This window comes from Thermoanaerobacter siderophilus SR4 (genome assembly GCF_000262445.1).
Taxonomy (GTDB): Bacteria; Bacillota; Thermoanaerobacteria; order Thermoanaerobacterales; family Thermoanaerobacteraceae; genus Thermoanaerobacter; species Thermoanaerobacter ethanolicus.
This window is the reverse complement of record NZ_CM001486.1, coordinates 2,017,153-2,074,823: the sequence shown is the minus strand read 5'-3', so window position 1 is coordinate 2,074,823 and position 57,671 is coordinate 2,017,153. Positions and strand designations below refer to the sequence as shown.

Below are 57,671 nucleotides of genomic sequence, written 5' to 3'. Positions count from 1 at the left end.
CAGTCGCTATCGTTCAAATTTTAAAAAAGGAGTTGGTTCTTTCATGGATTTAGTTTATTCTCATGTTTGCGGATTAGATGTCCATAAAAAGAATGTCGTAGCTTGTATAATAACACCAGAAGGTAAAGAAATCCGCACTTTTTCAACTATGACCGATGACCTTATTGCATTAAAAGAATTTATTAAAGCTAAAGGTTGTTCTGTTGTTGCTATGGAAAGTACCGGCTCTTATTGGAAACCTATTTACAATCTACTTGAGCTTGAGAGCATTAAAATCCTACTCGTCAATGCTAAGCATATTAAAAATGTCCCTGGTAGAAAAACCGATGTAAAAGATGCTGAGTGGATAGCAAGTCTCTTACAACATGGCCTTTTGCAAGGCAGCTTTGTGCCAGATCGTGAACAAAGAGAACTTCGCGAGCTTGTACGCTATAGAAAAAGCCTCATTGAAGAAAAATCAAGAGAACTTAATCGCATACAAAAGGTTTTAGAAGGAGCTAATATCAAACTGTCTTCGGTAGTCTCTGATATCAACGGGGCATCCAGTCGTTCTATACTTGAGGCTATTATAAATGGTGAAGAAAATCCCGAAATCCTGGCTGAGCTTTCTCAAGGCAAGCTAAAAAATAAAATGGATGAACTAAAACGCGCTTTAAAAGGCTTGATCAATCATCACCAAAGGATGCTTCTGGAAATACAGCTTAGACATATTGATTACCTTGATGAAGAAATAGCAAAATTAGACGAAGAAATTAAAAATCGAATGCTCCCTTTTGAAAAAGACCTGGCACTGCTGGATACAATCCCTGGAGTCGGAAGAAGAACTGCAGAACAAATAATAGCCGAAATCGGCACGAATATGGAACAGTTCCCCTCTGCTGCCCATTTGTGTTCTTGGGCAGGGTTGTGTCCAGGTCATAATGAAAGTGCTGGTAAACAAAAGTCTGCAAGAACTCGAAAAGGTAACCAAAAATTGCGAAGCTCTCTTATTGAAGCTGCCAGAGCTGCCTCAAGGGCAAAAGGTACTTATCTTTCAAGTCAGTACCACCGCATCGCTGCTCGAAGAGGAGCAAACCGTGCAGCAGTTGCAGTGGCACATAGCATTTTAATTATAGTTTATCATATTCTCAAGCAAAAGCAACCATATATTGAATTAGGTCCTACTTATTATGAAGAGAAAAAGCGTAATATGATTATTCGTCAATCTTTAAAAAAGCTAGAGTCTTTAGGCCTTAAGGTCACGGTCGAATCTGCAGTGTCTTAACTTTTAATTTAACTTTATTAACCATTTATTTATCCCATATTTTTACATCGGTATGGGTTTAGTTTTTTGTTGCCTTTTTGAGAGACACTATTTTCAGGATAGGTAGGCTAAAAACACGGAGATGTCTTATTCTACAAAGACATCCGTATCCCAAGTTTCAATTCCTTATAGGTAGGCTAAAAACCCTTTTTCGCCGAATTTTCTTTTGAGCATTGAAGAATGTTTCAATTCCTTATAGGTAGGCTAAAAACTCTTTATTGTGTTTCGGGATTAGTAGAAGTGCTGGAGTTTCAATTCCTTATAGGTAGGCTAAAAACATAGCAACACTCTCATAAATGTGTTTTTCTGGGAAGAGTTTCAATTCCTTATAGGTAGGCTAAAAACGGTGCCCGCTTATAACAGTATACAGTGACAGCGAAACTGGTTTCAATTCCTTATAGGTAGGCTAAAAACCTTGAAAATCATGTGTGCTTGGTATGATGAGAAAAACCCGTTTCAATTCCTTATAGGTAGGCTAAAAACTTGAAAGCACCCAATACACTTCGCCAGCCAGCTCCAAAGTTTCAATTCCTTATAGGTAGGCTAAAAACTGAACAGTTACCTAAACAGTTACCTGAACAATTACTGTTTCAATTCCTTATAGGTAGGCTAAAAACTCTCCATACTTTACACCGTATTCCTCATTTTGAGGGAGTTTCAATTCCTTATAGGTAGGCTAAAACTTATTTATTTTTAAAAATTTTCGTAAATAAATGTTTCAATTCCTTATAGGTAGGCTAAAAACATAAAAATGTAACGATAAGAAATCAAGTTATTTTTGCGTTTCAATTCCTTATAGGTAGGCTAAAAACCGGTACCGGAAACTATGAAATTGGCGGAAAAAGGATGTTTCAATTCCTTATAGGTAGTCTAAAAACTTGCTCCATTTTATCGGCGAAAGTGCCCATCAATGCATGTTTCAATTCCTTATAGGTAGGCTAAAAACGGGTGTGGATATGATAGAAGGGCTTGTGAGAGGTATGTTTCAATTCCTTATAGGTAGGCTAAAAACACTGCACTGCGTTATGTTACCTGCTTCCATGTTGGCAAGTTTCAATTCCTTATAGGTAGGCTAAAAACGAAATTGAAAGGGATATTCAATATCCTTTTCAATAGTTTCAATTCCTTATAGGTAGGCTAAAAACTTATGGGAAAAATGTCAGAAAATTAGGGAGAGTAGAAGTTTCAATTCCTTATAGGTAGGCTAAAAACGATGGCGAAGAAAATTTTGTCCCATGTAAAAGTCAATATATTTTTGTACAAAAAGTGGAATATAATTTTGTACAAAAATATATTGACTTTTACAGCTAAAAACCAGTTCAAAAAGATATGGCTTATGTGTTCGAACTTGAGTTTCAATTCCTTATAGGTAGGCTAAAAACAAAGGTTTAAGAGCATGGGCAAGTCAAGAAGCTGTGTTTCAATTCCTTATAGGTAGGCTAAAAACTCGTTGAAATGCAGATTAAGAAGTTTTATTCAGAAGAGTTTCAATTCCTTATAGGTAGGCTAAAAACTATGTAACATATCTTCAATTGCTACAAAAAGTAGAGGTTTCAATTCCTTATAGGTAGGCTAAAAACCTTTTTGCGCTATTTTGCCGTTATACACAAGTGCATGTTTCAATTCCTTATAGGTAGGCTAAAAACCTTCTGATGTATCTGGTTGAACATCACTGATTGGCGTTTCAATTCCTTATAGGTAGGCTAAAAACTGGGTACAACAATTGTGAAAGCGAAAAGCAAAAGAGGTTTCAATTCCTTATAGGTAGGCTAAAAACCCAAAAGCATTAGCCATCTATCTCACCTTCTTTTATGTTTCAATTCCTTATAGGTAGGCTAAAAACTCGTTTCTGTAGTGCAAGGTAATAGTTTTATACTCAGTTTCAATTCCTTATAGGTAGGCTAAAAACCAAAATAAGAATTTCGTACAATTAGGAGGGTGGACTTTGGTTTCAATTCCTTATAGGTAGGCTAAAAACCTTTTTTGGCTTGCAATATTTTTTCTTCTAATATTTGGTTTCAATTCCTTATAGGTAGGCTAAAAACCATCTTTTAAAACTCCAGCTTTATATTTTATAGAAGTGTTTCAATTCCTTATAGGTAGGCTAAAAACGGGAAAATCACTTTTATCATTAGCTTATGCTATCAGGTTTCAATTCCTTATAGGTAGGCTAAAAACCTTGCCAATCAGTCCATGTTCCATTATTATTAAAACGTTTCAATTCCTTATAGGTAGGCTAAAAACCCAGTTTTTAGTTTGTAAAATAAGACTCCTTCTCTGTCGTTTCAATTCCTTATAGGTAGGCTAAAAACATAACCAATTTCTGGACTGTCTTCGACAGCCCATTTTTGGTTTCAATTCCTTATAGGTAGGCTAAAAACAATTGTTCAGGCAACAGCTAAGACTAAAACTGGATAGTTTCAATTCCTTATAGGTAGGCTAAAAACATTGGCGAAAATAAAACACTGGTAAAGGGGAGGAGATGTTTCAATTCCTTATAGGTAGGCTAAAAACTGTTTTAGACGGTATAGCAACAGTGAGCAAGTTTTGTTTCAATTCCTTATAGGTAGGCTAAAAACACAGAAACAGTGTTGCCGCTAATGGACTGGATAAGAGAGTTTCAATTCCTTATAGGTAGGCTAAAAACGAAGACAGGCCAGTGAGGAACGATGTTCATCCTACAAGTTTCAATTCCTTATAGGTAGGCTAAAAACTCGCTGTTCATTTCTTTAGAAGCATCTACGCCTATCAGTTTCAATTCCTTATAGGTAGGCTAAAAACTCATTCTAACATGCATAAATAGCACATTATACGCCTTACGACTTTTTAATTCCTGTCAAGTATTTCTACTTTATTATACCATATTGTTTGACAAAATCAACTATTTTCTAAAATTGAAAAAAATAATTTGTCGTCGATCCTCAACATTTTTTGCATTATCTTAGGTCGACGACAAATTTATATTAATCAATATTACCTTACTTTTCCTTTAATACCTCTAATATTTCTCTTAAAAGTTTTACTTCCTCTGATGGTTCAGGTGGTGTTTGTTCTTTTTCTTTTGGTTTACGTCGCTTAATGGCATTCATAGGAGCTACTATGAAAAAATAAATGGCTGCAGCAACAATAACAAATTTAACAACAGCGTTAAGAAAATTGCCTATGGCTATTGGACCTAATTTAATAGCAGAAAAATCTGGAGCACCGAATATGGCTCCAATCAATGGAGTTAAAACATCTACTACTAAAGAATTTACTACTTTGTTAAAGGTTGAACCTATTATTACAGCTACTGCTAAATCCAAAACATTTCCACGCATAATGAATTCTTTAAACCCTTTTAACATATTTTCCTCCTTTCAACAAGTAATTAATTGTCCACCCTATATATCCCTATCACAAAACTTTTATTAGAAAGAAGTAGCAAATCAAAATGTTTTTTGCAAGAAGAAATTACCTTGCTCCTCCATAATCCTATACTCCTCTAATCCAAAACACTATTGCCAATATAATTCCCCATAAAATTACAAAGCTTTTTACTTTTTTGCTATCAAACTTTTGCGATATCTTAGCTCCCAAATATCCTCCTAAAGCAAATCCTATCATGAGAATAATAGCAAAAGGCCATTCTACTTTTCCACTAAAAAGTAAAACTAAACCGGAGGTGATATTTATAAAAAGTGAAAGAACATTTTTTTATACCATTTGCCGTGTATATGTCAGTAATACCTGCTATTCCCAACGTTGCCAGCATTAAAATGCCAATTCCTGCTGCAAAATATCCTCCATAAAGAGAAGTAAGAAATTGAAGTATAAAAACAAATACTAGTGATTTTTTCTTTATATCTTCTCCTTCCTTTAGATTAAATTTATTTATTCTGTCATTTAATGCTAAAATTATAGTTGCAAATAAAACTAAAAAAGGTACAACAAAATTAAAAACTTTCTGAGGAGTTATCATAAGAAGATAAGCTCCTAAGATACCTCCAAATAACGAGGGAAATATTAAAATCTTCAAAAGATGCTTTGTCCTAACGAGTCTTTCTTTAAAGCCCCATGCACCTGTGACAGAACCAGTCCACAGAGCAACTGTATTTGTTATATTGGCAGATAGAGGATTTACACCAACCCATACAAGGGCAGGAAAGGTTATTAAAGTGCCACCTCCTGCTATAGCATTAGTGGCTCCTGCTAAAATAGAAGCCACTAAAATTATTACGTAATTACTCATTAGATTATCTCTCCAAATTCGTCAAATTTAAATCTATAAGCTCTTGGAAGCAAATTTTTCTCCGGGGCTTTGTAACCTATAGCTACTATCATCGGCACCATTTTTTCTACATCTATACCTAAAAACTCTTTCATCTTTTCTTCACTAAAACCATCCATAGGCGTTGTAGCAGCTACCTCAAGGACTTCTTTTATAAGGTCATCGGATATTTCTTTTGTCGTGTCAAAAAATGTGATAGACCTTCTCTCTGTTATAAGTTTCTGGCATTCTTTCATACTTATACACTCTCCTTTTTTTAATCCAGAATTACAAAGCTAACCTAAAATTGGTATGCCAGTTTTTAAAAAATGCCGATAATAGATTTATATTCTCTATAAAAGTATGAAATCCTTCCTGCCTTTTTAAAAAAAAGCTTTAGAACAAACTCTTTTGAGTTATAATCGAAATAACAATGAGCTTTTGCATATTTTTAATTTGTTTACTTTTTCATCCCCAAAACGTCTTTATTAATGAAAAGCTATAAGGAGGAGGGGTTAATGTGGCAGGATTTGTACAAAGCTGCATTCTATTATTTACTTAAATTGGGTGTACCACAGGCTGATGCTGAAGACATAGCCCAAGAAGCTCTGCTTTCCACATACTTGAATTTAGACGGCATTCAAGAGGGAAAATTAAAAGCTTATGTTTTGACTGCGGCGCGAAACAAATACACTGATTATCTGCGCAAAACCAAAAAAGATATGACAGTTTCTATTATAGATGTCTTTCCTCAAAGTACCTTTTCAGAGTTTCAACAGATTGAAAATAAAGAAGTAATAAAAAAAGCAGTTAATAGGCTTACTCTCAATGAGCAAAAGCTCTTTTACCTTAAATTCATATTAGAAATGTCAAATGAAGAAATTTCCTCTTACTTAAAAACCAATACCAATACAGTAAAGACAATGGTATGGAGACTAAGAAAAAAATTAAAAGAATATTTAAAAGAGGAGGAGAAAAGTTAAATGGGATCAGATTTAAATAAGCCAATAAGCGATATATCTTTTGACGAAAAAGCTTTTTTGCGCAAAGCTCGTTTTAAAAGCATACTTCGCATAATAATAATTTCTTTAATTATCGCCATAGGTGTTTTTGTATTAACCTTCATAATTCCTGAAATGATGCTGCAGAATCAAGAAAACCGCATAGATAGCTTTTATCCGGGTATTGTTAAATTTACAGAACCTAATACCTTCGCAATTTCAGGAGAAAGTTATAATGTCAGGCTATTCGGGCGGCAAAAAGAATATTATCTTTTAAGGTTAATAGGAAATAAGCCTTATCCTGCCGGAATAGTCACAGTCGATTTTGATATCTGGGGAGGAGAGCAATTTCAAGGAAACAAATCTTTTTGTGTTGTCGAAACTGACCACATAATCCCCTATTCCGAAATCTCCACAGTCATACCAGAAGGTACAAAAGAATACCTTGCTCCTTATGCCGTGCCAAAATTAAAATTTTACAATCCCGCAGTAAAATACGATAAAGTTATAAGAGAGTTTGATGTACTAAAAAATATACCTAACGATAATCTCGTTGAAATGGCTTTATCTTTTGACAGGCCTTTAACCCTCAGCGAAATTAAAACTATTATACCTGAGGATTTAAAGCTAATGTGGGGTGCCGTTTTAGTTTATGAAGAAAAAGATTATAAGCAAAGAAGCTATCTTGCAGAAAGATTGGTTGGAAACCCATATGTTAATAGCCCTAATGGCGAAAAAGAATTTTTAAAAGAACTGGAACGACTTAGTAATGTACAAAGTTATTCTTCAACTAATCTAAAAAGGACAGTGAATTTCTTAAAGGAAAACGGGATAAAATACTACGGCGTCGTCGTAGTGGGACACCCCGAATCTTTGCAAGAACTATCTTCTAATTCAATTATCACAGGAGCAGTTTTAGGAATAGTAACAGAACCATATTAAATTTCTTACTAACATTTTTTCACCTACATAAAGAGGTAATATACTACTTATAATCAAAATATTTTTCCAAAAATTTTTCTTTATCCCAGCTATGGTCTTTTGCTAACTGCTCCTCTGTTACATTGAAATAATCATATCTTACATTATCCCCTTGATCTGGAACAGGGTCATCCCATGTAACATCTACGTAACTGATTTTGCCGTCAATTCTTATCATATTCCAAGCATGAGGCATAGACCCACTATAATTAAAACCTGTACCAGCTACTCCAAGGCTATCAATTCCAGCTAATTGAGCAAGTAAATTAAAAGCTGCAGCATATCCTTGGCACACCCCTACTCCTTTTATGAAAACTCCATAAGCAGTATAAGATTCTGGTGGTATAGTGTTATTTATCAAATTTTCATAATCATATTTAGTATTCTTTACAATGTAGTCGTGAATTGCTTTGACTTTATCTATATCAGACATATCCGGTTTTATTATTTGGCTAATAATTTCTTTAGCTTTAATATATACTTCATCTTTCATTTTTTCCAATTTATCTTTAGGATATATATATTCAAATTTTATACTTACTTTACTTATGACATTGTTAAAACTATTTGCAGAAATAGTCCACTTATTAGCATAGCCAATTTCAGGATGATGTGCCAATACCAGATCTACAATATCCGATATACTGTTTAATATATCATTAACTGTACCACTACTTCTTACAGAATTGTAGAAAGAATTGCTAAGGGTAAAAGTTATCTCATCTTCATTGTTTTCAAGAGCATTTTTAATTAAAAGATATAAATCTTTTTCACTGGTTATATTAGAAGATGAAAAAGTATTAGTTTCGCTAACTGTGTTTTTTGGTGCAGTTATTGAACTTACTCTTGTTCTTTGGTTGGAAGAATTGATTATTATGTGCCCATTATCGTATATTACTTCATCTCCAAGGGTTTCACCAACAAATCTTAAAGGCACATAGGTATAACCGTTTATAATTTGTGGTGCTACAATAAGCTCATAACTTTTTCCATTAACTTTTGCAATTTTGTGGCCAATTATAAGTTGTACAGTCGTTTCGCCGCGAAAGGCTGTAACCGTTTTAGTTTTCTCTTCCCAGTTTACCTTAGCACCTAATGCTTCAAAAAATGCCCGCATAGGGACTAAAGTTGTGTCGTTTTTTATAACAGGCTTTTGTTCAAAAACTACATTTTGGCCATTAATTGTAATTGTTATATTTGCCGCTTGTGCTGAAATAGGAATTAATATAGAAAAGGCTACAAAAACTAATAGTATTAAAGATATCTTTTTAAGCATTATATATCACCTCTGAACTTTCTAGAGACTAATATTAAACTATACAACAATATTTCTCTATCTCTTTAATAATTATACTAAATCTCAGAAAACTTTTTTATGAATAATTCAACAAAAAAGGATATAAATTATTGACGAGGGTTTGTTTCGTATGTTATAATAAAAAGCGCGCAGGGGAGTAGCTCAATTGGTAGAGCAACGGTCTCCAAAACCGTGGGCTGCGGGTTCGATTCCTGTCTCCCCTGCCATTATTGAAAAGTTAATGTTTCCAGCAAACGAACCCTCTCAAAAAATCCGAAGTTGTTGGGAGGGGTTTTATTATTCCTAAATCGCTACCATTCAGAAATTTAAAACTAATAAACTTATCTTAACGTTAATTTTACGGTTCTTCTGGTATAATTATCCATGCAATTAAATAAGCTAAAAGTCCAGTTCCCCAAAATATTATTAGAAATGCCCAAATGAGTCTTATAATTGTTGGGTCTACATTAAAATACTCTGCTATTCCTCCACATACGCCTCCTATCATTCTTTGTGTTCTTGAGCGATAAAGTTTTTTTGACATTATACACACTCCTTAATTTTTTATTTTCTTCTCTAATATGACCTTCAAATACCAATTTTTTGTGGTCTTTTTACAACACCTCTTCCTCTTAAAATTAATATACCAGAGTATTATTACTCTTGCAAACAATTTATTTGTGATAAAATATAATTAAAAATAACCAATGTGGGAGGTATCATCGTGAAAAGTTATAGAAAAGAGTTGTGGTTTGAAACAAAAAAGAGAAGAGAATTTATAAACATTACACCTCTTATAGAGGAATGCGTTAGGGAAAGCGGAATCAAGGAAAGGCTTCTTTTATGTAATGCAATGCACATTACCTCAAGTGTTTTTATAAATGACGATGAACCAGGCTTACATAAGGACTTTGAAAATTTCTTGGAAAAATTAGCCCCCGAAAAACCCTATGACCAATATTATCATAATACTTATGAAGATAATGCAGACGCTCATTTAAAGCGTACAATAATGGGTCGAGAAGTTGTAGTAGCTATAACAGATGGAAAATTAGATTTTGGTCCATGGGAACAAATCTTTTACGGTGAATTTGACGGAAAAAGGAAAAAGAGAGTATTGGTCAAAATTATAGGTGAATAAAAAATCTCCAGTTTCCCGGAGATTTACAAAGTCCTTTTATAATCTTCATTACTTATCTTGTCAGTTTCCTCTACATAACCAGCATTTTCATCATCATAGTCATCATCATAATTGTCCAAACCGCTTTTTGTCTTATTAAATCGTGCAACCTCTTGGTAAGAATCCTCTGCATCAAATTGAATTTCTCCTTTTAAATCCTTATACCCCCATCCAAAGGGGTATTTTATCATTCTCTCTTCATTAGGCCTTGAATTCCTTAAATCTTTTAATTTCAAATCATTATTTTTAGCGCATTCTGCACAAAGAGCAGTATAAGGAAGGGCTTCTAATCGTTCTTCTTCAATGGGCTTATGGCAGTGAGTACATATGCCGTAAGTACCCATTTCCATCCTCTTAAAAGCATCTTCTATTTGCCTTAAAATATGTTTTTCGTTGTCTTTGAGAGCATAATTTTTCTCTACTTCATAAACTTCAGAAGCAAAATCTGCCGGATGATTATCCAAAAGAGAAAGTTCTTGATAATACTCTCTCTGTGCAATTCCGCCAATGCCATCATTGTAATTCATTTGATTTATTGTGCTTAAGACCTTTCCCTTTTCTTTTAATAGTAATTGTCTAAAGTGTTCCAGCTTTTCACTATCCATCATACCAACTCCTATTTAATATAACTTTTGATTTACAATCTTAACTATATCCGCTATAATACTGCCAATTAGAGGTAAATTTAACATCACCAATTTTTGAAGTATATAAAGAACTATCGCACCAAGTATTGTAAAACCTACTGCTATTCCAAAACCTCTTGCTACCCCGCCTATAAAGTTTAACCACAAAAGCCTATAAGGGCTTTGCATAAGCTCGACGTAATCAGCAATTTTCATCTTCTCCATCATCTCTGACATTTGGTCTAACTGCTTTTTTATTGCAGTTAACATAATATTATTATTGTTTTTATATTCGTCTTTATTCAAGACTTTTTCCTCCTTACATTTAATTTTTCCAGTATAGTTTTCTTTATTACTGTAAAATAAAGCCTTTATAAACGTTTATTTATTCATTAAAAAAAATATGCAATCAATCTTGTATTTAATAATAGTTTATCTCAAAATATAATTCAAGTGAAGTGTTATTGACTTTTAATTTTGCACATATTATCATTAATTTAAAGTACAAATTGTAGGAGTTGATAAAATGGATTTAAGTTTTAAAACAAAAGTAGTACATACTGGAAACTACATAGATAAAGAAATTCCTCCAATGCCAAAAACTCTTCCTATCTATCAAACTTCTGTTTTCACTTTTGATACGTTGGAAGAAGTTTACGATTATCTTGGTGGTAATCCTTCAAGGTATATGTACACAAGACTTGGAAATCCTAATCAAACAGCAGTGGAAAAATTAATTGCCAGTTTAGAAGGTGCGGAAGCAGGACAGTCTTGTTCATCAGGAATGGCGGCAATTTCTTCAGCTTTGTTGGCAGAAGTAAATTCAGGAGACCATATAATCGCCGCAAAAGATATATACGGTGGTACAAACAGTCTTTTTAATGCAGAATTTAAAAGACTTAATATTGATGTAACTTTGGTGGATTTCTCCGATTTAGAAGCTGTTGAAAAAGCTATAAAACCAAACACTAAAGTGATATACATGGAAATCATGACAAATCCTCTAATAAGAGTTTTTGACGTTGTGGAAGTTGCAAATATCGCAAAAAAAGCACAATATAAAATTGATTGTTGACAATACTTTTACAACCCCTTATTTGATAAAACCAATTGAATTAGGAGCCTATGCTGTAATACACAGTGCAACAAAATACATCAACGGCCACAGCGATGTCATCGCCGGACTTATAGCAGGTAATAAAGAATTTATATCCCGCACAAAAAGAATCACACAAAACTTCGGCGGTTCAATGAGCCCCTTTGATGCATGGCTGGTTTTAAGAGGAGCAAAAACTCTATTCTTAAGAATGAGAGAACACTGTAAAAACGCAATGGAACTGGCTAAATTCTTAGAAAGCCATCCAAAAGTCAAAAAAGTGTATTATCCCGGACTTCCCTCTCACCCTGACTACAGCGTTTCAAAGAAGTTGTTTAAAGATGAGTTTGGAGGTATGTTAAGTTTTGAAATAGAAGGTGGAGAACCTGAAGTAGATAAGTTTATGCAAGGGCTTAAACTTGTTAAATTTGCTCCTTCACTGGCAGGAGTACAAACCATGATAACTCATCCAAAATCCACTTCCCATAGGTCTCTCAGCAAGGAAGAATTAAACGCGTTAGGAATTTCAGAAGGGCTTATAAGAGTTTCTGTTGGAATAGAGGAAATAGAAGATATTATAAATGACTTCAAACAAGCTCTTGACAAGATATAAGAAAAAAAAGTTTAGGGCTTTCCCTAAACTTTTTTTATATTTCATCTAGCGCTTTTAATACCTCTTCAACGTGTCCATCTACTTTTACCCTTCTAAATATTTTTCTCACAATTCCTTCAGAGTCAATGATAAAAGTTGACCTTTCTATTCCCACTTTCTTTTTGCCATACATGTTTTTCTCTTTGTATACCCCATATTTTGTAGACACTTTCGCATCTTTGTCACTTAGAAGAATAAAAGGAAGATTGAATTTTTCAATAAACTTCTTATGAGAAGTTTCATCATCTAAACTTATACCTATTACGACAGCATTTTTCTCTTCTATTGACTTTATGTTATCTCTAAAAGAAACAGCTTCTTTTGTACAACCTGGAGTGTTATCTTTTGGATAAAAGTATAAAACAACCTTTTTACCTAAAAAATCTGAAAGGGAAACTTGTTTTCCATCATGGGTATTTAAAGTAAAGTCAGGAGCCTTTTTACTTAGCTCTACCATGCTATCCCTACTTTCTAAAATTATTTTCTTTAGATAATTATTATTCTTTATCTAAATTATATCTATTCTCTTTAAAAAATTCAATAGCTTTTTATCTCTCTCATCAATTCTTCAAATTGGGAAAAATCAAGGGACTGTTCTCCATCAGATAAAGCTTTATCGGGCTCAGGGTGGATTTCTACCATTATTCCGTCTGCACCAGCAGCTATTGCAGCTTTTGCCATCGGTATGATTAAGCTTCTTTTCCCTGTACCATGGCTTACATCTGCGATAATAGGCAAGTTTGAAAGTTCATGAATTACTGGAATAGCAGCTATATCTAAAGTATTTCGCGTATAAGTTTCAAAAGTCCTTATACCTCTTTCACACATGATGATGTTGGCGTTTCCTTCAATAGCAATATATTCCGCTGCATAAAGCCACTCCTCATATGTGGCTGAAAATCCCCGCTTTAACAAAACAGGCTTTTTGGTTTTTCCTACCTCTTTGAGAAGTGAAAAATTCTGCATATTTCTTGAACCTATTTGAAAAACATCAGCATATCTTTCAACAATTTCAACATCCCTCACATCCAAAACTTCAGTTACAACAGGCAAATTAAACATATCGCCTACATTTCTTAGCATTTTAAGTCCATCAATCCCTAAACCTTGAAAAGAATAAGGAGAGGTGCGGGGCTTATAAGCTCCTCCTCTTAAAGCATTTGCGCCCCAGCTTTTAACTATTTCTGCTGTTTTTACAAGCATTTCTTCATTCTCAACAGCGCAGGGTCCTGCTATTATAAGTTTGTCTTTACCCATAGTTATATTCCCAATTTTTATTGATATTTTGTTATTTTTGTCGCCAATTATTTTAAGGTTCATTTTCATCACCTTCATAAAACTTCTTTTAAGCTGGATACAAAACTTTTAACTTCCTGTAACATTTCAGATTTATTATACCCTTTAGCAATTCTTTCTACAAGTGCACTCCCTACAATAATTCCATCACTGAAATCTTTTAATTTTTTCGCCATCTCCGGAGTAGATATGCCAAACCCTATTGCCTTTGGCATATTGGTGTATTGAGAGACTGTCTTCATATATTCTTCAATGTCAGTTTCAATATCCTCCCTCGCACCTGTCACACCTGTAATTGAAACGCAATATACAAATCCTTTGCCATTTTCAGTAATTAATTTTATCCTCTCTTTTGATGTTGGGGCAACTAAAGGTATTAAATAAATATCGTATTTATCTGCTTCCTCAGAAATATCTTTTCTCTCTTCAATAGGCAAGTCTGGAATGATAAGCCCATCTATCCCTACATCTTTTGACTCTTTTAAAAATTTTTGTATGCCATATTTGAATATAGAGTTATAGTAGACAAGGTAAACCAGAGGGATATCACTTTTTAACCTTATTTTTTCTACTATTTTCATTATATCAGGAATTTTTACACCTTTATTTAAAGCTCTTTGTGAAGAAGCCTGTATTGTAGGTCCATCAGCTAATGGATCAGAATAAGGTATTCCCAGTTCTATTATATCCGCTCCTGCTTCTTCCAAAGCCAAGACTATATCATAAGTCGTCTCTATATCCGGGTCTCCTGCTGTTATAAAGGTTATTAAGGCTTTGCGCCCTTCTCCTTTTAAGGCTTCAAACTTTTTGTCAATCCTATTCATAACTCCACCCCCAATACTTTCGCAACTGTATTTACGTCTTTATCTCCTCTGCCTGACAAATTTACAATGATAATATTGTCTTTCCTTAAATTTGGAGCCAGTTTCATAGCATATGCCAAAGCGTGAGCGCTTTCCAAAGCTGGTATTATCCCTTCTGTTTGAGATAAGTCCATAAAAGCCGCCAATGCTTCTTCGTCTGTCGCATATACATATTGAGCTCTATTACTTTCTTTTAAAAAGGCATGTTCTGGACCTACCCCCGGGTAATCCAGTCCTGCAGATATAGAGTATACTGGCATTATTCTCCCCTCTTCATCCTGTAAAAGATAAGTCATCATGCCGTGCAATACTCCTACAGAACCTTTTGCCATTGTAGCTGCATGTTTCCCTGTCTCAATTCCTTCACCTGCAGCTTCCACGCCTATCAATTTTACCTCTTTATCTTCAATGAAGGGATAGAAAATTCCCATGGCATTACTGCCTCCGCCGACACAAGCAATCACATAATCAGGAAGTCTTCCTTCTTTTTGAAGTATTTGCTCTTTTGCCTCATCCCCTATTACTCTTTGAAAATCTCTCACCATAGTAGGATAAGGATGAGGCCCAACAACAGAACCCATCACATAAAAAGTATTATCTACATTTGTCACCCAATCTCTTATTGCTTCATTTACTGCATCTTTTAAGGTTCCCGTCCCTGATTTTACTGGTGTTACTTTTGCACCTAAAAGTTTCATTCTAAAGACATTTAAAGATTGCCTTTTTATATCTTCTTCTCCCATGAATATTTCGCATTCCATTCCAAACATTGCAGCAGCTGTAGCAGTTGCCACTCCATGCTGTCCTGCTCCTGTCTCAGCTATAACTCTCTTTTTATTCATCCGTTTTGCCAATAAAATCTGTCCCAATACGTTGTTTATTTTATGGGCTCCTGTGTGGTTTAGGTCTTCCCTCTTTAGATAAATTTTCGCCCCGCCAAGCCTTTTAGTAAGATTCTCAGCATAATACAAAGGTGTAGGTCTTCCTGAATATTCCCTCAAGTAATACCTATATTCTTCCATGAAATCTTTATCCTGTTTAGCTTTTTCAAATTCCCTCTCTAATTCTATAAGCGCATTCATCACAGTCTCTGGCACATACTGACCTCCAAAACGTCCAAATCTTCCACTCATCGAATACCCCTCACTTTTTCAATAAATGATTTCATTTTTTTAAAATCTTTATAACCTTCTGTCTCAACGCCACTGGAGACGTCAACAGCATAGGGATTTACTATTCTTATAGCTTCCTCTACATTGTTTTCGTTTAGCCCTCCTGCCAAAATTATTGGAACATTCAATTCAAATCCTTTTAAAACTTCCCAATTAAATGTTTTTCCTGTACCACCGTATTCGTTTTTTGTCAAAGTGTCAAATACAAAACTATTTACTCTAAATTCTTTTGTTTTTTCCAAATCTTCTTTGTCTTTTATGCGTATTGCCTTCCACACTGTGAAATTTTTAAAATTATCTATATAATCCTGTGTTTCATCACCGTGAAACTGTAAAACATCGAGATTTAGTGTTTGAGCTATCTTTAATGCATTTTCCACTGGTTCATTTACAAAAACTCCCACTGTTTTAATCTCTTTATCAAGAAGGCTTATGAGGTATAAAGCCTGTTCTACCTCTACTTGTCTTTTGCTTTTTGCAAAGACAAATCCTACATAATCAGGTTTTAGCTCATTGGCATATTCAATATCCTCTTTTCTTCTCAGTCCGCAAATTTTTACTTTTACCAATTTATCCTCCTCCTTTTGCCTCCCTTACAAAATCAGTGATTTTGTCAATATCATCTATAATTTTCATAAAAGTCTCGCCAATTAATACGGCATCTACTCCCAAAGAAGCTAAATACCTTACATCTTCAGGTATTTTTATTCCACTTTCGGAAACAATTATTGTACTTTGAGGTATATATTTAATCAAATTTTCTGTTGTGTTTATATCTACATTAAAAGTCTTAAGGTCTCTGTTATTTATACCTATTATGTCACATTCAGCTTCTAATGCTATTGCAAGCTGCTGTCTATCGTGAACTTCCACAAGCGCATCTAAACCTACACTTTTAGATAAATTATAGAAAGTATTTAAGTTATCCCCTAATACGGAAACAATGAGAAGTACTGCGTCGGCTCCTAAAATTTTTGATTCATATATTTGGTATTCATCCACAATAAAATCTTTTCTCAAAATAGGTTTTGAAGTGACTTTTTTTACTTCACTAATGTAATTGTCATCCCCTTTAAAAAATTCCTTCTCTGTCAAAACGGAAATAGCGTCAATATCAACTTTCTCATACACTTTTGCAATTTTTACTGCATCAAAGTCTTCTTTTATAATTCCTTTAGATGGAGAGGCTTTTTTTATCTCTCCAATAATTGATATACCCTCTTTTTGAAGTGCTTTCTTGAAATTGCCAGAATAGCCTCCTTTAATTTCGTTAATTAGTTCCTCTACTGGCTTTATTCTTTTTTTCTCTTCCACCTCCTTTTTTTTGTGTCTCACAATCTCATCTAATACCATCAACTAAGCCTCCTTTGGTACTCCAAAATCTCTGTAAGCTTATCAAGAGCTAAACCCGTATCTATTAGATAATTTGCGACTTTTATTCCTTCTTTTAAATCTTCCACAACTTTTCCTATATATAAGGCCGCTGCTGCGTTTAAAACGACTATATCTCTTTTAGGCCCTTTTTCACCTCTTAAGATGTTTAAGATTATTTGAGCATTTTCTTTAGCGTCTTTGCCTTCTAAATCTTCAAGTTTTGCATAAGGGATACCGTAATCTCCTGGGTCTATCACATAATCAATGACTTTGCCTTCTTTTACTTCACTGACAAAAGTAGGAGAAGTAGTAGTTATTTCATCAAGGCCATCAAAGCCGTGGACCACCATAGCCTTTTCAATTCCCAATCTTAAAAGTACTTCAGCAAGAGGATGAGTCAATTCTTTATCATAAACTCCTAATACCTGTCCTTTTACAAATGCGGGATTTGTTAATGGTCCTAAGACGTTAAACACCGTCCTTGTGCCTAATTCTTTTCTTATCCCTGCTACATGCTTCATTGCAACGTGGTATTTAGGTGCGAATAAAAATCCCATTCCTTTTTCTTCAATTAATTTTTTGTTTTTTGTGGTTCTGCCTCAATGTCAAATCCCAATTCCATCAAAACATCTGCACTTCCACTTCTACTGGAAACAGCTCTATTGCCGTGTTTTGCAACTTTTACTCCTGCAGCTGAAGCAATTATAGCAACCGCCGTTGAAATATTGAATGTCTTCCCACCATCGCCACCTGTACCACAAGTATCTATCACATAGTCAGAGGCAAGTTCTACTTTTATTGCGTTGTCTCTCATTGCCTTCGCGAAACCTGTTATTTCTTCCACACTTTCACCTTTTAATCGGAGTCCTATTAATATGCCCCCTATTAAAGAAGGAGTTGCATTGCCACTCATAATTTCATTCATAACAGCATAAGCTTCTTTTTCTTCAAGACTTTCCTTTAAAACAATTTTTTTAATAGCTTCTTGTAACATGGTATCCCACCTCCAAAAAATTTCTTAAAATTTCTTTACCCTGCTCTGTCAAGATAGACTCTGGATGAAACTGTAAACCATATACAGGGTACATTTTATGCCTTACTCCCATAATCACTCCTTCCTCTGTATAGGCTGTAATTTCTAAATCTCTTGGAAGAGTTTGTCTGTCAATAACAAGAGAGTGATATCTCATTGCCTCTATAGGATTCTTAATATCTTTAAATATTTTTTCACCTTCGTGAAATACGAGAGAAGTTTTGCCATGCATTATCTTATCTGCTTTCACAATTTTTGCACCATATGCATATCCAATCGCTTGATGGCCAAGACATATTCCTAATATTGGAATTTTATCCCCTAAACTTTTAATGACATCAACGCATATGCCTGCATTTTCAGGCCTTCCCGGTCCAGGTGATAATATAATTTTTTCGGGATTCAGTTTTTCAATGTCTTTAACAGACACTTCATCATTTCTTATTACAAATATTTCTTTGTGCATTTCTCCCACATATTGATAAAGATTATAGGTAAAGGAATCGTAATTATCTATAATCAGAATCATCAAAGAACCTCCTTAAGAGCCATTGCCTTATTTAAAGTTTCGTAATATTCCATCTCAGGAATTGAATCATATACAATACCTGCTCCCGCTTGAAGGTAAGCATAACCTTCCTTGAAGAGAATAGTCCTTATTGCTATGCACATGTCCATATTGCCATTGTAGGAAAAATAGCCAACAGCTCCTGCGTAAAAAGACCTTCTCACATTTTCAAGTTCGTCTATTATTTCCATCGCCCTTATTTTTGGTGCCCCAGAAACTGTACCTGCAGGAAGACAAGCTATAAGAGCATCAAAAGCCGTAAGTCCTCTTTTTAGCTTTCCTGAAACAGTCGATACAATGTGCATTACATGAGAGTAAAAATCTACTTCCATAAAACGCTCTATTTTTACACTTCCAAATTCACTAACTTTTCCTATGTCGTTTCTTCCAAGGTCAACTAACATCACATGCTCTGCCCTTTCCTTTTCATCTTTTAAAAGTTCCTCTTTAAGTCTTAAATCTTCTTCTTCATCTTTTCCTCTTCGCCTTGTGCCTGCAATGGGATTTGTAGTCACTTTGTCTCCAAAAACACTTACAAGGCTTTCAGGTGAAGAACCAAGAAGCTGAAAATCACCAAAGTCGATATAGAATAGATAGGGAGATGGATTTTTTGACCTCAATCTTCTGTAAACCTCAAAAGGCTGCGAATTAACTCGTGCTTTTAATCTTTGTGACAGTACCACCTGAAATATATCACCTTTTGTGATGTATTCTTTTGCTTTTTCAACAATTTGGCAAAACTCTTCTTTGGTGAAGTTGTAATTGACTTCTTTTCCCTCTTGAGGTGAAAGGTCATGAAATTCTATGTTAGTTGATTTTATCTCTTGCAAAAGACCGTTAATCTCTTGTAAAACTTCCTCATACTCTACATCTTCATCAGGATATACGTTATAAACAGTATAAATTCTGTGTTTAAAATGGTCATAGCAAATAAAACTTTTATAAAACATAAAGTATACGTCCGGTATATTTATTTCATCAGGGTTTTTATCCGGCAGTCTTTCATAAAGCCTTATCGTATCGTAAGATACATAACCCACAGCACCTCCAACAAAAGGAATATCAAGTCCTAAAGGATTATAATTAACCTGTAAAACATTTTTTATCTCTTCAAGCGCCATACCTTTTTTATGCTCTTCTCTGTCTGTGATAATTTTTATATCTCTGTTGTAACTTAGAATTAATAAATATGGGTCTTTTCCTATAAAGGAATATCTCCCCCAGTTAGTGCTTCCATTTGCACTTTCCAGTAAAAATTTGTTTTTGCCTTCAAGACTATAAAAAATGTTTATTGGCGTCAATTCATCTCCGTTTATTTCTGCATAGACTGGGAAGACATATCCTCTTTTTTTGTGTTCGCAAAAATCTTCTTTAGAAATGTTTACCACTTTATCACCTCCTGAAAATTAAAAAAGTCACTCCGCCCATTGGGGCGAAGTGACTCGCGGTGCCACCCAATTTGTCCTGTATTACTAAAAAAAGCATTTCACCAAAAGGGCGAAATGCTCGCTTGTGCCACCTTTTTAACACAGGACCACTCTTTCGGGTACGGAGATTCCTCGATACCCTGTCTTTTTAACGGTAGACCACCGGATACTGCTACTTAAAAGTTCGCATCTCACCTCGCGGGCCCATTCAATATCAGCTACAGTACTCGGCTTTCACCCTCCCGAGCTCGCTTTGACTAAACGCTGATATCTACTCTTCCCGGTCATTGGTTTTGATACATATTTATATTGTGTTATTTTAATTCTATAACGCATTAAATTATTTGTCAATATATTTTTATGCAAGTCAAAGTTAATTATACATAATATTTTTTTATCTTCTCGTCAATTGTAACTCCTTCAGGTTTATAATCAATCTTTACAACAGATATGACCCTACTTGCTCCTTCTTTTATACAAATTTCCTGCGCTTTTTTAACTATCTCTAAAAGAGTATCAAGTTCTCCTTCCATTGTAGTCTCCATTGGTCCCACAACATACTTTACACCTGTGCTCTTTATATATTCTATGACTTTATCTACAATGGAATACACCTTTTCTTCAGAAACTACAGGCAATACCTGTAGGCTTAAATTGACTACTGGCACTTTATCACCTCAAAACCTCTTTAAATTTGTTTAAGAGCTTGATCCAAATCCTCTATTATATCATTGTAGTCCTCAAGGCCTACTGATATTCTCACCATACTTTCTGTGAAGCCGAACTCCTCAAGCTTTTCTTTTGGATACCCTCTGTGAGTCATAAGGGAAGGTACTTCCACTAATGTTTCTGTATCTCCTAAGCTTACCGCTAACTGACACAATCTTAAATTACTTATAAACTTCTCTAAATTTTTGGTTCCTCCCTCTATTTCAAAACTTATGATAGCTCCGAATCCTCTCATTTGTTTTTTCGCTATTTCATGGCCTTTAAAACTTTTAAGACCAGGATACATAACGTTTTTTACTTTAGGATGCGAATTTAAAAAATTTGCTACCTCTATTGCATTTTTTTCATGTTGCCTCATTCTTAAGCCTAAAGTCTTTATGCCTCTCAACATCAACCAAGCATTGAAAGGACTCATTACCCCACCAAATTCACACATATAATCAAATTTTAAATAATGTATATACTTTTCATCTTGTGAAACTGCAACTCCTCCAAGTGCGTCACCGTGACCTCCTATATATTTAGTAGCACTATGAACAACTACATCGGCTCCCAATAGAAGAGGATTTTGAAAATAGGGGGTAGCAAAAGTATTATCAACAACAATTTTAATATCTTTTTTATGGCATACCCTTGCAACCTCTTCAATATCTATAATAGATAAATTTGGATTAGAAGGAGTCTCAAAATACACAACTTTTGTGGAGTCATCTACACTTTTTTCTAATTCGCTTATATCTGTAAGGTCCACTATTTTATAATTTACTCCATATTTAGGCAGTATATTTGTCACTACGTTATAAGTTGAACCATAAAGAGTCTTATGAACTATTACAGTATCTTTGGGTTTTAAAAGAGAAAATAAAACTGAACTAATAGCAGCCATCCCGGAAGAAAAAGCTACTGCCCCTTTGCCATATTCCAACTCCGCTAATCTGTTTTCAAATAATCTTAAGGTCGGATTATTACCTCTTGTATAAACATAGTCTTGAGATTGAAAAGACATCACCTTTTCAACATGTTCGAGGTCATCAAAGACAAAAGTAGTCGTCTGGAAAATTGGAGGATTCAAAGCATTTTCAGGGTTTTTCTTAAACGCATTTCCATGAATTGCTTTTGTGTCAAACCGATAGTTTTTATTTACTCCCATGATATTTTCCTCCTATAATTTAATCACATCTAATCATAATTCAATTACTGCTTTACTGCAATTACAATGCTCTTGGTCTAATTTTTCTTCTAAAAAAACTCTTATAAATGTTTTTATCACTTTTTCTTTGCTCAATTCTAAGATATTTTTTATTTCATGTAATGTTATATTGCCCTTCATTCCTGTAGCCCAATTTGAAACTATCCCCACCGCAGCATAGCACATTCCTAATTCTTTCGCTAAAACTACTTCTGGAACATTAGTCATCCCCACTACATCGGCACCTAAATTTTTATACATTCTTATCTCTTGTGCAGTTTCAAATCGTGGACCTTCAGTGCACACATAAACTGCATCTCCCTTTATCAATAAGTCTTCTTTTTTAGCAGCATTATAAAATTTTGCCCTTAAATTACTACAATAAGGGTCACTCATATCTACATGTCTTACCACTCCATCTTCCCCTTCAAAAAAGGTCAATGGTCTCGATTTAGTAAAATCTAAAAAATCTTTAAGTACTACAACATCCCCTGGCTCATAATTTTCATTAAAAGAACCAACTGCAGCTGTTGCATACACATATTTTACTCCCATTTGTTTCAATGCCATAATATTTGCCCTATAATTTACGAGATGAGGTGGAACTGCATGACCTTTCCCATGTCGGGGCAAAAAACCAATTTCCTCCCCCTCAATAGTCACAATATCAATTTCCACTTCTCCATATTTTGTCTCTACCAATTTTTTTGACACCTTTTGTCCTATTTCGTAAAATCCAGTACCACCAATGATCGCCTTTTCCATTAAAAATGTACCTCCTCTGTCTTTTGTATTTATATGCAAATAATCAAAATTAATCCGGGTATCCTTCACTTTAGCTTTAATATGTTTTCCCTGAAAGGAGGTCTAATTATTCCTTTTTCTGTAATTATTCCCGTTATATTTTCATGAGGAGTCACATCAAAAGCTGGATTGTACACTTCTATTCCTTCAGGTGCAATTCTTACGCCATTTATATGAGTTACCTCTTCAGGACTCCTTTCCTCTATAACTATCTCTTTTCCTGTCTCAATGTTAAAATCAATTGTGCTGGTAGGAGCTACCACATAAAAAGGAACATGGTACATTTTTGCCACAGCAGAGAGCATAAAAGTTCCAATTTTATTGGCAGTATCCCCATTTAAAGCAATTCTATCGGCTCCTACTAATATTACATCTATTTTCCCATCTCTTATCAAAGTAGCAGCAACACTATCAGCAATTAACTTTGCAGGAATTCCTTCTTGTACTAATTCCCATGCTGTCAATTTTGCGCCTTGAAGCCTAGGCCTTGTCTCATCAGCATATACAAAAATATTTTTCCCACTGTAATGGGCTTCTCTAATAACTCCTAAAGCAGTTCCATACCCTACGGTTGCAAGGGCTCCCGTATTGCAATGGGTCAAAATAACTGCATTTTCTTTAATTATCTCATTCCCAAATTTAGCCATCTTTTTGTTGGTTTCTATATCTTCGTAGTAAATATTATCTGCTTCTTTTTTTAATAGCTCATATAGGTCTTGTAGTTCTAGCTCTTTATTATTCTCAATAACTTTTTTCATTCTATTTATTGCCCACATAAGGTTTACAGCAGTAGGTCTTGATTTTGAGATAATTTCTAAAGCTTCCTCCATTTTTTTAAAGAAACTTTCTTTTTCCTCATTAATAAATTCTTTTGCAGCCAATACCACCCCATAAGCTGCTGCAGCTCCAATTGCCGGTGCCCCCCTTACCACCATGTCTTTTATAGCAAAATTTACGTCTTTATAAGTTCTGCACTCAAAAATCTCATAACTATTGGGCAATTTTCTTTGGTCAATTAAATATAAAACTCCATCTTTAAACTCTATAGTTTTAATCTCTCCCACTTTTTTTCACCTCTTTATTATTTTTTTACCTGCCCATAAGTTTTAAACTTTTCTAACATTAACCTCATTTCATCTTCTGGAAGAATAACTGGTTCTCCTATAGATTTTGACCTGTAATATAATTCTGCCACGTACTCAATTTGAATACTTATATTAAAAGCATTAGGCAAATCTTCAGCTCCTACCAAAAGTCCGTGATTGGCTAATAGCACAGCTTTTCTATCCTTCATAGCCTCAAAAGCGTTTTCTGCCAATTCTTTTGTACCAAAAGTTGCATATTTAGCACATCTGACATTTGGTCCTGCTAAAGCCACAAGGTAATGAACTGGTGGAAGGTCCCAATGTAGACAGGAAAGAGTTGTAGAATATACTGGATGAGTGTGTATAATAGCGTTTATGTCTTGTCTGTTAGCGTAAAAAATTCTGTGCATCTCATACTCTGAAGAAGGAGTCCTATTACCTTCTATTACATTGCCATTTAAGTCCATTACTACTACATCCTCAGGCTTAATTTCAAAATAATCAATTCCTGAAGGAGTTATAGCCATCAATCCTTTTTCCTTATTGTAAATGCTTAAATTCCCTCCTGTACCTCTTGTAAGATTAGAATTTATAAGTTTTTTACCATATTCTACTATTTGTTCTCTTTCTGATTTTAATAGCACTTTTATCACCCCATTTTTAATATGTGCTCTAGTGTAAATGATTTTACAATTTCTACTAAAGCCATCATATAATAATGCAAATAAAGTGTCAACTTACAAAAATTTGGGTATCCTGCCTTAGCAGAATACCTTTTCCATGTTATTCTTTCCCTATTAACTCCTTCGCCCTTTTCTCTACGTTATACATTACTTTTTCCACATCTACAGTTTTTATTTCTCTATTTTCCATTATTATTTTGCCATTTATTATCACTGTATCCACATCTGATGCTTGAGCAGTATAAGCTAAAGCAGAAATTAAATTGTGATGTGGATAAAAATGCGGCTTGTCAATATCAATAATCACTATATCCGCTTTTTTCCCTACTTCGATGGAACCTATCTCTTTATCCCACAATAAAGCTTTAGCGCCATTGATTGTCGCCATTTTTAGAGCTTCCAATGCCGGTACAGCAAGAGCATCGTAATTTAACGCCTTATTAATAGTGGCAGCAAAATGAATCTCTTCAAACATGTTTAAGTTATTGTTACTGGCTGGGCCATCTGTTCCCAAAGCTACGTTTATTCCTTTTTTTAGCATTTGATCCACAGGAGCAAAACCACTGGCTAATTTGGCATTACTGGTAGGATTGTAAACTGGTGATACCTTCATTTCCTTTAATATTTCAATGTCTTCATCGCTTACATGAACACAATGAGCTGCTATAGTTGGAACATCAAATACTCCTATGTCCTTTAAATGTTTCACAGGAGATTTTCCATGCTTTTGGAAACTTTCTTCTACTTCTTTTTTTGTTTCTGATACATGAATATGAATTCCTGTATTTAACTCTTTAGCTAACTCTACTACTTCCTTTAAATAAGAGGGGCTACAGGTATAAGGTGCATGAGGACCCACCATTACTTTGATTCTTCCATCCGCTTTATTATGCCAGGTATTATAAAGTTTTCGCGTATCTCTTAACTTTTCCTTATTTATTTCAGCGTCACTTTCTTCTATAATACCCCTTGTCAACACTCCTCTTATCCCTACTTCTTCTGTTGCTTTAGCTACTTCATCCATAAAAAAATACATATCGCAAAAAGTAGTAGTACCAGAATAAATCATCTCTATCATACTCAATAAAGAACCCCAGTAAACGTCTTCTGCTGAAAGTTTAGATTCAACGGGCCAGATATGTTTACTCAACCAATCAAATAACGGCACATCATCTGCATAATTCCTAAATAAAGACATTCCCAAATGAGTATGAGCATTTATAAGACCCGGCATTGCAATTTTTTTTGTTCCATCTATGACTCTGTCAACTTTTATATCCGGATTAATTTCTCCTATGTAAGTTATCGTGTCGCCTTCAATATAGATATTGGTGTTTTCCATAAGTGGCTGTTCTTCTTTCATAGATAGCAAAGCTACATTTTTTATAAGCAGATTCATAATATCCCTCCTAAAATAATGTTTAAAAAGGGGAAAAATCCCCTTTTTAAACTTGTGTTTGCTGCTCAATGTGAGAAGCACATCTTGCACAAATAGTTGGATGCTCTTTTATAGTTCCTACTGTTTCACTGTACATCCAGCAGCGTTCGCATTTTTCCCCCGGTGCATGGGTTACCACAATCTTTAAATTATAATCTTCACTTTCATAAGCATTTTGAGGAACAGGTTCTTCTGGTTGGTGAAGTACCACCTTTGAAACTATGAACATATATTCGAGGTCATTAAAGCCTTTAAAGAAATCATAAAGCTCTTGAGATGGATATATATCCACTTGTGCCTCTAAAGAGTGACCTATCTTTTTGTCGGTTCTCGCTATTTCAAGAGCTTTAGAAATATATTTTCTTATGTCAAAAAGTTTTTCCCATTTTTCTATTATATAAGGATTATTGTATTTTTCTTGGACTTGAGGCCAATCAGCTAACTGAACACTTTCAAAATTATTTTGACTGTCGTGCTTCATATATGACCATATTTCTTCTGAAGTAAATGTAAGCACTGGTGCTATCAACCTTACAAGAGTGTCTAAAATAATGTAAAGTGTCGTTTGAGCCGCTCTTCTCTCTTTAGAAGTAGCAGGATAAGTGTACAATCTGTCTTTTAAAATGTCCAGGTAAAGGCTACTCATATCTACTACACAGAAGGTATGAACCAGATGGAGAAAATCGTAATACTCATATTTATCAAAAGCCTCTGTAAGCTCTTCAACTACTCTGTTAAGCCTATATAAAGCCCATTTATCTATCTCTAAAAGCTCTTCGTAAGGGAGCATATCCTTATCAGGGTCAAAGTCATAAAGATTGCTTAACAAGAACTTACTAGTGTTACGTATTTTTCTGTACGCTTCTGTCATCTGTTTTAAAATCTCTTGTGAAATTCTCATATCTGAAGTAAAATCAGCAGAAACAGTCCAAAGCCTCAAAATATCTGCTCCATATTCTTTAATTACATCAGCTGGGTCAATACCATTCCCTAAAGATTTTGACATTTTCCTTCCTTCACCGTCTACAACAAACCCGTGGGTCAATACGTTTCTATAAGGTGCTTTTCCACGTGTTGCCACAGATGTCAAAAGGGAAGACTGGAACCATCCTCTGTGTTGGTCTGAACCTTCTAAATAAAGCTCTGCAGGCCACTTTAGGTCAGGATGAGTTTGCAACACAGCTGCATGGCTGGAGCCTGAATCAAACCACACATCCATTATATCTGTCTCTTTCCTAAACTTTGTAGAACCGCATTCGCAAGTAATCCCTTTTGGCAATATCTCTTCAGCTGACATTTCAAACCATGCATCTGAACCCTTTTGCCTGAAGATCTCTTTAACTGCATTTATTGTATCATCATTTATAAGCGGTTTCCCACACTTTTCACAGTAGAATATAGGAATTGGCACACCCCATACCCTTTGCCTTGAAATACACCAGTCTCGTCTATCTCTTACCATGTTAGTTATGCGCTCTTCGCCCCATGAAGGATACCAATTAACTTCTTTAATAGCTTTTAGTGCCTCTTCTCTAAATCCTTCCACAGAAGCAAACCACTGTTCTGTCGCCCTAAATATTATTGGACTTTTACATCTCCAACAGTGAGGATATGAGTGGGTAATACGGGTTTCTGCCACTAATGCATTAGCTTTTTTCAAGTCTTCCTTTATGACCTTGTTAGCCTCTTCATAATACAGACCAGCATATCCTGGCGCTTTATCTGTAAAATATCCCTTATCATCTATTGGATTTAAAACCTCAAGACCATACTCTTGCCCAACTAAAAAGTCTTCTTCACCATGGCCGGGAGCAGTATGAACACATCCAGTACCAGCTTCTAAAGTTACATGCTCACCCAAGATTATTAAAGAATCTCTGTCATATAAAGGATGGGTAGCCTTCATGCCCTCCAAATCTTTTCCTTTAAATACAGCAACTATTTCATAATCTGAAAGGTTAGCTTCTTTCTTTACAGTATCTAACATATCTTTTGCCATTATATATACTTCGTCTCCAAACTTTACAAGCGCATAATCAAACTCTGGATTTAAAGCAATTGCAAGGTTAGCCGGAATAGTCCATGTAGTAGTTGTCCATATTACAAAATACACATTATTAAGATTCTCAACAATTCCCTTGAATTTCCCTAAATCATCTTTAACTCTAAATTTTACATAAATAGAATCAGAGGTTTCATCAAAGTATTCAATTTCTGCTTCTGCCAAAGCAGTCTCACAGCTGGGGCACCAATATACAGGCTTTAGACCTTTATAGATATAGCCTTTCTTAGCCATTTCACCAAATACTTCTATCTGTTTAGCTTCATACTCCGGATTCAAGGTAAGATAAGGATTATCCCAATCTCCCCTTACTCCCAATCTTTTGAATTGAGCTTTTTGCTTTTCAATCTGAGAAAAAGCAAAATCCCTACACACTTTTCTAAATTCTGTAGGACTTACTTCATGCCTTTTTATACCTAAAGTTTTTATAGCTTGCTGTTCAATAGGAAGACCGTGTGTATCCCATCCTGGCACATAAGGAGCATCATAACCCCTCATTGTTTTGTATTTCACTATAATGTCTTTTAATACCTTATTCATAGCAGTTCCAATGTGTATATCTCCATTAGCATAAGGCGGCCCATCGTGTAAAATATATTTTTCCTTGCCTTTATTTTTTTCCAATGTTTTATGATAAATATCCATTTCTTCCCATCTTTTTAATATCTCTGGCTCTCGTGTTGGCAAATTAGCCTTCATAGGAAAATCTGTCCTCGGCAAATTAAGTGTCTTGTTGTAATCCACTGAACATTACCTCCTCTTCAAATATTATCTTTCAAACTAAAAATAAAACTTCTCGTCAGGGACGAGAAGTTCGCGGTACCACCCTACTTATTAAGACAAAGAAAAACTTTGTCTTAATCTCTCATTTAAGATAACGGGAAACCCGGCACAGCTTACTCCTATTTCAGCCTGCAGCTCCGAGGTGATTTTCAGTAGAAACGAACTTATTGGCTCGCACCTACCGCCAACTCTCTGGAAGTCGCTTCTACTTACTCGTCCTCATCATAGCTTTTAACAATATTTTTTTACACAATTATATAATACCACAAGTTTTTCGTCAATAGTATGCATATCTCATGCAGTCAGAGCAGATTTCACTTTTACCCCAGGAAGACTTCCAAGTTTACCAGTAAGAGCCCCTATTTCATCCGTTGTACCATCAACTATTAAAGCGATAACCGATACTCCCCTATCTTTATAGGGTATACCCATTCTCCCTACAATAATGTGGCCGTACTCACTCAATATGTGATTTACCCTATCTGCCACATTTTCTCTATTTTTAATTAATATTCCAACAACCCCTAATCTATTCTGCATCCTTCTCCTCATCCTCATCTGGAATCAATTCTTTCTCATCTATTGAAAGTATTGATTCCAACTGGGCTTCTAAAAGAGATTTAAATTTCGCTTTAAAAACATTTAATTGCTTGCGATATCTTTCTAACTCCATTCTTATTCTTACAACTTCTTGATTTGCCTTCTCTAATATTTTTTCTGCATTTTGTTGTGCATTTTGTATGATAAGTTGTGCTTCTTTTTCTGCATTTCTTTTCAATTCCTCTGCAGTATTTTGAGCAACAATCAAAGTATTGTTTAAAGTGTTCTCCATATTTATGTAGCTTTGAAGTTTTTCATTCATTATATTAATTCTATCTTTTAACTCCGCATTTTCTTTGTATAACATCTCATAGTCTTCCATAATTTTATCCAAAAACTCGTCCACTTCCTCTTCATTATAACCCCTAAAAGACCGCCTAAATTCTTTATTATGTATATCCATAGGCGTCAGCATAATATTTACCTCCTTTTCTTTTGTAACATTATATAAACCTTAGAATATGTACAGAAACGCGACCTTTTTTTGTATTACCTCTCACTTCTTCTAATCTAATTCTTCCAAAACCACGTAAAGAAATTACATCTCCCTCTTTTACTTCTGAAGAAGGGTCCTCTGTATACTCCCAATTTATTTGAAGAAGACCGGACTTTATAAGTTCTGAAGCCTTCGTCCTTGATATACCAAAACCTGCAGCTGCCACACTGTCAACCCGTAGTGAGGCTACGGTAGAAAAAATGTCCTTATATTTTATTTCAGGTTCTATCACATCTTTCAAGTCAATTGAATTAACTCTTACCTTCTCTTTCCCGACTTTAAAAAGGTTCATAAGTACATAACTTTCCACATCTTTATGTAACAATATGTCACATTTATCCTCTTTTACAATTATATCGCCTATTTTTTGTCTTTTTATCCCTAACCCTAAAAGTGAACCCAACACATCTCTATGAGATAGCTTAGAAAAATTGCCTTCAATTCTTACAGCGCAAATAGGGGTATCTTCCGGCTGTAAAAAATCGGGGTAAATAATTGCTATCTTTCTTTCTGCTAAAGGATATCCTCCATCTAGATTATAGTTTATATCTTGCTGTCGATACTTTAATATAGTTTTTTCAAAAATTTTTTGTTCAGAGAGGCTTAAAAAGTCTGTATATTTTACTCTTTTAGATTTTAAAACGCCTTTAATTATGTCTTCAAATCGGGATACAGTAAATTCTTTGTCCATCATATATACCTCATCAGTAATAATACTAATTTAAAAGCTAAAGGACGAACTAAATACTGAATCACCAAAATCGCCAAAACCGGCGAAAAATCTATCATTAAATTTCTTCCAATAGAAGACCTAAATTGTAATGTCCTAAAAGGCTCAAGTATTGGTTCTGTCGTTATGATCACAAAACGAGAAAGTGGATTTGACATATTCTCCATTCTTAGCAAAGATAAAATAACCCTTATCAATATAAGCCAATTTATAACTTCAAAAAAATAATCTAATGCTGTTAAAATTGCAAAATTTACAGGCAAAATCATTTCCTCCTTATCAATTTAGATTGTATAAAGAATTTACTTCATCTTTTATATCCCCTGTAATGTCAAAATTCTCAGGCGCAACTAAAAATATATAGCCAGATATCTTCTTTATCTCTCCATTAAGAGCATAGGCTGCACCGCTTAAAAAATCCACTACTCTTTGAGCTTCATTTTTGTCCATCTTTTGTAAATCTACAATCACCGGTTTTTTATTTTTAATTCATTGCATATATTCATCACTTGTTCAAACTTTTCTGGCTTTAAAATCAAAACTTTTACTTGGGTCTGTGTATGAATATTGACAATTTTAGGCTTTCTATCGTAAGGTATGACAGGTTGTAAAGAGTCTACTTCTTCTTTCTCTTCTTCTGGCTCATCGATACCAAAGAAACTCATTAATTTATCAATCACTTTTGAAGACATTAATTATCCCTCCACATTATATTGTCTTTGCCCAAAAATAGAAGTGCCAATTCTAACAATATTCGCCCCTTCTTCAACTGCTACCCAATAGTCATTGGACATGCCCATTGACAAAAATTCTACTTGTACATTATGTTGCTTAATTTCTTTTAGCTCTTCAAATAATTCTTTCATCTTTCTAAAATAGGGCCTTACCTCTTCCGGTGGAAGGTAAGGAGCTATTGTCATAAGCCCTCTAATTCTTATATTATCATATTTTTCCATTTCTTTAACAAAATTATGCATTTCTTCAGGAGGAATTCCGTATTTACTTTCCTCTCCACCAATATTGATTTCCACCAAACAATCTATTATGAGACTCTTTTGTTTAGCCCTTTTGTCTATTTCTTCTGCCAATTTAATACTATCTAAAGAATGTATCAACTTAACTTTGTCAATAATGTATTTCACTTTGTTTGTCTGTAAATGTCCTATAAAGTGAAATTCTACCTCATTTTTTAAATAAGGATACTTTTCATTTAACTCTTGAACCTTATTCTCACCTATGTCAGTTATTCCACAAGCAATAGCCTCTTTTATAGTTTCAACACCGAAAGTTTTAGTAGCTGCCACAATTAATATTTCCTCCGGATTTCTATTTACCTTTAATGCATGCTCTTTTATGTTTTCTTTTATCTTTCTTATATTTTCACATATAGTCGTATTTATCCCCCCTTATTTGCTCAAGTAATCCTCTCCATTTACCGCTATTTCGTCATACACTTTTAATCCAGATGTTTTATCAACGCTTTCTACAATCGCATATTTGCCATCTGTAGCCTTTATTACTACTTCTTTAAAAGTAGGAACTTTGCCATTTTTTATTACAAAAACTCCTTCTTTTCCTTCTTTTTGTACAATAGAAGAAAGAGGTATTTTAAGTCCATTGTACTCTTTAACTTTAACTTTTACATTTATTTTAGAAGTTTTATAAAAGTTGGGATATTCATCTATCATCTCAATTATTCCTATATATAATTTATCGTCACCTTTATAGGTTTTTATAACTTTTCCCCGCAATTCACCACCATAATTATCAATCAAAATTTTCACATTACTATCTTCTTTTAATAAGTCCTGTTGTTTTTCATTTAAAACCAACGCTAAATACCACTCCAAATTATCCACTATTTTTACAAAAGGGTAATCTCCTTTTACCTCTGTACTAATTTCTTTGGATTGAAAGTTTAAATTTTCAAGTTGTGTCGGATTTAAATTGAACATATCTTTTTCATGTAGAATACTTTCACTGCCATCGAAATAGTAACTTACAATTCCTGACTCTGGTGAATTTACAGTAATCACATTTTTTTCTACATATTTTTCTAAATACTCCTTTTGCTCTTTTAAGTTTTCAATTCTTTGGAGCATTATTGGCCCTTTACTTAAAATTTCTTCTTTTTTGGCTTTTAAGTCTTCAATCCTTTTTTGTATTTTATCTGCACCAGGGCTATTTTGCTGTATCGCATTTTGATAATTTTGCTCTTCTTTCTTTATTATGTCGTCTAATTTTTGAACATCTGAATAAAAAGGTATATTAGTATCCTGATTTTTTAGTTCTCTGTTTACCTCATCTAATTGATGTAGTTTTTCCTCATCAAAATCAGCAGAATAAACTTGCACAATAGGAGTACCTTTGGGAACTTTTTCTCCACTTGGTACAAGTTTTTTTATTTTACCATCAAAAGGAGCATTTATCATTATTTCATTTTTTATAACATATCCTTGGGCATTAAAGGCTATTAAAATACTTCCATAAGTCACTACTGTAGTTTTATTTTTGTTTGCAAAAGTCGTTATCCCTACTTTACTTATGTAAACTATCACCAATAATATAACTATAATTTTAGCTAACCTTTTCACATCTCTCACCTATCAATATATTCTATATAAATGCCGATTTTCCTTCTACAAATTTATGCATATATTCATTTTATCACAGTTTTCGATATTTTTATAGACAAAATAAGGAGATGGTGAATTGCCCATCCCCTTATTTTTTATTCTACCGGTTCTAATCTCGCAGTAAAATGCCTCGATATTGGCGGCTCATAAGTAAATCTATATCCTTTTATTTTATCTCTTCTTGCATAAACTCTTTTTACAGCCTCTGCTATAACATCCATATGGCTGTTAGTGTAAACTCTCCTTGGAATTGTAAGGCGCACAAATTTATTTATCGCTCTAGTTACAATTATACTGTTTTACCTAAAATTTCTTAACTGTTGATACCTCCTATTTTTATTTCCCCAGCTTGTAATCGTTTAATAATTCTTTAAAAAAAGAGAAAATTTTATTTATGTGCTACAACTTCTATTTCTATAAGCGCACCCTTAGGAAGACTTTTTACTTCAACTAAGGAACGGGCAGGTGGATTGTCTTTAAAATACCTTCCATAAATTTCGTTAATTTTAGCAAAATCCCCCATGTTAGTGACAAATACAGTTGTCTTTATAACATTGTTAAGGTCCATCCCCGCAGCTTTTAAAATCGCTTTTATATTCTCTAAAACCCTTTCCGTCTGCGCTTCAATACCTCCTTCTACAAGTTCTCCTGTAGCAGGATCAATTGCTATTTGCCCTGATGTGTACAAAAAGCCGTCTATCATGATAGCTTGCGAATATGGTCCAATAGCCTTTGGCGCAGCATCGGTGTTTATTATGGTTTTCATTTATTTTCATCCTTTCAGTAAAAGTGTTATACAATATGTAAAATCTGAATACATAGAATATTATATCATTAATATTTATGGCTTATCAATATTTTTTTAATGATTATAAAATTTTTTGCACTCCTTTGTTGTCAAAAATTTTAATATTAAACCCAGTGAAAAATAACGTAATATTGAAATAAAAAGAGAAAAATCTCATTTACCTTGAGTTTTTTAATGTTTTGGGCGAAAAATTGTGGATAAACTTAATTATTTAATTTTGACCTTCTTTGACCTTTATAATATTAATTAAAGTAGAAATACAATTTAGTATGTGCAGGAGGTGGTAAGTATGGTATTAAGGAGTGGTTTTCTCCCTTAATCGTACTTCCCATCTCTGCACTTCCCAAAAAATACATTGAAAAAGGAGAGGTGAGAAGTCCGCCTCTCCTTTTTTCATTTTTTAAAAAATTCTATAATGGTGGGTAATAACACCCTATTTAAAAAAATAGAGCACTTGTTCTAAATACCTGTTATATTATAATTGTTCAAATACTAAAAACACTCAAAAGGCCAGAATAAGTGCATAACAATTATATCACAAAACTTTTAAAAGCTGAAGATATAATCAAAATGTCATAACAAAAGTTAAAGTATCAAAGAGGGAGGCATATGGATATAGGAATTTTGAACGATTTAGAAAGAGGATACCTTATTGTGTGTAAAAAGGGTAACAAGGGAATATAAAAGCAAATACTGGATAGCCTCTGTATCAAATGAGGTCTAGAGTATAATGAAGTTATTTACATTTAATGTAAAATTGCTAATAATTACATTATGTTCTGATCTAAAAAGCAAGGGCAGGCATTCAGAAAACACCTACCCCACCTCTTGACAAAGAATTTTGATGGTGTAAAGAGAGAAAGTGTCTACAAAATGTCAAAGGAACAAAGAAAATATAATAAAATATAATGAAGAATACAAACAAAAAAGACTCAGGAGATAAAGAGAACAGAGAAGCTGTAAGAGAAGTCAGCAGAAACTTGTGCCACAATTGCGAAAATGTCACTATATCTCATTATTTGCCGTAAAGTTGCACTACATATACTGCCAAATACAAAAGGTGCACGTCTGCGAAAATAAGCAGAGGTACGCCTTTTGATTCGGATTTTTGATTTAAACATAGCGAAAATGAAAAAATCCGTACCACTTTAACTGATTTATACGTACTACTTTCAGCTCTTTGATTTTTTCATTCTTTTGGTATTATTTCTGATATTTTTTGTTCAAATTTTCCTCTGAATATTTCTTCTTTCATCATTAAGTGTGAATCTAAATCATGAAAATTAAACGCACCTGTTCCAAGTGCAAAATGCACACTTTGATTTATTCCAACACTTGACTCCGACATGCAACCTATCATAAGCTGTAAATTTGCAGCTTTAGCCATCTCAACAATTGCTAAAGCATCTGAAATACCCGACTTCATAAGTTTTATATTTATGTAGTCTACTGCTTCTTCTTTTATAAGCCTAAGTACATCATATTTAGTACGTGCACTTTCATCTGCTGCTACAGGAAATGGAGAATTAAACCTAACAAATTTTAAGCCATCTATATCATTTGCTAGAACAGGTTGTTCAAATACTGATACGTCAATTCCCATATTATATACCTTTTTAATAAATTCAACTGCTTGCTTATGAGTATATCCCATATTTGCATCAACAATATATTTTGCTCCTTTTGTTACCTCAAAAATTGATTCCATAACTTCAATATCTTCTGCTAAGTTTTCACCAACCTTGATTTTTATAACCCTAAAGCCCTTATTATATATAGATTTTGCTTCCTCTATACGATTCTTAAAACTATCTATTCCTACTGTTTTATCCGTTTCAATTTTATCCTTTGCACCACCTAATATCTGATAAACAGGAATTCCTATTTCTTCTGAAAAAGCATCAAGCACTGCATATTGAACAGCTGCCTTTAAACTTGGAGTTGCAAACATCTTATCCGTAATATCAAAAATTTTTCTATAGTTTTTCACGTCTATTCCTGTGATTGTTTCTTTTACAAAATTTTCAAATTGTAATAAAGCTTCTACTCTTTCTCCATTAACTCTAAATGAAGGCGATGCTTCTCCATACCCTTTTGCACCACTATCAAGGGTTACTTCTACCTCAATGTTTGTTGCCTCTGATGAAATGCTCCCAACGATATGAAATGGTTTATAGAAATTGTACCTTTTAAGTGTAAATTTTATATCCACTATTTTTCCCATTTTCTCTACCTCCGTATTTCTTTAAAATCTAATACTTGAATCTCATATTTAAAATCATAAATATTTTTATGCTCTGTTTCTGCTTCACCAACCTGATTATCATAAGGATCACTACGCCAGAATACTTTCTTGGGTGTAAAGTCTTTCATAAAATCAGAATTTGCCACCATTCTAAATGCATCAAGATTACCAAAATAGAATTCTCTTAATTCTTGATTGTTTTTATAACGCCCACCAAAAGATAGGTCGGCAGGAAGCCATCCATAAGGTGGTATAAAGAATAATGCCCAATCATGCGGTGACGCTAGGAATGGGGTTATATACCAGCCTGATTGCCATCTGGCAGGAATACCTACAATCCTGCAAAGAGTTATAAAGAAGAGCGCTTGAAATCCACAGTCACCTTTTAAATTACATGCAACAAACTCAGGAATATTTTCATATAATGCATAAGGATGTACATAAGAGTAGTTAACATTTAAGGTTATCCAATCATATATCTTCTTTGCCTTTAGATAGGGGTTTTTCTCATCTCCTACTATTTCTTTAGCAAGTTTCCTTAAATATGGTGTAAAAATTATATGGGGTGGTTCCTCTGATAAAAAGTCATAATTATTTATTTTTTCAGTATTTGCTGGGACAACTGTATTTACCCATTCTTTTATAACATATTCGAATTCTACAAAATATTCATCATCTTTTTTACCTTCAAAATAGATTGTTCTTTGAGGGATATCAGAAGATGCTAAAAAATACTTTTCATGACTTACTGAAACAAGTTTTACATCTTTCTGCTGAAATTCTTCTTTTGGAAATGGCAACCAAAGTTTCACTTTCTCTTCCTCGATGTCTTCTACAATTTTTAGAGAAATTTTAGCACGAACCTTATATTCTTTCGGCTTATCACCATTCAGAAGTTCTCGTAACCTATTGTCATTAAGATTTCGTGACTCTTCTCTACTTTTGTCTTTTTTCATCCTTTTCTGGTAATCCGGAATCGCATAAGCAATATTCTGAGCAAATCTTTCCTCATACATTCTTTTTCCATCAACCATAATGTAATCCAAAAATCCTTTATCAAGCAAAGTATAAAATTCTTCATTTGTAAAATTATCTATAAGCTCTCTTGCTTTGTTAATAGCTGTCTCCTCATTATAAGGATAATTCTTTAAAAGCCTTTTTACTCGCTCCTTTTCAAAAATTAATCTCATTCTAAGCTCATTTGGAAGTCTTTTTTCAAGCCATCTTTCAATGAGATGATTTGCTTGGTCAAAATTTCCTAAATATTCTTCACGAACAATTTCCTCTGGAAGCTTAACATTCATAAATTCCACGTTCTTTTTCCCCCTTTTTTATTTTAACATTTCGGTTTTTGCAGAACCCCAAAACCCTCATAAATTCAGGAGTTCTGCTATATATTTTCAAAGGAATTCCCACGCTTTTGTAGAATTCCTATATATGACAAACACAAAAACGAAACGGAGGAAATCCTATGAAAAACAAAGCTAAACAATTATCTCTTGATATTGTTACTAATGGCTTGGGTGTTTAAAGCCTACCAGCTTTTATGATAATGATTCTTTCTGCTATTGAAAAATCCAGTGTAAATGTCCATTTCAATTTCCTGATTGTAAGATCGGAAACTACTTTCTTCCTTCACATAAATTCTGGTGCCGTTTATCTTCATCAATACTTTAGAACCTCTGCGAGTAATTCCAGCTGAAAGGCCATCAATTAATCTGAAAAATCTGTACATTGGCAATAGAACCTCAGGGAAGTCGGACGGCAGTTCGTTTTCAATATGATGATGATACTTTATCAAATAATACACCTTATCGTCTATATTATATAACGCCTTGCTTAAATCAGCGCTTCGAAATGCATGAAAATAACCCTTTTCAAACGCTTCTTTCGGATTTACTATATCTCCTATCTTCAAGTCCGGCTGTACTTTCCCAATATCATGCAGGACAGCTGCCTCTACAAGTGCATTCTTATCCATCCCCGGCAATTCCATCAGACCTTGTCTAAAAGCGTCTGCAATTAATTTAAGCATGTTTACGACGTGCCTGAATCCACCATTTCTGATTACACCGGTTATCTTCACCATGCCTGTACTTTCGTCGTACTCATCCATATACTCTGGAACAGATTTCAGCCGTGCTTCTATACGCTGGTCAGGAAGCATAATCGAAAATGCCGTTTCCACTTCATTTTGACTACTTCTCAATTTTTGCATCATATTGTATTCCGCTGTTATATCAGTAAATGTAACTAAAAAGTTATTTGTCTCCCCTAAAATATTCGTACTCATCCTATAAAAGGAAATAATATTTATGTCCACATAGCCCTATCACCAGACAAGTATTCATCTTAGGTTAGTTTTTAGCTTGTATGTATGATAATTTTTATTGTAGATGACTCAACCTTTTTATCTGTTAAATTCATACAATGTATATAGATCTAACCTTGTATTTTTGTTTATAATACCCGCTTTCTAAACTTTTTTGCTTTTTTGATATTATTAAGCTTCTTATTCTTACATTCGCCTTTATTATACCATATCAGAATGTTTTGCAATATAGCAATAAAAAAATATACCCACAGTGTAAATAAGAGTAGTAAGGCAATATAAAAGCAAATACTGGATAGCCTCTGTATCAAATGAGGGCTAGAGTATAATGAAGTTATTTACATTTAATGTATAAAGTTGCTAATAATGACATTATGTTCTGATCTAAAAAGTAAGGGCAGGCATTCAGAAAATACCTACCCCAACTCTTGACAAAAAACCTATAAAAACTTCAACACCAAAGATTTTGGGTGCTTTATTGTGACATATTAAATTAAGAATAACGACAAAATGAAAACTGTGATTATTGCTACTATTCCCATTATTAGGGTTGCAACAGTTTGAGTCTTGTATGCAGTTTTAACATCTATCCCACCAAACTGAGAAACAACCCAAAAATAACTATCGTTTGCATGGCTAACGGTCATAGCACCTGCACCTATTGCCGCAACCACAAGGGCCTTTGCAATATCTGAAGTAAATCCTAAAGATGGTAGTAGCGGAAGCATTAATGCTGATGTCGTTATAAGGGAAACGGTCGAAGAACCTTGTGCAGTTTTAATTGCTGCTGCAATAATGAATGGCAAAAACATACCAAGATTTAATCCCGACAAAGTTTGTCCGAGATAATCACCTACTCCTATTTCTTTAATTACATTACCTAATGAACCACCTGCTCCAGTTATAATTAATATTGTTGCTGAATCCTTTATTGCTTCGACAATCCAGGAATTTAATGTTTCAGAACTTAAATTTGGTAAAAGCAAAAATGCAAAGAACATACCTATTAAAAGTGCATTTACAGGTGTTCCTAAAAATACAAATAGTTTATAAAAAAAGCCCTCTCCAAATGGTTCACCTGGGAACTTTGCGATTGAGCCAAGTGCCATTAAAATTATGGGAACAACAATTGGGGCAAATGATTTCCAAGCACTTGGAAGTTTTCCATACTTCTTTAAAACTTCCTCATAGCTTATGCTTTCATCAATACTAGCTTGATATTTTGAAGCAACTTTATTAGCAAATATATTACCTGCTATCATTGCTGGTATTACTACCAGAAGTCCTATTAAGATAACCAATAAAAGATTATTAAGTTGAAGATTTGAAGCAGCCGCAATTGGACCTGGAGTCGGTGGAACTAAAACATGTGTTGCATAAAGTCCTGTTGAAAGTGCTATAGACATTGCAACAAGAGATGTTTTCGTTTTCTTTGCTAAAGCTTTGTTCAATGAAGAAAGAATTATGAATCCACTATCACAGTAAACAGGGATAGAAACAATGTAACCTATAATACTCATTGCTATTGTAGGTCGCTTTTCCCCTACAAACTTAATAATTGTCTCAGCCATTTTGATTGCAGCACCTGATTTTTCAAGAATAGTTCCTATGATAACACCAGCTATTATTACTATCCCTATGCTTGTAAGTGTGTTACCAAAGCCTTGAGCAATTATGCCTGCAATTTTATCGGATGGCATAAATGCTGCAAAAGCTAAAAAGTATGATGCGAGAATAAGGGCTAAGAATGGATGAAGTTTAAACTTTGCTGTTGTAATTACGATAAAAAGAATAGCTAAGAATAAAATAAAGATTAAATATGGACCTGACATTAAAAACCCCCCTTTTTTTAAGCCTTTATGACTTTGATTAACCTAAAAATTCTCTCAGCAGATTTTTCTAACAATGTTGGTGCGTTTTTTATAGCATCTTCAAGGGACATTGGCTTTTCCATAATCGAAAAAACGCTGCTAACTCCAATCTCATAAAGTTTTTCTATATCTTCAACCGTTCCTGCTATTACAATAAACGGTTTATTATGCTTCTTGCACAATTTAGCTATTCCTGAAATTGTTTTCCCAAACGCTGTTTGAAAATCTACTTTTCCTTCACCGGAAATTACAATATCAGCTTCTTTTATTTTCTCTTCAAGCTTTAATGCCTCAATTATTATTTCTATACCACTTTTTAACTGTGCATTTAAAAATGCCATGAGTCCTGCACCTAAACCACCTGCAGCACCTGAACCTGGGACATCTATTATTCTTTTATTAAAATACTTTTCTAAAAGTTTACCATAATGTTCAAGGTTTTTATCTAAAACTTTTACCATCTCCTTTGTAGCACCCTTTTGGGGACCGTAAACTCTTGATGCACCATTTTCTCCAATTAAAGGATTTGCTACATCGCAGGCTACAATAAACCTACATTCCTTTAATCTATAATCAAGATTTGAAGTATCTATTGAATAAATTTTTGAAAGTGCGCCTCCTCCAAGACCTATTTCTCTACCATCTTTATCATAAAATTTAACTCCTAACGCTGTTGCCATGCCAGCACCACCATCGTTGGTTGCGCTTCCACCTACTGCTATAATGAAATTTCTGCAGCCTTTATCTAAAGCATCTTTTATAAGCTGACCGGTTCCGTATGTTGTTGTGATCATGGGATTTCTCTCATAATCCTTCAAAAGATAAAGTCCTGAGGCAGCAGCCATTTCTATAACTGCTGTTTCGCCATCACCTAATATTCCATAAAAACTTTCAATACCTCTAAATAGAGGATCTTTTACATTTGTCTTTATTATTTTTCCTCCAGTTGCATTAACTAATGATTCAACAGTCCCTTCGCCACCATCTGCCATAGGGACTTTCTCGATAACGGCTTCTGGGAAAACCTTTAAAATTCCTTTTTCTATGCTATCTGCAACCTCAAATGCAGATAAACTTCCTTTAAACTTATCGGGAGCTATAAGAATTTTCATAACATCACCACCATTTTATTTTTATCATAAAAAGTAACTTCATTTACCTTCAAGTGAAATTAGCGCTGCTCCAAGCGCACCAATAATCTGTGGTTCAAATGGGATTACAAGTTTTTCACCGAGCCTGCTTTCAATGGCATAAACTACTCCCTGATTTTTGGCAACGCCCCCTGTCATCATGTATTTTCCTTTTCTCCCTATTCTGTCGACCAGGGAAACTGCTTTTGAAGCAACGGCTTTATTGAGGGCATGTATTATATCCCTCTGGTCCTTGTTTTGGGCAATAAGAGATATTACTTCTGATTCTGCAAATACAGTGCACATACTGGTAATCGTGATATTTTCTTTTACTTCCTTATGCACTTTTGCCATTTCTTCAATTGAAATGCCTAACGTTCTCGCCATTACTTCAAGAAACCGGCCTGTCCCTGCTGAACATTTGTCATTCATCACAAAATCAATGACATTGCCGCTGTCATCTAACCTTATCACTTTGCTATCCTGTCCACCTATATCTATAACAGTTCTAATAGCATTGTCTACAAAAAACGCGCCTTTTCCGTGACAGGTAATTTCAGTTACAATTCTATCTGCAAAGGGAATGCTTACTCTTCCATACCCTGTTGCTACTATTGATGTAATATCCTTTTCTTGAAGTCCTGCATTATTTAAAGCAATTTCAAAAGCTTTAAAAGCACTTTCTAGAGCTTTAGGACCTGTTGGAATAATAGAATATGATATTATGTTTTTGTTTTCGTCGATTATGACTACATTTGTAGAAGTAGAGCCACTATCCACTCCTACAAAATATCCCTTCTTGGCTTTTTGTTTTTCCATCTTTTTTATACCGGTTGATTCCAAAAAGGCATCTATTCTTGTTAAAATCTGGCCGTTATTTGAATCGTTATAGTCAGTTTCAATTTTTAAAAGTGGGACGTCTGCTTTGCTTTTGAGTTCAGCATACTCATAGGAATAAAAATCACAAAACTTTATGGTGTTGTATATTATCCCCTTCAATTCTTTATTGATTAACTTGCTTCGATCTTCTGCCATTCTCATGCAGGGTGTTAAATTGAGAAGCGATTCCGCATAGCTTTTTAATAAATTATCTTTTGCTTCAATATTGAATACTCTTTCTTCACCTGTGCAGGTAAAATTTATTACATTTGCTGTACAAGAATTTATGATTTTTTCTATAACATCATCTTTAAGCCTCGCACCTAATATAGCAATGCTTTCAGTGGATTCCTTTTCTTTATTAAAAGACTTGCTTTCTAGAATTTTTAGCAAATTCTCTTCAGCAAAATTCTTGTTTTTAAAGGCCTGATACGCTTCTATAAATTCAATTATTTCATTGTAAAAAAGATCTATTGCGAGAGGATCTTTTTTTCTGGGCAGGTCTAGAAGATAGATAAGTTTTACTTTACCTTTTAATACATCATAAAGTCTTTTTATACTATCACAACAGGCAGTTAATACAACCTCTTCAATATTATTTTCAATTATATTTTCCAAAACCCCTTTTGCAAAACTGCACATATTTGAGTGAATCAGGGCCTCAGCATGTTCATGAGATTTATATCCTGACTCAAGTCTTACCGGTTCTTCTCCAAAGGCTTCGATTATTTCTACAGGCGTGTATTTGCAAATGTACCCTATCAATTTTTCACCTCCAGAAAGATTGCTAAAGCATTTCAAGAAAAGCTTCGAGCCTCGTCCTATTCTGCCCCTCTTGATTATTTCTTTTGTCTACACAATCCCCATCTAAATAAAGAAATGGAATACCCAATTCTGAAGCAAGATTTTTAATTATAAACGTTCCACCCATGGACTGCTTACAGCCCAAATGACAAAACTGTATAATGCCGTCCGGTTTTATTTTTTCTATCAGTTCTTTGATTCTTGCAACTCTTCTATTTATTTCACCATTAAAAGAGTTTAAGATAAGCTTTTCAGCGATTCCCTTGAAAGGGTCGTTTTCATCAACTTCATCAAGAAAATCATAATTTAAGTCACTACCAGCAATGTGAAATTTATCGCTAAAGTTAAAGTAATCTTTAAAATTTTTCTCAAATATAGGGAGAAGGTGTATAAAAAATATGCTTTTTCCACTTCTTTCAGGAGCTCTTTTTATATCCTCCACTAACATCTCATAAAAATGTAATACTTCCTTGCTTCCAATGAATACATGGGATGCAAAGAGCATATACATTTCAAAGGTCATAGTAGGTATAAATCTTTTTTCTCCCGCATAATTTAAATATTCTCTCATAAGTGCTCTTGTTTTATTTTCCGTTTTTACAACTTCCCTCAATTTATCAATATCAAGCTTTCTATTAAAAACTTCCTCAAGCTTTTCCGCCACTTCTAAAAGCTGTTTTTTTACATACACTACGGAGTCTTTAGAATATTTGTAGGGAATATCAATAATGTACAGTGGAACCCCGTGTTTTTTTGAAAGATACTTGAAAGTAGGTATATTCGCATCGCATATCATGGAAGTAGTCATCATAAATTTAGGTTTTTTGAGGATATTAAGTTCACTGGCTCCTATGAAAGTTTTATGATAACTGCATAAAGTATTTGACATGCCTCTCGATTCGGCAGTATCAACAAGATAATCTTCGATGAAGAAGCCTGACATGAAAGAAGAATATGCTTCAATAAATAAGGGTTTTATGTCCATAGCAATCAAAAATTCAGAGGGTGCAAAGAGGTTTACCCAAGCAGAATTTTGAGGATTTGCTAAAGAATCTTTTATGCTTTTTATAGAGTATTTATTTAGGTAATGAAGAGATTTGGGAATCCTTTTGTCTTTGAAAAAGCTCACATAATAGTAAGCAGAGGTAAGACCAAAATTTATTAGCTTATCTACTTTTTCCGGTCTATCCATATTATCTTTTATAATATTGGTATAAATCTTTACTGTATCCATTTTATCACTACCCCATAAACTAACCTTCCTTACAGAAGTGGTTTTTTATCCAGTTGATATTTATTTCTCATCTCCTAGATAATTTGTTTTGCCCTTTCCCTAAGCATTCTTTCTTCTTCATTTTCAGGCTCAGGTAAGGTAACATTATGCGGCGCTGGTCTTCCATTCTCATCTACATGAATAAAAGTAGCAAAGCCTTCTAATATAGGCTCAGCTTCATCATTTTTATATATTTTAGCATAAGTTTTTACACTAGACCTTCCAGTTAAAACTACACGGGATTTTATTTTTATAATATCTCCTTTCGTCGCACTCTTTTTAAATTCAAGGCCATGTATTTTCAGGCAAACAATGTTTTCAGGCTTTTTTATAAGGTCACAGGCAGCTATAAAACAGGCTTCCACAAACCATTCAGCTATTCTTCCAGCAAAAAGTGTTCCGTGATGGTTTAGATCTTCTGATTTGACAAGATGCGCAATACTTATTTCGTTCATCATTTTAGCCCCCTTTAAATTAATTCTATTCATTGGCAAAAGAATACAAAATCTTTTAATTTAATATTATCACAGTTTCTAAGTTTAGCCAAACCCGTTTTATGAGAAACATTCTTGACAAGACGATGAAGTAGAAGAATCACTTATATAGAGTGTAACGGATTTATTATCACTGTGAAGTGTGGTTATAAGTAGAAGGTAATTAAGGAGAAACGGAAGGAAGAATATGTTGAGAAATTGAAGAATCTGAAGCATATAAGATGATATTGGAGAAAGGAATAGAGAAAGAAATAGAAAAAGATGTAATGCAAGAAAAAATTGCTATTGTAAAAGAAATGTTAAAAGAAGGCATAGATATCGACAAAATTGCAAAAATTACAAAGTTACCTGTAGAAGAAATAAAGAAATTGCTAAATTAATGTTTTAAAAGGTTAAGAAGAGTTTCAAAAATGAGACTTTTTTATTTTCAAAATAATGGTACAGATTTTTGAGACTGTAAAGACTCAATTTGGCGAAATGGAATGTTTTAAGTCCATTTTATAAATTTCCTAATGAAGTAAGGAAAATAATGTATACAACGAATATAATTGAAGGATTCCATAGGCAGTTAAGGAAAGTTACAAAATCAAAAACAATATTTCCATCCGATGAAGCATTAGAAAAAATGCTATATTTGGTAAGTATGAATGTATTAAAGAAATGGACCGTAAGATATAAAAATTGGGATATAGTATTAAACCAATTGATTATAATGTATTCAGGCAGATTAGAAAAATATCTATAAGGGAAAAGAACCGAAAAAAAATTTTTCTTTAGGACCTTTGAAGACCTAGGGATTCAAAGGTCCTAAAGAAAAACTCAAATAACCCCTAATTGAATATTTTAACCAAATTAATTCACTTTCATGCATAAAATTTAGAAAAAAGGTTATACTTAAAGATGGATTAGATAAAATGTTAATTAATTCTTGCCAAGAAAGAGTATGAAATTAATCTAAATACACAAAATACTTTTCACTCCCTTAAAAAAATTTAAAGTCTCTTCATGAAATTATTCCCATTAAATTAAGTATTTTTGCTACATTCCCCCTGTTTTTTTTATAATGAATTTCTTTATTTTCTCTATACGCAGCAAGTATAAGCTGTAATAATGCAAAACTTAGTTTAGGCTTTTCTTCAAATTCGAGTTCTACCACATTAGCTTTCATCATAACTTCTTTTAAATGCATAATATCTTCTATTTTATTCTGCATATTTATATTTATTCTGACAACGTCTTTACTTCTATAGTCTTGCTTCACCTCCACGTTAATGACATCTGGTACATTTTGTAACTTCCAGACCACATCTTCGATTCTCATCCGACTTTCCAATATTGCCGTTATCTTTTCACCTACAACTTCTTCTCTTTGCAGCACATCAAGAGAAGGTTCAAAGCATATCACGTTTCCCATTTCCTCAATATATTTTTCAATTATCAGAGCCCGTGCATTTTTCATTACGCAATCCTTGCTTATCTCAACTGATATTTCCCAAATATTGTTATTTACTTGGTTTTCTTTTTTTCAATGGTTTCTTTATTGCTTTCCTCTATCTTCTTACCATTATTATTGTCATCCATTTGTTTAAAACTATCTATAGCGTTAATCAACACTTCTACTATATGGCTATCATAGTTTTCTCCTTTTATAGATGCTGACACCATTTCTTTCAAAGTATCAAAACTTTTAAACAGTATATCTATCAAATAGTCATCTATACCAAGTTCACCCTTCCTCAGCTTGTCAAAAAGATTTTCTAATCTGTGGCAAAAATCTGCCACCATGCTGAAACCCATTGTAGCTGACGAACCTTTTATTGTATGTACAATCCTAAAAATTTCATTTAAAATTTCTATCTGGTTGGTATTTTTCTCTATTTCCAAAAAAAGCTGTTCCAATCTCGAAAGTTGTTCTTCAGTCTCCTCAACATAGGCATCAAGATAGTCCAACATCATTTTTAAATGCCTCCCGCTAATTTTTCAGGATTTAGAACAAGAACAATATCCCCATCACCCAATATAGCCGCACCCAAAAAATATACTGAAGATAGTTCTTCCGGAAGGGGCCTTATAATGATCTCCTGTTCACCAATAAATTCATCTACCATCAGCGCCACGCCATTATTTAGTACAACAAGTGAATATTCTGTATCAAATTTTTCTCCAGCATCATTTTGAAGCCCCATAAATTCCTTTAGTCTCAAAAGTGGCATTATTTCTCGTCTCAATACTACTACTTCTTTTCCTTTCATCTTTCTTATATCCTCAGCCTTTATTTTTACTAGTTCTCCTACACTTTCAAGGGGCAAGGCATAACGGCGCTCTTTCAAAGTAAATAACAGTACCCTGGATGTTACCATTGTCACAGGCAGTTCCAGGTATACAGAAGTACCTACTCCCGCTTTACTCATCAAACGCACATTACCACCCAGTTTTTTCACTGTATCACGAACGACATCCATTCCCACACCTCTACCAGATAACTCTGTTACGTCATCTGAAGTACTAAAACCAGGTATAAACAGAAGTTCCAAAACAGCGTGTTCATCCATCGTCGCTGCTTTTTCAGCAGATACAAAACCTTTTTGAACTGCCTTCGCTCTTACTACATCAGTATCAATGCCGCGTCCATCATCTCTGACCTCAATAATAACCTTATCTCCTATTTTTTGTGCCTTTAGAACCAACAAACCTTCTTCAGATTTTCCCTTTTTTAACCGTTCTTCCGGCTTCTCAATTCCGTGATCGATTGCATTCCTTATAATGTGTAACATTGGATCATAAAGCGCCGTCGCAATATTCTTGTCTATCTGGGTTTCCTCCCCCTCAGTAACAAGACGTACCTTCTTGTCAAGTTTTCTGCTAATCTCGCGAATCATTCTTGGAAAACGATCAAATATATATTTTATTGGAAGAAGTCTCAAGCTCATTACTATGTCCTGCAAGTCATTTCCTATCCTCTTTAGCAAAACCTGCCTATCTTTTAATTCTTTTGTTACATCTGTTGATCCATATTCCATTTCGATTTTTTTTATCATAAACGAAAGTCCATTATTGACTGCAACCAGTTCTCCTACTAAATTCATGAGCTCATCGATTTTAGTTTGGTCTACTTTCAGCGTTTTCGTAGTTTCGATTTCTGAAAACCCTTTATTGTTCATCACATCTCTGGAAATACTTTCATTATACTCTTGCAAGATTTTCTCTTCACCTTTTTTAATTTCAAGCCTTTCTATTTCTTTATTCTCAGTTCTTACTGCATAAACTTCCTTATCTTTAGATTCACCTTCTTGTAATTCATTTTTGTTACTTATTACCAGATTCATAAGTTTTGCAAATTTTTCTGGCAATTTGACTTTATTTGTTTTAAATGCTTTGACTAATTTTTCTCCTTTTGTAACCCAACCCATGTATTCTGCTATCCTTTGAAGCAGGTTTATAACCATGTTTCCCCTCCAACGCCGGTCTTCTGGCGTCTCTGCAATCTTATAGAACTCCTCCTGCTGTGAAATTATCATATCCATGACTTCTTGTACCTTGTCTTCCCCAGCCGACGTAGCCGATAAAGAATCAACTTCAGAAGTCGTAAATTTTTCAATTGCACCAGGAAACACTGGAGATACAAGTACCTTTACATCAGTATCTGTTCCTACTACTTTATACATTGTGTCTTCTATTTCTTGGGCATTTTTATCAGATATCAATACAAAAGTCAAAGATATATAAGGGATAGAAGGATCAAGTTCTTCTAGTGAAGGTAATTTTCGCGTATCAGCATCAATATGTGTAACCTCTCCAATTTCTTTTAATTTGTCAAAAAATTCGGTTACATCAATTTCTGCAGCTTTTGTACCTACTACTTGAAGTAGTATTTCATAAACATTTTCGCTTTTTTGTATTAATTCATTTAAAAAAATTTTTTTGTCTTTTGAAATAGTGCGTAACATATCGTCTGTATGTACCACAGAAGCTTGAGGCATTTTATCTATTTTATCCAAAAACTCTGATATTCTGCCTTCAAATTCTTTTAGCTCCGGCGTTTTTAATGTCTCAAGTCCTTCTTTTTCAGCATTCTCAATTAAACTTATTATCATCTCAAAAGAATCCAGTAAAAAATCACTTATCTCCGTATCGATAAATTTCTCTTTTTGTGCCATTTCCTTAATCAGTTTTATTAAACTTTCTATAAAAGAACCCAGTTTATCAAAATCATAGGACTTGCATAATTGCAATAATTCATTCAATCTGCTTAAAATTTCTTCAGCTGTTTTATCTTTTTCATCAGCATCTTCCAGCGCAAGCACAAAAAACCTATATTGTCAAGCAATTTTTTTGCATTATTTATAAATCTATTGGATTCATTCTTCATTTCAGTCATCCCTACCTTACCCCTGTAAGCATTTTTGCAGAAAGTTGCAAGCATATCGGATCAACCGGTTTTTCTAAATAAAGATTTGCTCCAACTCGAAATGCTTCTAAATAGTCATTTTCTGCTGATTCTGTAGATATAACAATCACTGGTACAAAACCGTGAAGCTCTTGCTCTCGTATCTGCCGTACCAACTCGTATCCGTGCATTTTAGGCATATTCACATCAACTAATAAAAGGTCAAATTTCTTTGCAAGATACTTTTCCAAAGCTTCATAACCGTTGGCAGCTTCTTCAACCTCAAAACCGACATTTCGAAGTATCGAACCATGAAAACCACGCACTGCCGCAGAATCATCTACAATTAATACGCTGGGATTCACCTTTTTTCACCTCATTTCTGGTACACAAACGCATTTTTATACTTTCGCAGTTTAAAGATAGGTGTAATGCGGCTCATTGACTCTGAATGGCCTAGAAATATATAACCTCCTTCTACAAGAGCTTCATAAAAATAAATTGCTACTTGCCTTCGAGATGCATCATCAAAATAAATAAGCACATTCCTGCAAAAAATCACATCAAAATTTCTCATTTTTCGCATTTCCGCTGCATCCATTAAATTTAACTGAAAAAATGTGACCTTCTTTTTAAGTTCTGGTACTACTTCATAAAACTCTCCTTTTTTATATAAATAACGCTTTTTATATTCTTCAGGCACAAGCCGAACAGCTCTTTGTGAATATAAACCCTCCTCGGCTTTTTTCAGGACATCTGTATTTATATCCGTTGCATAGATTTCCCATTCTATATCACTTACGTCTTCAAGCATTTCTTCCATTATTATTGCGAGCGTATATGGTTCTTCACCTGTAGAACAGCCAGCCGACCAAATTTTAATTTTTCTATATTCTCTTTGCGTTTTCTTTCCAAAATTTCAGGTAAAACCTCTTCCGCAAAGCATTTCAACTGATAATATTCCCTAAAAAAATAAGTTTCATTAACCGTTAAAGCATTAAGCAATTCTTGAAGTTCCCGCCCTGTGACGTCAAATCGCAACCACGCAAAATAGCTCCTGAAATTCTCGTATCCGGTAGCCTCTATGCGGCTTTCTACCCTGTTTTTTACATAATACATTTTTTGCTCCTCAAAATATATTCCTGTTTTCCGGTAGATAAAATCTCTTAACTTGATAAATTCTTCAGCTGTCACTTGTTCACCTCATTCCGATCCTCCCAGTTTTTTTAACGCAACTTCTGCGACATATTGAAAAAAGGGGCTGGAAAAGCGATTTAAAGCTTGCTTTATTGCTTTCTTGTCCTCATCACTACCGCCAATCTCGCCTAAGTATTCAACTGCTGCCGCCACAACATTTTCTTCTTCATCTTCCTCTATAACTTTTCTTAAAATCATAGCAGCTTCTTTCAATTGCCCTTCTCCTATAGCATTAACCACTAGTTGTCGAACATCTTTGTCAGGATGCGTAATCATTCTTTCAAAAATCTCAAGAGCTGAATCTCCAATGGTTGCCAATATTTCTACTCCAACATTCCTAAGATAAGCATCATCGCTTTTAAGTAACTCCACAGCAAGTTCTGCAACATTTTTGCTTCCTATCTTTGTAAGAGAACTCACTATTGACTCTTGTACTGCTCTACTCGTTTCCATCCAAAGTTGTTCTACCAATGCCTTTACTACCTCTTTATTTTCAAAATTTCCCAAATCGAGTGCTGCCGCAATGCGTTCGCTTTCATTTCTGCCATTCTTCATTAGTCTAATTAATTCATTAATATTCTGAGGTTCTTGCATACTCATTCACCTTCTTTAGCAAAATATCACTTATCTTATAAGCAGGTGCTACTATCTCAGCTCCACCACGCTCTACAGCTTCTCTTGGCATACCATATACTATAGCAGTCTCTTGTGATTCTGCAATAGTTAACCCACCTCGTTTTCTTATTTCGACCATCATATCTGCACCGTCGTCACCCATTCCTGTCAAAAGTACACCTATAATATTCCGGCCATCTACATTTTCAAGTACCGATTTCATGGTAACGTTAATAGAAGGCTTATAAAGTGCCTCTTCAGGTTTTTGAGTTAATTTAGTAATAAGCTTAGAACTTCTCGAATCCCTTTCCACCACAAGGTGCCATCCACCTTTTGCAATAATAACTGTTCCAGGTTCTACAAATGCTTTGTCTTCCGCTTCCTTTACTTTTAAATTGCAGCTTTGATCTAGGCGTTGAGCAAAAGATTGTGTAAAACCTGGTGGCATGTGCTGAACTACCAACACAGCCGCCGGAAAATCTGAAGGAAGATAAGGTAAAATTTCCATCAACGTTTTTGGTCCCCCTGTAGAAACTCCAATTACTATCACAATTTCGTTTTTGACATTTTTATTTTCATATACTTTCCCAGTTACCTCCTGCTTTCTACGTTTCAATAACTTTTTAAAGTTTCTTGAAGAACTTAGTAGCTCCTTATTCGATAAAGCAGCTATCCTCACTTTTGATACAATTTCGTCGGCAAGCTGTTTTATTCCCAGCGAAACTGTGCCACCTGGTTTTGCCACAAAATCAACAGCTCCGAGCTCGAGAGCTTCAAATGTGGTTAAAGCTCCTTCTGTAGAAAGAGATGAAATAATTACAACAGGACATGGCGCAAGAGACATTATGTACTGCAGTGCGGTAAGTCCATCCATCACTGGCATATTTATATCAAGAGTTATCACATCAGGACGTAGAGCTACTGCCTTTTTTACTGCCTCATTGCCATCACGAGCGGTATCAATTACTTCCATGTCTTCCTCATTTTCAAGTATATCTTTTAAACACCTTCGCATAAAAGCAGAGTCATCCACTACGAGTACACGAATTTTTTTCTTCATAATTAGCACTTCTCTCCTATCAAACTATTGCGTCAATTATCTGCTTCATCTATTGCCATTAGTTCTTTTTTCTCCTTTCCTGACAACACCTCTTCCACAGATAGCAAAATGATCATCCTGTTCGCCCCATCAAATTTTGCAATGCCTTTTATAAACCTTTGGTCTATTTCATCCATAAGAATCTCTGGCGTATCCTCTATCTGAGAATGCCCAACTTTTAATACTTCTTTAACTGAATCAACGATTAGGCCGGTGTGTCTTCCAGAAATTTCAACGATCACTATCCTATTGCGATCATCCCGATTTTCCTCTTTTAACCCAAACTTTTTTCTAAGGTCGATAACAGGTACAATCGTACCGCGCAGGTTTATGACACCCTCCACAAAATCCGGTGCCTTAGGAACCGCTATTATTTCTGTTGGTCTTATTATCTCCCTTACATCCTCTATAGGAAATGCGCATTCTATACCATCTACCAAAAAACTTACAAGCTGCTCCTCTTCGTCCTTTGCATCAACAACCTTCATCTCCTCATCACCACCTTGTGTCCTTAATATATTAGCACTTTCTCTCAACCTATGCGAAAATAGCTTTTTGGGATCAAGTATGTAAACTAGGCGGCTACCTTCATTCAGCTTACATATACCACTTATTTCTTCACTATCTTTTGCCTTTAATAAAGGTGGTACCGGAGCAACCGCAACTTTATCTATTCTCAACACTTCCAAAACCAAATCAACTCTAAGCCCCACAGTATACGAAAAACCATTTTCCTCTATACTTGTAACTACTATTCTCGACCTCTCATCAAAAGAGCATTCTTCCATATTAAACAATCGTCGTAAGCTAACAATGGGTAATACTTTATTTCGAAGAGAAATAACACCAAGGATATAAGGTGGTGTATTGGGGACCTCACTAACCTCACCAGAAAAACGAACAATTTCCTGTACACTGCCTACCTCAATACCGTATTCTTCCTCTCCTATCTTAAAACTTATCATCTGCAATTGTTCTCCGTTAGCATCCGCGTTCTTTTTTTCGCTTTCTTGAACTATGCCAATTATATTGTTCTTACTAACTTCCGCACCCTCTCTGACAGTTTCTCCCTCGTGGAAATTTAGAAGTTTCTCGGCATCTAGCAGCATGACCAACTTTTTGCCCTTTTCAATTTTGGCAATACCTTCAACAAAGTCTGCAGCAGTTTCTGAGCCAGACCCCTTTTCTATTTCATCCTCATGGATAGATATTACTCCAACTACTTGATCAACTACATACCCTAACTTCTTGTTACCCGCTGTCAGCACGATCACACGACTTGCCTCAGTATCCTCATTTTTTTTGAGTCCTAAGCGCAGTCTGCAATCTACGATCGTCAAGATTGTGCCTCGCAAGTTGGCAAGACCACGAATATATGAAGGGGTACTTGGAACTTTTACTACATCAGGAACCCTTATTATCTCCTGGAGATATCGCATATCTATGCCGTACATTTCATCGCCCAAATGAAATGTAACACACTGAAGGCCATTTTCCCTTGACATATCTTTTGTGTTTACCAGTTCCATAAAACATCACCTTAACCAATATTTAAATCTTAAAGCTGTTGCATTTCATCGGCTAGTGCTGCAATGTCTTCAATAGCTTGAGCTAACTCCCTTATACCCTCTGCTTGTTGCTTACCAGCTGCAGCTGCTTCTTGTGCAGCCCTTGAAGCTTCCTCGGCAGCAGAAGCAATCTGATCTACTCCTTTCCTTATCTGTCCTATCGCTAATATACTCTGATTAGCCTCTTCTGCAATTTCTTCACTAGCTTTTACCATTTCCTTCATATCCTTTTCTATCTGCTCCAAATCTTTTGAAGTTCTTCTAGCTTTTTCTACCTCTTCAACAGTAGAATCGCCTATTGCCTCTGCATCTTCAAGTACTATTCCTATTTGCTCCTGTATAGATCTTACCAGTTCCTTGATTTGTTCTGCATTATTCGTACTATCTTGCGCCAAATTTCTTATGTCCGATGCAACAACTGCAAAGCCTTTACCGTGTTCTCCTGCTCTTGCGGCTTCTATAGCTCCGCTTACCGCAAGCATGTTTGTCTGAATACCAACTGTCACAATAGTATCCACAATTTTATTGATCTGTTTAGCCATAGACTCCAACGTTTTTATTTTTCTATATTTAGCTTGTTTTCATTAAGAGCATCTTCAATACCAGCAATAAGTTGATCTACATTGCTCTTGTTGGTTTCAAGTAATCTTGAAAGTTCCATCACTTTATTTAAAGCCGACTGCGCCTGCTCGCCAATCGTCTTCATTCCGTTTTCGACCTGAGCAACAGCGCTGGAAGATTCTTCTGCTGCACTTGCCTGCTGTTCGGCACCTTTGGATATCTGCGAAAGTGCAACCATTATTTGATCTGCTGATTTACTTAATTCTTCTATCGCAGCGGAAAGCTCTTCTGCCGCAGCCGCAAAGCTTTCAGCCGATTTTTGAGTATCAGTAGATGTCCTTAAATCTTCCGCCATCTCAGCAAGTTCAGTAGACCCTTGACTTACATCAGCGAGAGCTTTTGCCTGTTGTTCTATCGCTTGAAGTGACTCTTCTGTAGCTCCAGCCTGTTGTTCAGCACCGCTTGCTATTATTTCCGCCCCTTTTTGGAATTCTTGCACAGCTTGAAACGATTGGCGACTAAGATCATTTATCAAAGACACCCCTTTTACTACTTCATCCATTGCTCTGAGAACAGAAACAAGGCCTTCACTTATAGTCTTCCCTCTTTCAACTTGTGAACGTGCTTTGGCTGCTGCTCCATTAATAGCATCTACTACTACCTTAACTTCTTGCTGAATTTGATTTACTACTTCTCTTATATCATTAGCTGCCTTTTCCGAAGTTTCAGCAAGTACCCTTACCTCATCGGCCACTACCGCAAATCCTCTGCCGTGATCTCCAGCCCGTGCTGCCTCTATAGCCGCATTTAATGCCAGTAAATTAGTTTGATCTGCTATTCTTCCAACTGTCTTGACTATATCAACTATATTCTCTGCTTGCTTTTCTAGTTGTGCTACAAGTCTTGCTGATTCTTCATTTTTAGACGATGCTTTATTTACGCCTTCTACAAGCTTTTCTATGTCTTCAGCTGTCTTTTTTACAAGTAACTGAATAGCCTCAGCCCTATCCAATACCTTCTGCGCATTCGCCGATGAACGTTCCGCTCCTCTAGTTACTTGTTCAATTGCTGCAAGTGACTCCTGTATCGCCTTGCTTGCTTCCTCTGCACCGCTAGCAATCTGTTCCATAGAAGACCTCAATTCTTCGATTGCTCCTGAAGCTTCCTCAACTCCAGATGAAAGCTCTTCTGTCGCTGTTGCAATTCTTTCTGCTGCCTGTTGTCTCTTTGCAAAGGTGCGTGCCTTTTTCCTTTGCATTTCAATTTGCTTTCTATCTACCCCATCTACGGCTGTATTTGTACTGGTTGCACTTATGCTCTCTCCACTCAAAGGAGCAAGTGTTTTATAATTTTTTTCAGCCATATTTTAAACCTCCCACTATATTGTAAAATTTTTAAACTTAAATATTTTTAATAATATCAACATATGATTTGTTAATATATCTTAAAAAAATGTCCAACAGTTCTTCATCAAACTGCCCTTTTGATTCTTTTAATACGTTAATAGCCTGCTGAATGGATAATGGATCTCGGTAAGGTCTTTTGCTTGTAAGCGCGTCAAATACATCTGCAATAGCAATTATTCGTGCGAAAAGTGGTATGCTTTCACCTCTTAAACCTTCCACATAGCCCATACCGTCGTATCTTTCGTGATGATAATAAATGCCATCAAGAATTTTGTTAGAAAAACCGAGATTTACCAACAACTTTTTCGCTATTACCACATGCTGCTGTACCATCTGTTTTTCCCAGCGTGTATAACTTCTCGGTGTTTTTAAAAGCTTGTCCGGCAACGCAACCTTGCCACAATCATGCAACAGAGCAGCTACATAAAGTTCTTTCATATCGTCTGAATCTAAACCCAATGCAGTGCCTATTGTCATGGCATACTTTGATACATTTCTAGAATGAATGGCCGTCAGTCTGTCCCTTGCCAGCAGCATGTAAAATAAAGCATGAATAACATCAGATATCACGATCTACCTTCCTTTAACATTTTTTCTTTTGTACTTTTTATACTATCTAAATGTTCACCTCCTACAATTTTGTAACTTTTGTTTAAATTAATTATAATAACAGTGTTACAAAAAACATATATCTTAAAAAGACAAAAAAAATAGCATGTTATGTATTTTTTGCTATGAATAGTAAAAGCATTATTTTAATCTAAAATTAGTTTTATTGCTTTTATCAATACATAGTAGTAAAATCTCTTACTTCCGTCTTTTAGTATATCTTCTCCTACCAATTCCTTTATTTTATTTAACCTATATTTAACAGTATTTGGATGCATAAAAGTTTTCTCAGCCGTCTTCTTTATACTTCCATTATTATCCATAAATACTTCTAAGGTTTCTATTAGATTTGTATTGTGTTTTTTATCATATTCGTAAATACAACGTATATTTTCGTCTTTCAAAATATCTTCTTTATCCACAAGACGCAAAAATTTGTATATACCTAAATCATCATAGAAAGTAATGCTTTCTTTTTTGTAAATCTTTTTTCCCACTTCATTTGCTATATAAGCCTCGGTATAAGCTTTTTTGATCATAGTACTTTCTTTTACAAAGGAGCTAACTCCTGCTGATAATGTGAAAGGCAAATTTAAATCATATATTTCTTTTTGTAATTTATAAAAAACTTCTCTTACTATATTAATATATGTCTGCCTTTCATATCTATTTCTATCAAACCCAACAAATAATAATATTTCATCAATATTAGGTAAAACGAAAAGAAAATGCGTCTTCAACGCATTTTTAAAAAAATTTTTATTTTATTCTTTACAATTCTTGCATCTTCCTCGTACTTGTTATTTGGCTTGTCCGATTGTATCTCGCAAATTATGGCACAGTTTTCATCATAAAAAGGTAAATTTAAACTATCAATTCTGTATATTGATTTTTCTAAATCACTATCTAAATCTTTAATCGTATATGATTCTTCAAATACGATTTTATCCATTCAAGAAAACCTCCCCATAAATAAACCAGTCTTATTTTTATTTTTTATATTCGACAAAATTCGATAAAATCCTTCCGAATTATCTTTT

The 57,671-nt window shown here is 34.5% G+C and carries 56 protein-coding genes, 1 tRNA gene, 6 pseudogenes, 2 CRISPR repeat arrays and 2 other annotated features; of the genes and pseudogenes, 9 read left to right on the top strand and 54 right to left on the bottom strand.

Annotated features, from left to right (window positions below; genetic code table 11):
* Positions 1-43 precede the first annotated feature (43 nt).
* Positions 44-1,264 (top strand): IS110 family RNA-guided transposase, encoded by a 1,221-nt coding sequence (locus THESIDRAFT1_RS10150; protein WP_006570329.1) that lies wholly within the window; start codon positions 44-46, stop codon positions 1,262-1,264.
* Between the two features lie 154 nt (positions 1,265-1,418).
* Positions 1,419-2,515: direct repeats of the CRISPR family, unit length 30 nt; unit sequence GTTTCAATTCCTTATAGGTAGGCTAAAAAC.
* Positions 2,516-2,654: 139 nt separating this feature from the next.
* Positions 2,655-4,084: a CRISPR direct-repeat array (repeat unit 30 nt; unit sequence GTTTCAATTCCTTATAGGTAGGCTAAAAAC).
* A gap of 197 nt (positions 4,085-4,281) precedes the next feature.
* On the opposite strand, the gene mscL is transcribed toward THESIDRAFT1_RS10150, so the two are convergent.
* From mscL to THESIDRAFT1_RS10135, 3 genes and pseudogenes are all read right to left on the bottom strand, one after another.
* Positions 4,282-4,650 (bottom strand): large conductance mechanosensitive channel protein MscL, encoded by a 369-nt coding sequence (gene mscL / locus THESIDRAFT1_RS10145; protein ID WP_006570328.1) that lies wholly within the window; start codon positions 4,648-4,650, stop codon positions 4,282-4,284.
* A gap of 127 nt (positions 4,651-4,777) precedes the next feature.
* Positions 4,778-5,534 (bottom strand): annotated as a pseudogene (locus THESIDRAFT1_RS10140) (sulfite exporter TauE/SafE family protein).
* Positions 5,534-5,809 (bottom strand): nitroreductase family protein, encoded by a 276-nt coding sequence (locus tag THESIDRAFT1_RS10135; RefSeq protein WP_006570326.1) that lies wholly within the window; start codon positions 5,807-5,809, stop codon positions 5,534-5,536. The pseudogene THESIDRAFT1_RS10140 and the gene THESIDRAFT1_RS10135 overlap by 1 nt, the downstream one beginning before the upstream one ends.
* 261 nt (positions 5,810-6,070) lie before the next feature.
* Between THESIDRAFT1_RS10135 and THESIDRAFT1_RS10130 the strand changes: the two genes are divergently transcribed.
* Both THESIDRAFT1_RS10130 and THESIDRAFT1_RS10125 read left to right on the top strand, forming a co-directional pair.
* Positions 6,071-6,535 (top strand): RNA polymerase sigma factor, encoded by a 465-nt coding sequence (locus tag THESIDRAFT1_RS10130; protein ID WP_006570325.1) that lies wholly within the window; start codon positions 6,071-6,073, stop codon positions 6,533-6,535.
* On the top strand, positions 6,536-7,495 hold the full coding sequence (locus THESIDRAFT1_RS10125) for a sigma factor regulator N-terminal domain-containing protein (RefSeq protein WP_006570324.1): 960 nt from the start codon (positions 6,536-6,538) through the stop codon (positions 7,493-7,495).
* A gap of 43 nt (positions 7,496-7,538) precedes the next feature.
* Here the strand turns inward: THESIDRAFT1_RS10125 and THESIDRAFT1_RS10120 are convergent, their stop codons facing one another.
* The gene (locus tag THESIDRAFT1_RS10120; protein ID WP_006570323.1) at positions 7,539-8,810 is read right to left on the bottom strand and encodes a stalk domain-containing protein; all 1,272 of its coding nucleotides are present in this window, start codon (positions 8,808-8,810) and stop codon (positions 7,539-7,541) included.
* A 172-nt stretch (positions 8,811-8,982) separates the two neighbouring features.
* Between THESIDRAFT1_RS10120 and THESIDRAFT1_RS10115 the strand changes: the two genes are divergently transcribed.
* Positions 8,983-9,058: transfer RNA gene (locus THESIDRAFT1_RS10115), tRNA-Trp, on the top strand.
* Between the two features lie 134 nt (positions 9,059-9,192).
* Here the strand turns inward: THESIDRAFT1_RS10115 and THESIDRAFT1_RS10110 are convergent.
* Positions 9,193-9,375 (bottom strand): annotated as a pseudogene (locus THESIDRAFT1_RS10110) (PspC domain-containing protein); the annotation flags it as partial.
* Between the two features lie 180 nt (positions 9,376-9,555).
* Here THESIDRAFT1_RS10110 and THESIDRAFT1_RS10105 point away from each other — a divergent pair.
* Positions 9,556-9,972, top strand: coding sequence for a secondary thiamine-phosphate synthase enzyme YjbQ (locus THESIDRAFT1_RS10105; protein WP_006570322.1), 417 nt, complete (start codon positions 9,556-9,558; stop codon positions 9,970-9,972).
* 23 nt (positions 9,973-9,995) lie between these two features.
* On the opposite strand, the gene THESIDRAFT1_RS10100 is transcribed toward THESIDRAFT1_RS10105, so the two are convergent.
* Both THESIDRAFT1_RS10100 and THESIDRAFT1_RS10095 read right to left on the bottom strand, forming a co-directional pair.
* Positions 9,996-10,616 (bottom strand): TraR/DksA C4-type zinc finger protein, encoded by a 621-nt coding sequence (locus tag THESIDRAFT1_RS10100; RefSeq protein WP_039929346.1) that lies wholly within the window; start codon positions 10,614-10,616, stop codon positions 9,996-9,998.
* Between the two features lie 15 nt (positions 10,617-10,631).
* A complete protein-coding gene (locus tag THESIDRAFT1_RS10095) occupies positions 10,632-10,943 on the bottom strand; it encodes a DUF5665 domain-containing protein (RefSeq protein WP_003869610.1) in 312 nt (103 codons plus the stop codon).
* Between the two features lie 220 nt (positions 10,944-11,163).
* Between THESIDRAFT1_RS10095 and THESIDRAFT1_RS10090 the strand changes: the two are divergent.
* Positions 11,164-12,346: pseudogene (locus THESIDRAFT1_RS10090) on the top strand (trans-sulfuration enzyme family protein).
* Between the two features lie 34 nt (positions 12,347-12,380).
* Here the strand turns inward: THESIDRAFT1_RS10090 and bcp are convergent.
* From bcp to THESIDRAFT1_RS09965, 25 genes and pseudogenes are all read right to left on the bottom strand, one after another.
* The gene (bcp, locus tag THESIDRAFT1_RS10085) at positions 12,381-12,842 is read right to left on the bottom strand and encodes a thioredoxin-dependent thiol peroxidase (RefSeq protein WP_006570319.1); all 462 of its coding nucleotides are present in this window, start codon (positions 12,840-12,842) and stop codon (positions 12,381-12,383) included.
* An 80-nt stretch (positions 12,843-12,922) separates the two neighbouring features.
* The gene (gene aroF / locus THESIDRAFT1_RS10080) at positions 12,923-13,705 is read right to left on the bottom strand and encodes a 3-deoxy-7-phosphoheptulonate synthase (RefSeq protein ID WP_003869613.1); all 783 of its coding nucleotides are present in this window, start codon (positions 13,703-13,705) and stop codon (positions 12,923-12,925) included.
* An 11-nt stretch (positions 13,706-13,716) separates the two neighbouring features.
* The gene (gene trpA / locus THESIDRAFT1_RS10075) at positions 13,717-14,505 is read right to left on the bottom strand and encodes a tryptophan synthase subunit alpha (protein ID WP_003869614.1); all 789 of its coding nucleotides are present in this window, start codon (positions 14,503-14,505) and stop codon (positions 13,717-13,719) included.
* On the bottom strand, positions 14,502-15,677 hold the full coding sequence (gene trpB / locus THESIDRAFT1_RS10070; protein ID WP_003869615.1) for a tryptophan synthase subunit beta: 1,176 nt from the start codon (positions 15,675-15,677) through the stop codon (positions 14,502-14,504). Before trpB ends, trpA begins: the two co-directional genes overlap by 4 nt.
* Positions 15,674-16,285: a phosphoribosylanthranilate isomerase gene (locus tag THESIDRAFT1_RS10065; protein WP_003869616.1), complete on the bottom strand. Its 612-nt coding sequence runs from the start codon at positions 16,283-16,285 to the stop codon at positions 15,674-15,676. The genes trpB and THESIDRAFT1_RS10065 overlap by 4 nt, the downstream gene beginning before the upstream one ends.
* Position 16,286: 1 nt before the next feature.
* Complete coding sequence (gene trpC / locus THESIDRAFT1_RS10060) at positions 16,287-17,069, bottom strand: indole-3-glycerol phosphate synthase TrpC (protein WP_003869617.1); 783 nt, start codon at positions 17,067-17,069, stop codon at positions 16,287-16,289.
* Positions 17,069-18,084, bottom strand: a pseudogene (gene trpD, locus THESIDRAFT1_RS10055) (anthranilate phosphoribosyltransferase). The gene trpC and the pseudogene trpD overlap by 1 nt, the downstream one beginning before the upstream one ends.
* Positions 18,065-18,652 carry an anthranilate synthase component II gene (locus THESIDRAFT1_RS10050; RefSeq protein ID WP_006570318.1) on the bottom strand — a complete coding sequence of 196 codons (588 nt, stop codon included), beginning with the start codon at positions 18,650-18,652 and terminating at the stop codon, positions 18,065-18,067. The pseudogene trpD and the gene THESIDRAFT1_RS10050 overlap by 20 nt, the downstream one beginning before the upstream one ends.
* Positions 18,652-20,079 carry an anthranilate synthase component I gene (gene trpE / locus THESIDRAFT1_RS10045; protein WP_006570317.1) on the bottom strand — a complete coding sequence of 476 codons (1,428 nt, stop codon included), beginning with the start codon at positions 20,077-20,079 and terminating at the stop codon, positions 18,652-18,654. Before trpE ends, THESIDRAFT1_RS10050 begins: the two co-directional genes overlap by 1 nt.
* Positions 20,080-20,116: 37 nt before the next feature.
* Positions 20,117-20,415 (bottom strand) — a binding site (T-box leader).
* A gap of 80 nt (positions 20,416-20,495) precedes the next feature.
* The gene (locus tag THESIDRAFT1_RS10040) at positions 20,496-20,786 is read right to left on the bottom strand and encodes a thiamine-binding protein (protein WP_006570316.1); all 291 of its coding nucleotides are present in this window, start codon (positions 20,784-20,786) and stop codon (positions 20,496-20,498) included.
* Between the two features lie 20 nt (positions 20,787-20,806).
* Positions 20,807-21,997, bottom strand: a complete 1,191-nt coding sequence (locus tag THESIDRAFT1_RS10035; protein ID WP_006570315.1) for a trans-sulfuration enzyme family protein — start codon at positions 21,995-21,997, stop codon at positions 20,807-20,809.
* 33 nt (positions 21,998-22,030) lie between these two features.
* Positions 22,031-22,801: an S-methyl-5'-thioinosine phosphorylase gene (locus THESIDRAFT1_RS10030; RefSeq protein WP_006570314.1), complete on the bottom strand. Its 771-nt coding sequence runs from the start codon at positions 22,799-22,801 to the stop codon at positions 22,031-22,033.
* Positions 22,802-22,866: 65 nt separating this feature from the next.
* Complete coding sequence (gene mtnA, locus THESIDRAFT1_RS10025) at positions 22,867-23,904, bottom strand: S-methyl-5-thioribose-1-phosphate isomerase (RefSeq protein ID WP_003869624.1); 1,038 nt, start codon at positions 23,902-23,904, stop codon at positions 22,867-22,869.
* 17 nt (positions 23,905-23,921) lie between these two features.
* Positions 23,922-24,569, bottom strand: a complete 648-nt coding sequence (locus THESIDRAFT1_RS10020; protein WP_003869625.1) for an L-fuculose-phosphate aldolase — start codon at positions 24,567-24,569, stop codon at positions 23,922-23,924.
* 139 nt (positions 24,570-24,708) lie between these two features.
* Positions 24,709-26,007, bottom strand: coding sequence for an amidohydrolase (locus tag THESIDRAFT1_RS10015; RefSeq protein WP_003869626.1), 1,299 nt, complete (start codon positions 26,005-26,007; stop codon positions 24,709-24,711).
* 46 nt (positions 26,008-26,053) lie between these two features.
* Complete coding sequence (gene ileS / locus THESIDRAFT1_RS10010; RefSeq protein ID WP_006570312.1) at positions 26,054-28,852, bottom strand: isoleucine--tRNA ligase; 2,799 nt, start codon at positions 28,850-28,852, stop codon at positions 26,054-26,056.
* Positions 28,853-28,906: 54 nt separating this feature from the next.
* Positions 28,907-29,126 (bottom strand) — a binding site (T-box leader).
* Between the two features lie 59 nt (positions 29,127-29,185).
* A complete protein-coding gene (locus THESIDRAFT1_RS10005; protein ID WP_006570311.1) occupies positions 29,186-29,431 on the bottom strand; it encodes a TM1266 family iron-only hydrogenase system putative regulator in 246 nt (81 codons plus the stop codon).
* A complete protein-coding gene (locus tag THESIDRAFT1_RS10000) occupies positions 29,421-29,906 on the bottom strand; it encodes a DivIVA domain-containing protein (protein WP_003869629.1) in 486 nt (161 codons plus the stop codon). The genes THESIDRAFT1_RS10005 and THESIDRAFT1_RS10000 overlap by 11 nt, the downstream gene beginning before the upstream one ends.
* A 28-nt stretch (positions 29,907-29,934) precedes the next feature.
* On the bottom strand, positions 29,935-30,681 hold the full coding sequence (locus THESIDRAFT1_RS09995; protein ID WP_003867668.1) for a YlmH family RNA-binding protein: 747 nt from the start codon (positions 30,679-30,681) through the stop codon (positions 29,935-29,937).
* Positions 30,678-30,980 carry a YggT family protein gene (locus THESIDRAFT1_RS09990; protein WP_006570310.1) on the bottom strand — a complete coding sequence of 101 codons (303 nt, stop codon included), beginning with the start codon at positions 30,978-30,980 and terminating at the stop codon, positions 30,678-30,680. Before THESIDRAFT1_RS09990 ends, THESIDRAFT1_RS09995 begins: the two co-directional genes overlap by 4 nt.
* Before the next feature lie 16 nt (positions 30,981-30,996).
* Positions 30,997-31,409: pseudogene (locus THESIDRAFT1_RS12685) on the bottom strand (cell division protein SepF).
* A 3-nt stretch (positions 31,410-31,412) separates the two neighbouring features.
* A complete protein-coding gene (locus THESIDRAFT1_RS09975; protein WP_187293624.1) occupies positions 31,413-32,117 on the bottom strand; it encodes a YggS family pyridoxal phosphate-dependent enzyme in 705 nt (234 codons plus the stop codon).
* A 6-nt stretch (positions 32,118-32,123) separates the two neighbouring features.
* On the bottom strand, positions 32,124-33,311 hold the full coding sequence (locus THESIDRAFT1_RS09970) for a biotin/lipoyl attachment domain-containing protein (protein WP_006570309.1): 1,188 nt from the start codon (positions 33,309-33,311) through the stop codon (positions 32,124-32,126).
* A gap of 137 nt (positions 33,312-33,448) precedes the next feature.
* Positions 33,449-33,616 carry a tryptophanase gene (locus THESIDRAFT1_RS13040; RefSeq protein WP_244262644.1) on the bottom strand — a complete coding sequence of 56 codons (168 nt, stop codon included), beginning with the start codon at positions 33,614-33,616 and terminating at the stop codon, positions 33,449-33,451.
* Between the two features lie 125 nt (positions 33,617-33,741).
* Positions 33,742-34,119, bottom strand: coding sequence for a RidA family protein (locus THESIDRAFT1_RS09965; protein WP_003869634.1), 378 nt, complete (start codon positions 34,117-34,119; stop codon positions 33,742-33,744).
* 617 nt (positions 34,120-34,736) lie between these two features.
* On the opposite strand from THESIDRAFT1_RS09965, the gene THESIDRAFT1_RS14990 reads away from it, so the two are divergent.
* The gene (locus THESIDRAFT1_RS14990; RefSeq protein WP_129545180.1) at positions 34,737-34,823 is read left to right on the top strand and encodes a transposase; all 87 of its coding nucleotides are present in this window, start codon (positions 34,737-34,739) and stop codon (positions 34,821-34,823) included.
* Positions 34,824-35,350: 527 nt separating this feature from the next.
* Here THESIDRAFT1_RS14990 and THESIDRAFT1_RS09960 read toward each other — a convergent pair.
* The 8 genes from THESIDRAFT1_RS09960 to THESIDRAFT1_RS09925 all read right to left on the bottom strand — a co-directional run bounded on the left by THESIDRAFT1_RS09960 (position 35,351) and on the right by THESIDRAFT1_RS09925 (position 45,150).
* On the bottom strand, positions 35,351-36,385 hold the full coding sequence (locus THESIDRAFT1_RS09960; protein WP_006570308.1) for an L-Ala-D/L-Glu epimerase: 1,035 nt from the start codon (positions 36,383-36,385) through the stop codon (positions 35,351-35,353).
* A gap of 5 nt (positions 36,386-36,390) precedes the next feature.
* Positions 36,391-37,719 carry a transglutaminase-like domain-containing protein gene (locus tag THESIDRAFT1_RS09955; protein WP_006570307.1) on the bottom strand — a complete coding sequence of 443 codons (1,329 nt, stop codon included), beginning with the start codon at positions 37,717-37,719 and terminating at the stop codon, positions 36,391-36,393.
* Positions 37,720-37,940: 221 nt separating this feature from the next.
* Positions 37,941-38,699: an HD domain-containing protein gene (locus THESIDRAFT1_RS09950; protein WP_244262643.1), complete on the bottom strand. Its 759-nt coding sequence runs from the start codon at positions 38,697-38,699 to the stop codon at positions 37,941-37,943.
* Positions 38,700-39,226: 527 nt separating this feature from the next.
* Complete coding sequence (locus THESIDRAFT1_RS09945) at positions 39,227-40,570, bottom strand: GntP family permease (RefSeq protein ID WP_006570305.1); 1,344 nt, start codon at positions 40,568-40,570, stop codon at positions 39,227-39,229.
* Between the two features lie 17 nt (positions 40,571-40,587).
* Positions 40,588-41,721 (bottom strand): glycerate kinase, encoded by a 1,134-nt coding sequence (locus tag THESIDRAFT1_RS09940; protein WP_006570304.1) that lies wholly within the window; start codon positions 41,719-41,721, stop codon positions 40,588-40,590.
* A gap of 39 nt (positions 41,722-41,760) precedes the next feature.
* Positions 41,761-43,383: an acyl-CoA dehydratase activase gene (locus THESIDRAFT1_RS09935; protein ID WP_006570303.1), complete on the bottom strand. Its 1,623-nt coding sequence runs from the start codon at positions 43,381-43,383 to the stop codon at positions 41,761-41,763.
* Between the two features lie 22 nt (positions 43,384-43,405).
* On the bottom strand, positions 43,406-44,656 hold the full coding sequence (locus THESIDRAFT1_RS09930) for a 2-hydroxyacyl-CoA dehydratase subunit D (RefSeq protein ID WP_006570302.1): 1,251 nt from the start codon (positions 44,654-44,656) through the stop codon (positions 43,406-43,408).
* A 74-nt stretch (positions 44,657-44,730) separates the two neighbouring features.
* A complete protein-coding gene (locus THESIDRAFT1_RS09925; RefSeq protein ID WP_039929334.1) occupies positions 44,731-45,150 on the bottom strand; it encodes an acyl-CoA thioesterase in 420 nt (139 codons plus the stop codon).
* 260 nt (positions 45,151-45,410) lie between these two features.
* Here THESIDRAFT1_RS09925 and THESIDRAFT1_RS13315 point away from each other — a divergent pair, with 260 nt between their 5' ends.
* Positions 45,411-45,569, top strand: a complete 159-nt coding sequence (locus THESIDRAFT1_RS13315; RefSeq protein WP_003867657.1) for a helix-turn-helix domain-containing protein — start codon at positions 45,411-45,413, stop codon at positions 45,567-45,569.
* A gap of 98 nt (positions 45,570-45,667) precedes the next feature.
* A pseudogene (locus THESIDRAFT1_RS09920) lies at positions 45,668-45,934 on the top strand (transposase); the annotation flags it as partial.
* Between the two features lie 258 nt (positions 45,935-46,192).
* Here the strand turns inward: THESIDRAFT1_RS09920 and THESIDRAFT1_RS09915 are convergent.
* The 14 genes from THESIDRAFT1_RS09915 to THESIDRAFT1_RS14235 form a co-directional block, all read right to left on the bottom strand.
* Positions 46,193-46,678, bottom strand: coding sequence for a hypothetical protein (locus tag THESIDRAFT1_RS09915; RefSeq protein ID WP_483027944.1), 486 nt, complete (start codon positions 46,676-46,678; stop codon positions 46,193-46,195).
* A gap of 17 nt (positions 46,679-46,695) precedes the next feature.
* A complete protein-coding gene (locus tag THESIDRAFT1_RS09910; RefSeq protein WP_006570299.1) occupies positions 46,696-47,145 on the bottom strand; it encodes an Hpt domain-containing protein in 450 nt (149 codons plus the stop codon).
* A 2-nt stretch (positions 47,146-47,147) separates the two neighbouring features.
* Entirely contained in the window at positions 47,148-49,493 is a 2,346-nt protein-coding gene (locus THESIDRAFT1_RS09905) for a chemotaxis protein CheA (protein ID WP_006570298.1), read from the bottom strand.
* Positions 49,494-49,569: 76 nt separating this feature from the next.
* Positions 49,570-49,941 (bottom strand): response regulator, encoded by a 372-nt coding sequence (locus tag THESIDRAFT1_RS09900; RefSeq protein ID WP_006570297.1) that lies wholly within the window; start codon positions 49,939-49,941, stop codon positions 49,570-49,572.
* An 11-nt stretch (positions 49,942-49,952) separates the two neighbouring features.
* Positions 49,953-50,453, bottom strand: coding sequence for a CheR family methyltransferase (locus tag THESIDRAFT1_RS15215; RefSeq protein WP_244262815.1), 501 nt, complete (start codon positions 50,451-50,453; stop codon positions 49,953-49,955).
* Complete coding sequence (locus tag THESIDRAFT1_RS15210) at positions 50,402-50,770, bottom strand: protein-glutamate O-methyltransferase CheR (RefSeq protein WP_244262642.1); 369 nt, start codon at positions 50,768-50,770, stop codon at positions 50,402-50,404. The genes THESIDRAFT1_RS15215 and THESIDRAFT1_RS15210 overlap by 52 nt, the downstream gene beginning before the upstream one ends.
* 9 nt (positions 50,771-50,779) lie before the next feature.
* Positions 50,780-51,367 carry a HEAT repeat domain-containing protein gene (locus THESIDRAFT1_RS09890; protein WP_006570295.1) on the bottom strand — a complete coding sequence of 196 codons (588 nt, stop codon included), beginning with the start codon at positions 51,365-51,367 and terminating at the stop codon, positions 50,780-50,782.
* Positions 51,345-52,448, bottom strand: a complete 1,104-nt coding sequence (locus tag THESIDRAFT1_RS09885) for a protein-glutamate methylesterase/protein-glutamine glutaminase (RefSeq protein WP_006570294.1) — start codon at positions 52,446-52,448, stop codon at positions 51,345-51,347. The genes THESIDRAFT1_RS09890 and THESIDRAFT1_RS09885 overlap by 23 nt, the downstream gene beginning before the upstream one ends.
* Before the next feature lie 32 nt (positions 52,449-52,480).
* Positions 52,481-54,016 carry a chemotaxis protein CheW gene (locus THESIDRAFT1_RS09880; protein WP_006570293.1) on the bottom strand — a complete coding sequence of 512 codons (1,536 nt, stop codon included), beginning with the start codon at positions 54,014-54,016 and terminating at the stop codon, positions 52,481-52,483.
* 29 nt (positions 54,017-54,045) lie between these two features.
* Positions 54,046-54,597 carry a methyl-accepting chemotaxis protein gene (locus THESIDRAFT1_RS15205; RefSeq protein ID WP_244262641.1) on the bottom strand — a complete coding sequence of 184 codons (552 nt, stop codon included), beginning with the start codon at positions 54,595-54,597 and terminating at the stop codon, positions 54,046-54,048.
* 14 nt (positions 54,598-54,611) lie between these two features.
* Positions 54,612-55,979, bottom strand: coding sequence for a methyl-accepting chemotaxis protein (locus tag THESIDRAFT1_RS09875; RefSeq protein WP_244262640.1), 1,368 nt, complete (start codon positions 55,977-55,979; stop codon positions 54,612-54,614).
* Positions 55,980-56,016: 37 nt separating this feature from the next.
* Positions 56,017-56,592, bottom strand: a complete 576-nt coding sequence (locus tag THESIDRAFT1_RS09870; protein WP_006570291.1) for an HD-GYP domain-containing protein — start codon at positions 56,590-56,592, stop codon at positions 56,017-56,019.
* 185 nt (positions 56,593-56,777) lie between these two features.
* Positions 56,778-57,371 (bottom strand): PucR family transcriptional regulator, encoded by a 594-nt coding sequence (locus THESIDRAFT1_RS09865; protein WP_244262639.1) that lies wholly within the window; start codon positions 57,369-57,371, stop codon positions 56,778-56,780.
* Entirely contained in the window at positions 57,368-57,583 is a 216-nt protein-coding gene (locus tag THESIDRAFT1_RS14235) for a hypothetical protein (RefSeq protein ID WP_244262638.1), read from the bottom strand. Before THESIDRAFT1_RS14235 ends, THESIDRAFT1_RS09865 begins: the two co-directional genes overlap by 4 nt.
* Between the last annotated feature and the right edge of the window lie 88 nt (positions 57,584-57,671).

Coding starts and splice junctions, on each gene's coding strand:
- THESIDRAFT1_RS09880 (WP_006570293.1), bottom strand. CDS start 54,016: ATGGAACTGGTAAACACAAAAGATATGTCAAGGGAAAATGGCCTTCAG.
- THESIDRAFT1_RS09930 (WP_006570302.1), bottom strand. CDS start 44,656: ATGGATACAGTAAAGATTTATACCAATATTATAAAAGATAATATGGAT.
- THESIDRAFT1_RS13315 (WP_003867657.1), top strand. CDS start 45,411: ATGATATTGGAGAAAGGAATAGAGAAAGAAATAGAAAAAGATGTAATG.
- THESIDRAFT1_RS09910 (WP_006570299.1), bottom strand. CDS start 47,145: ATGATGTTGGACTATCTTGATGCCTATGTTGAGGAGACTGAAGAACAA.
- trpA (WP_003869614.1), bottom strand. CDS start 14,505: ATGAATAGGATTGACAAAAAGTTTGAAGCCTTAAAAGGAGAAGGGCGC.
- THESIDRAFT1_RS10000 (WP_003869629.1), bottom strand. CDS start 29,906: ATGCTGACGCCTATGGATATACATAATAAAGAATTTAGGCGGTCTTTT.
- THESIDRAFT1_RS10100 (WP_039929346.1), bottom strand. CDS start 10,616: ATGGATAGTGAAAAGCTGGAACACTTTAGACAATTACTATTAAAAGAA.
- trpC (WP_003869617.1), bottom strand. CDS start 17,069: ATGGTATTAGATGAGATTGTGAGACACAAAAAAAAGGAGGTGGAAGAG.
- THESIDRAFT1_RS09925 (WP_039929334.1), bottom strand. CDS start 45,150: ATGAACGAAATAAGTATTGCGCATCTTGTCAAATCAGAAGATCTAAAC.
- THESIDRAFT1_RS10150 (WP_006570329.1), top strand. CDS start 44: ATGGATTTAGTTTATTCTCATGTTTGCGGATTAGATGTCCATAAAAAG.
- THESIDRAFT1_RS15205 (WP_244262641.1), bottom strand. CDS start 54,597: ATGGCTAAACAGATCAATAAAATTGTGGATACTATTGTGACAGTTGGT.
- THESIDRAFT1_RS10050 (WP_006570318.1), bottom strand. CDS start 18,652: ATGATTCTGATTATAGATAATTACGATTCCTTTACCTATAATCTTTAT.
- THESIDRAFT1_RS09950 (WP_244262643.1), bottom strand. CDS start 38,699: ATGAGTACGAATATTTTAGGGGAGACAAATAACTTTTTAGTTACATTT.
- THESIDRAFT1_RS14235 (WP_244262638.1), bottom strand. CDS start 57,583: ATGGATAAAATCGTATTTGAAGAATCATATACGATTAAAGATTTAGAT.
- THESIDRAFT1_RS10035 (WP_006570315.1), bottom strand. CDS start 21,997: ATGGGAGTAAATAAAAACTATCGGTTTGACACAAAAGCAATTCATGGA.
- THESIDRAFT1_RS10120 (WP_006570323.1), bottom strand. CDS start 8,810: ATGCTTAAAAAGATATCTTTAATACTATTAGTTTTTGTAGCCTTTTCT.
- aroF (WP_003869613.1), bottom strand. CDS start 13,705: ATGAACCTTAAAATAATTGGCGACAAAAATAACAAAATATCAATAAAA.
- THESIDRAFT1_RS09885 (WP_006570294.1), bottom strand. CDS start 52,448: ATGAAGAAAAAAATTCGTGTACTCGTAGTGGATGACTCTGCTTTTATG.
- THESIDRAFT1_RS10130 (WP_006570325.1), top strand. CDS start 6,071: ATGTGGCAGGATTTGTACAAAGCTGCATTCTATTATTTACTTAAATTG.
- bcp (WP_006570319.1), bottom strand. CDS start 12,842: ATGGTAGAGCTAAGTAAAAAGGCTCCTGACTTTACTTTAAATACCCAT.
- THESIDRAFT1_RS10125 (WP_006570324.1), top strand. CDS start 6,536: ATGGGATCAGATTTAAATAAGCCAATAAGCGATATATCTTTTGACGAA.
- THESIDRAFT1_RS09965 (WP_003869634.1), bottom strand. CDS start 34,119: ATGAAAACCATAATAAACACCGATGCTGCGCCAAAGGCTATTGGACCA.
- THESIDRAFT1_RS09940 (WP_006570304.1), bottom strand. CDS start 41,721: ATGAAAATTCTTATAGCTCCCGATAAGTTTAAAGGAAGTTTATCTGCA.
- THESIDRAFT1_RS10005 (WP_006570311.1), bottom strand. CDS start 29,431: ATGCAGAATAGATTAGGGGTTGTTGGAATATTAATTAAAAATAGAGAA.
- THESIDRAFT1_RS09995 (WP_003867668.1), bottom strand. CDS start 30,681: ATGATGGACAAAGAATTTACTGTATCCCGATTTGAAGACATAATTAAA.
- THESIDRAFT1_RS09875 (WP_244262640.1), bottom strand. CDS start 55,979: ATGGCTGAAAAAAATTATAAAACACTTGCTCCTTTGAGTGGAGAGAGC.
- THESIDRAFT1_RS10135 (WP_006570326.1), bottom strand. CDS start 5,809: ATGAAAGAATGCCAGAAACTTATAACAGAGAGAAGGTCTATCACATTT.
- THESIDRAFT1_RS09890 (WP_006570295.1), bottom strand. CDS start 51,367: ATGCAAGAACCTCAGAATATTAATGAATTAATTAGACTAATGAAGAAT.
- trpB (WP_003869615.1), bottom strand. CDS start 15,677: ATGAGTGGAAGATTTGGACGTTTTGGAGGTCAGTATGTGCCAGAGACT.
- THESIDRAFT1_RS09945 (WP_006570305.1), bottom strand. CDS start 40,570: ATGTCAGGTCCATATTTAATCTTTATTTTATTCTTAGCTATTCTTTTT.
- THESIDRAFT1_RS10015 (WP_003869626.1), bottom strand. CDS start 26,007: ATGAATCTGCTTATAAAAAATGTAGCTTTGCTATCTATGAAAGAAGAA.
- THESIDRAFT1_RS09960 (WP_006570308.1), bottom strand. CDS start 36,385: ATGGGAAAAATAGTGGATATAAAATTTACACTTAAAAGGTACAATTTC.
- mscL (WP_006570328.1), bottom strand. CDS start 4,650: ATGTTAAAAGGGTTTAAAGAATTCATTATGCGTGGAAATGTTTTGGAT.
- THESIDRAFT1_RS10030 (WP_006570314.1), bottom strand. CDS start 22,801: ATGGAAAAGGCGATCATTGGTGGTACTGGATTTTACGAAATAGGACAA.